This is a genomic window from Candidatus Binataceae bacterium (assembly GCA_035650475.1).
GTDB lineage: Bacteria > Desulfobacterota > Binatia > Binatales > Binataceae > JAKAVN01.
Map to the genome: position 1 here is coordinate 1 of DASRHP010000004.1, position 55,420 is coordinate 55,420.

Consider the following 55,420-nt stretch of genomic DNA (forward strand, 5'->3'; position numbering starts at 1 on the left):
CGGCGGCGCTGGGGGCGCAGGACCTGTGGGAGGGCGGGGGACCCGGCCGCGCGCTGCGGCTGGGCGCGCTCGCGACCTGCGCCGCGCTGGTTACCCTGCTCAACCCCTACGGCCTGAACCTATGGCGAATCGTCGCGCACACGCTGCGCAATCCGTACACGATGGGCGTCGGCGCCGAATTCCAGACTTTCCTGAGCGTCCTACGCGGACTCTATCGCGCTGGCGCTCCGACCTTGCCGCTTTTGTTCGCGTTGGCGCTAATGGGGGCGTTGCCGGTGAGCTTCGCACTGGCCCCGAGCGCCGACGATCTACCTGAACTGACGGTGGCTGCGATGATGGTTGCGCTGGCGCTCTACTCGGCACGCAACTCGGCCTTCGCGATGATCGCCTGCGCTTCCCCGGTCGCGTTTCACTGCGACCTCGCCCTAGCCCGACTGCGGCGCAGCAGCCGGCTGGCGGCAGCGCGGCAGATGAAGCTGACTGGGGAGACTGCGCAAGCGAAAGCCGTATCCGCTGCTGATCCGGGGGCGCCAGGGGCGATACGTGCCGTGCCGGGCGTCCAGATCGCAGCGCTGGCTGCTGCCGCCGCGCTCGCGCTGAACGCCGGGATTTTCTCCAGCCGACTCCCCGCATATACCGGCTACCCGGCAGGGGCGGTCGCCTTCATGGAGCGCCACGCGCTGTCCGGCCGGATCCTCAACCGCTTCATCTGGGGCAGCTATATCTTCTGGCACCTCGGGCTGCGCTCGCGTGTCTTCATCGACGGCCGCTTCGAGATGGTCTATCCGCTCAAAGTGCAGGCCGACTATCTGGACTTCCTGCGCGGCGGCGCGCGCGCTGCGCGCGTGCTGGGCGGCTATCCGCATGACTTCGTCCTGTTCCAGACCGATACGCCGCCTTATCGCTTCATGATGAAGCAGGAGGGATGGCGGCTGATTTACCGCGATCCGGTCGCCGCGTTCTTCACCCGCGCCGATTCGCCGGCGGCCCGGATCGCCGGAATTCCCGAGGTCCACGCCACCGCGCCGCCGAGCATGTTCCCGTGATCACCGTAGACCCCGAGGCCCTCGCCATCGCTCCGATTGCGTGAGAAGCTGTTTGTCCAGCGATATGAAAGTGACGAGGAGGGCTGACAAACCCCGCGCTGGGAACCGGATCGTCAAGAGCGCACGCGACGTTGCCCGGGCGCGGAGCGCGAAGTCAGTCGCACGTCTCCATCCGATCCTCGAATACGACCGTTCGCGCGCCGCGGTAATCGAGCCTTCGCGCGTCCATCGCCGCATCGCCATTCCCGAGCATTGCGTCCCCTGCTTCTTCCGCGACGTTATCGCGCAGCTCGTTGCCGAGGGGGCGCGCGAACTCACCCGCGGCGAGAGCGAGGCGGGCGAATATGTGTTTTACGAACTGAACTACGGCGGGCGGCCGCTCGCGGTGTTCCACCCAATGGTCGGCGCGCCAATCGCCGCCGCGCGGGTCGAACGCGCGATCGCGCTCGGCGCACGCAAGTTCGTTGCCTGCGGCGGCGCCGGTGCGCTCGATGGCGGGCTCGCCGTCGGCCATATCGTGGTGCCGCGCGCGGCCGTGCGCGACGAGGGAACCTCGTATCATTACCTGCCGCCCGCGCGCGAGGTGCGGCCCACGCGGCGCGCGCTCGCCGCGATCAAGGAGACGCTGCGCCGCCACGGCCACTCCTACGTGCTCGGCAAAACCTGGACCACCGACGCGGTCTATCGCGAGACCCCGGCCAGAATCCGCCGGCGACGCGCCGAGGGTTGCGTCGCGGTAGAGATGGAAGCGGCGGCGTTTTTCGCGGTGGCGCGCTTTCGCGGGGTCGAATTCGGCCAGATTCTCTACGCCGCTGACGACGTGAGCGGCGCTCGCTGGAACCATCGCGACTGGATGCGCCATCAGGCGCGCGAGCGCATCTTCCATCTTGCCGCGGAGGCCTGCTTGCGGCTTTGAGCAGCTCTTCTCTAAGTGGGACGAACCGGCTTTGACCGAGAGGAGAGCGTCTTGCGAAATTGAGGAGCGCTTCGCGGACGCAGCGGCCGCAACCCGCTTAGCTTGCGCGAAGAGTCCAAGCTTCTTCGCGTTGCTCACTTCGCTCAGGAAGACAACTGAACGATTCGGTCTGACGAACGGGTTCGCGACGCTCGCCCGAAGCGGGACTATTCGGGCGGCAGCGGGTGCTGCTGGGTGAGGCAGTGGATCGCGCCCAGGCCCCAGACCAGGTCGCGTGATGGGATTCCGACTACGCGGCGGCCGGGGAACAGACGCTCGAGCGTCGCGGCCGCCGTCGCGTCCTCGGCGCATCCGAAAGTCGGCATCAGCACGCCGCCGTTTAGGATGTAGAAATTCGCGTACGAGGCGGGAAGCCGGGTGCCTTCGTAATACAGCGCCGGCGGCATCGGCAGCGTCTCGACTTTGAGCGGCCGCCCGTCGGCATCGCACATCGCGCGCAGCCTGTGCAGGTTCTCCGCCAGCGCGGGGTAGTTCGCGTCGTGCGGGTCATCTTCGATAACGGTCACGACCGTACCCGGCGCGACAAAGCGCGCGAGGTCATCGACGTGACCGTCGGTGTCGTCGCCGGCGATTCCGGCGCCCAGCCATAACACGGCGCGCACGCCGAGCCAGTATTTGAGCCGCTCTTCGAGCTCGGTGCGGTCAAGCCCGGGATTGCGGTTGGGGTTGAGCAGACAGGACTCCGTCGTGAGCGCGGTGCCCGCACCGTCTACGTCGATAGAGCCGCCTTCGAGCACAAGGCCGGGCTCAATCACCTCGAAACCATAGCGTTCGCCGAGCCGGCGCGGCACTGCGTCGTCGAGGTCGAAGGCGCCGTATTTTTTGCCCCACGAATTGAAGCTGAAGTCGAGCGCGATTTGCGCGGGCGCGCCCCCGCCCGCGATGCGGTTGACGAAGATTGGCCCGTAGTCGCGCACCCACGAGTCGTTGGTCGGGACGACCGCGAATTCGATGCGCCGCAGGAGCTCGCCGGGTGCGACCTCTGGGGCTGCATCCGCCGCGCCAAGGAGCATCTCGCGCGCCAACTGCGCCATTTCTTCGTCGCGCACGACCAGCCGCAGCGGCTCGAAGCTCGCGATCGCCGCCGCCATCCGGGCGAATACCGGTGCAATCGCGTCGAACTTGCCCGGCCAGGTGTCGCGGTTGTGCGGCCAGACGAGGTAGGTCGCCCGATGGGGTTCCCATTCGGCTGGCATCCGGTACCTCCCAGGCAGGCGCGGCGATCCGGGTTTGTCGACTTTCACGGTCAGGAGCGGAAGCGTCGCAGGAGGTCGCCGTAGGCGTCGATTCGCCGGTCGCGCAGGAACGGCCAGTTGCGCCGGGTTTCCTCGATTTGGCTGAGATCGCAGTCGGCGTACAGGACCTCGTCGGCGTTCGACGAGGCGCGCGCGATCACTTCGCCGAAAGGGTCGGCCACGAACGAGTTGCCCCAGAACTCAAGGCGGTCTTCGGCGCCGACGCGGTTGACCACCGCGACGAACATCCCGTTGGCGATCGCATGCCCGCGCTGGACGGTTTCCCACGCCTGGAGCTGGCGGCGGCGCACCGTTTCAACCTCGCCGCGCTCCCATCCGATCGCCGTCGGGTAGAAGACGATCTGCGCGCCCGCGAGCGCGACCAGCCGCGCTGCTTCGGGAAACCACTGATCCCAGCACACCAGCGCGCCAACCGTGGCGTACGCTGTGCGATGCGCGCTGAAGTCGAGGTCGCCGGGCGTGAAGTAGAACTTTTCGTAGTAGTGAGGGTCGTCCGGTATATGCATCTTGCGGTAGCGGCCGACGAGCCGTCCGTCGGCGTCAAGCACGACGGCCGTGTTGTGGTACACGCCCTCGGCGCGACGCTCGAACACCGAGCCGACGATCACGACGCGGTGCGCGGCGGCGAGCTCGCCCAGCGCCTGGGTGGTCGGTCCCGGGATCGGCTCGGCGAGATCGAAGTTGCGCACCTCTTCGGCTTGGCAGAAGTAGCGCGAGCGGAAAAGCTCCTGGAGACAGACGACACGCGCACCGTGCGTCGCCGCCTCTTCGATCTTCGCCACGGCCTTGTCGAGATTGAGCCGCGGATCCTCCGCGCAACTCATCTGCACAAGCGCGATTCGAAGGGGCGGCTGACGCTGCTGGGAGGCCATGACCCTACCTTGATAGCAACCATGCGCGGCCGCTGCCAGCCAGTGCGCTCGCGGCGAACGCGCAATTGTCACTTCGTATGTGTGCAGGTGGCGACGCTGCGTCGTTGGCCTATCTGCGGCAAGGAACTAAGATCGGGCAGTGTCCGAGCTACGCATGGCTAGTAGAGAGCGGCTATGGCTGCTGCGCGCGACGCTTGCGCGGCTGGCCGACGCGACACGCGCTGCGGCGGCCGCCGTCGTAGCCGAGATACGCCGGCTGAACGGTGTCGGTGCGGAGGCGCGCTCGCGCGACGAGCGCGTACGCGCGGTGAAGTCGGCGCTCGGCAGGCGCAGCGACGGTCCTCGCCGATGCTGCTGAGCGTCTGCTCGCCTAGGCGGTTTTTCCTAGTAATATAGGCGATTTTTGGCCGCTTTCCGGGCGGTTTTCGAGTTGGGCATCCCGACCGCCCGGGCTAGGCTGCGAGATGTGAATTCGCCTCAGCTTTGCCCAAGGCTGCGCCCTTCGATGCGAAGCAGGGGCAAAAAAAAGGATGCCTATGGCGCGGAAAACTTCATCTCGGGTCCGCTCGGATTCCTCGGCAACGCGACGGGTGGAGCGTCGGCGAACGGCGGGCCTGCGGCGCAGGCGCGCGGCCCCGCGCCTGGAAGCCTTGGCCAATCTCGCCCATGAATTGCGCACTCCGCTGCAAGTACTGCTCGGCTATCTCGAAATTCTGCGTGATGAGTGGGCCGACGGGCTCGAGTCCGAGCCGCGCGAGATGCTCGAGCGGATGAACGTCAGCCTGCACGAACTCTCGCACACTGTGGACAACATCATGGAGTTCGTGCTGGGCGAAGCGGGGGACCTAAGGCGCGTGCAGGAGCAGATATCGCTGAGCGGCATGATCAACGATCTCACGCCGGCGCTCGAAGCGGCGCGGACGGGCAAGGCGGTCGAGTTGAAGTTCGATCTGAATGACGCGCCGCCCACGCTCGAGGTTCCGCGTCGGCCGCTGCGCTTGATTCTCTCCAACCTCGTGCTCAACGCGATCAAGTACACTGACCACGGAAGGGTGACGGTGCGGATAAGTCGCACGGCGGGCGGGCGCGGGGTCGAGATCGAAGTCGCGGACACCGGGACTGGGATCGCACCGGGGCTGATCAAGCTTGCCTCGCGGCCTTTCGCACAGCTTTCACACTCCAATACACGCCAGCATCGCGGCCTGGGGCTGGGACTTGCGGTGGTCCATCGCAACGCCCACGCGCTCGGCGCCACGGTCGAGATAAGCTCGACGCCGGGTCACGGCTCGCGCTTTATCGTACGGATTCCTGGCCCTGGATCCTCGGTTGAGCGCGCAACCGGCAGGCGCGGGAACAACCGCGCGGCAGGGCACGAGCGCTCCGCAGTCCACGCGCTCGCACCGCCGCCGAGGCGGGTGCGAGAGCCGGATGCAGTTGCGTCGGCGGCGTTTCTTTAGGCGCTGCTCGGAAGGCGGCGGCCGTGCCGCTAGCGGTAGTGACGCATAAGGCCGACCACCACGCCGCGGATCCGCAGGTCGTCCTCGCGCACGAAGATCGGGTCCATCGTGGCGTTGGCCGGTTGCAGGCGAATCTGGCCGCCCTGCTCGGGGTAGTACTTCTTGACCGTGGCTTCGTCGCCGATTAGCGCGACCACCGTCTCACCCGGGTTCGCGGCGTCCCGCCCTTCGACGATGATGTAATCGCCGTCGCGGATACCCTCGTCGATCATCGACTCGCCCTTCACCCGCAGACAGAATGTGTTGTCGCGGCGCACGAACTCTTCGGGCACGCTTATCGTATCGCTACCCTCGACCGCCTCGATCGGCGTGCCCGCGGCGACAGTGCCGACCAGACGCAACTCGCGCGCCGCCCGTCCTTTGCTTTCACCGGCTATCTCAAGCGCGCGGCTGTGGTTGTGGATGCGCTTGATGAAGCCCTTCTGTTCGAGGTTGTGTAGATGTTTGTGGACCGTGGCCAGCGAGGACAGCCCAAAGTACTGGCCGATCTCGCTCAGCGTAGGCGCATAGCCGTGCTCGTTGATATAATTCTCCAGATAGTCGACGAGCTGCTTCTGCCGTTTGGTCAGCGTGGCCATCCTCAACCTCCTCGGTTGCGGGTACCCGAAACCATGATGGCGAAAATCAGGCGAATACGCAAGCGCCGATTTCAGCCGCTCTCGTATTGTGCGTAGAAAACTGATCCACTGGTTAGGCGATGGCGACCATTCGCGTCATCTTCGAGAGCGGCGAGCCCGAGCGGGTAATCGAGTTCAACCCCGCTGACGCCCCCTTCCAGCATGACGGACGGCCGGGTTCGATTCTTGACGTCCTGCTCGGCCACGGCGTCCACCTGGAGCACGCCTGTGGGGGCAACTGCGCCTGCACGACCTGCCACGTGATCGTCAAATCCGGGCTTAATCGGCTCTCCGAACCTAGCGAGCAGGAGGAGGACATGCTCGATCGAGCGCCCGGGCTGACGCCGACCTCGCGCCTCGGATGCCAGGCGGTGATCGAGGATCCGGCCGCCGAGATCGTGGTCGTGGTGCCGCGCTACACGATCAACCTTGTCGGCGAGAGCGCGCCCAAGCCCGAACCGTAGGTGGGGCGGCGGCGGAGACCCCGCAACGCTTCCAGCAACCTTGTGATGATGGCCGACGACGATGGCTGAGCTCGGGGCTTCGACGAGCGCGCCGGGGCGCCGCCCGCTCTATCGCGCGCGCCTTGCGCGGATGCTCGATCACAACGCCGATACGCGCTCGCTGTTTTTGCGTATCGAGGAAGGGGCGAGGCTCGCCGTTGTCCCCGGCCAGTTCATCTCGATCTTGCTCAAGCTTTCCGACGAGACCCGCGTGCGCCCGTACACGATCGCTTCCGCTCACGAGAAAGCCACCGACGAGTTCGAGATTTGTTTCAACCGGGTGCCGGGTGGCGCGGGCGTAAGCTACCTCTTCGAGCGCAAGCTCGGCGACGTGCTCGAGTTCACCGGGCCATTCGGGGCGTTCACGATGGAGCGGCCACCCGAGCGCGAATGCATCTTTATCGCCGAGGGGACCGCGATCGCGCCGATTCGTCCGATGATTCACCGCGCGCTGAAAGCCGCGCGCCCCTCGCCGCTTCATCTGCTGTACGCCGCGCCCGACGAAGAGCATCTCCTCTACCGCGGCGAAATCGCGGCGTGGGCCGCGGCGGGGCTGGATTACGCGCCGCTCGTCGCGCCGGCCGTCGGGCTTTACGACCGGATCGTGGCCGAGGCCGAGCGGCGATGGGTTGCGGCGGATGCCGAGCGCGCGCGGGAATTCTATGTATGCGGAGTTGGCAAGGGCGTGCTCAGGCTGCGCGATCTTTTGCGCGGCGCGGGCTACGAACGCCGCGCCGTCCGCTACGAGCAGTGGTAAGCGCAGCCGCAGCCTGCGCGTAAGTCAGGGCAGCTTCTTCAGCGGCTTGCCGTCCTTGTCGTAGAAGGTCAGCGCGGCTGCGCCCGCCTCGAGGTCCAGGCGCACGCGCGCCTTGCCGCTACCGTCGGCGAGCAGCAGCGCGCGCTCGTCTTTGCTCATGGTAATTGCCGCAGCGTCGCTGCCGTCGGGATTGAACAGGGTGAAGGCGGCCGGCCCGCCGCGCATCACGACGTTCGCCGCCAGCCGCGGCTTGCCGTCGTCGCCCGACATCTGGAGCAGCGTGGTGCCCTCCCTGCTGACGGCCAGGGCGGCGCGCTCGATGCCCTGCTGATCGTACATCGCGAGCTGCGCCAGTCCGTCGGGCGAGACGAACAGCCGGGCGCGTGCGTTGCCCTGCTCGTCCATCACCTCGAACCGGCGCGCCGTGATACCCGCCAGCGCCTGCGGCCCGGCCGCCATCGCCGAGCGCGGCGCGGGCCACAGCCGCGCCGACAGCGCTCCTCCAATCGCACCGGCAACCAGCGCCACGGCGACCGCCGCACGATTCCCGCTCGCCCGCATGTCAACCTCCCGATTCGGTCCGAACTCAGCCGACTAGATCTGTGAGGACGCAGAACTCGCCAACGAGGCCGTCGATTCGCGTTGCGCGCCGCACTCTGCGCTCGCGCTCCAGGCGGCGTGCCGCGCCTTCCACCAGCGCCGGTTCGAGCGCGAGCACGCGCGCGAGCGCGCGTTCGTTGCCGAAGCCCGCGATCTCGAAGTAGCGGCGCACGATCCGGTAGGCGGCCTCGGCGCGCGCCAGCGCGCGCGCCTCGCGCAGCGCCTCGCCCCATCGATGCTCCATCGTGTCCCACACGTACGTAAAAGGGTCGTAGCGCTCTTCGACCTTGAGCGCGAGAAACTTCTCCTGCAACTCCTTCATCGCGCGGTCGAACTCGGCACGCATTTTCGGCTGCGCGTAGCCGGCGCTGAGCTTGAGCGCCTTGGTCTCAGCCGCGCCGCGCCGGCTGAGCGCGTCCATCACCAGTCGCGCGCAATGCGAGAGCATCCCGCGCTCGTACAGCGCGCGGTAGCCGCGCGGCTCGGCGCGCAGCCGCAGAAAGGCGGCGAGCAGGTCGCGCGCGATGAAGCTCGGCCGTCCGCCCAGCACCTTGCCGTAGTACACCAGCTTGCGCGCGGGCAGGCTGTCCTTGATGTTCCAGGTCATGATGATCGCGCGATCGTGCTGGATATGCTCGGGCAGCGGGGGCTCGCGCCGGCCCTCGATCGCCTCGCGCAGGCACGGCACGCCCATGCCGGCCGTGAACGCCGCGCAGAAGCCGACCTCCTCGATAAACCTGAGCGCGGCGTGCTCGCCGCTGATGCGGCGATGGGGGAGGCGGCGGAAATGGTGGTCGCGATGGCGCTCGAGCGCATCGAGCGGCGGCGCCGCGGGACTGATCCTGGCCGCGCCGGCCACCCGCCCGGCGGCGTGCGAGTGCGCCGGCTTCAGTTGCGCACCCGCGCGACGCATTCGGCAAACCATCGGTGATAGTTGGCGCGCACGCCGAGGCCGCGCATGATCCCGTCCAGCCCGACCAGCGCGCGCGCGGTGAAGATCCCGTGCGCGGGCGACTTGTAGAGCTTGTGGCGAAAGGCGATCTCACCTACCTGCGCCGCCTTGCCGATCATGTCGTATTCCTCGGGGCCGTAGGGGCGGTCGACGAGGATCGGCTCGAACATGATGTGGATCGCCTCCACCATCGGGCGCGGGTCCTGATCGCGGTCCAGGTAACCCAGCTTGACCATCGCCTGTCCGATCGCGCGGTCGTCGCCGGCGACCAGTGCGCGGGCGAATTGCAGATGGGCGCGGCGGATCGCCTCGGAATAGTGGCGAATCGAACCGAAGTCGAGGATGCAGATGCGGGGATGATGGGTAACGAGGTAGTTGCCGGGATGGGGATCGGTGTGAAGCACGCCGAACTCCAGGAGTTGGCGCCAGATGAGCGAGTAATACTTGCGCGCGACCCACTTGCGCAGCTCAAAGTCCGCGACGGGGTTCATCAGGTCCGAGAGATGATAGCCGTCGAGGTAGGTCATGGTCAGCACGCGGCGCGAGCTCAGGTCGGAGAAGACCCGCGGCACCATCACCTCGGCATCGTCGGCGTAGAGCCGGTGGAACTCCATCGTGTTGCGCGCCTCGATGCGGTAGTCGAGCTCCTCGACCAGCCGCTCCTCGAGTTCCTTGTAGATGGTGCGGGTGTCGATTTTCTGGCGCATCAGGTCGCCCGCGATCGCCTGGAGCGTGCGCAGGAGCAACTTGAGGTTGCCGAGATCCTGGCGCACGGTGGCATCGATTCCCGGGTACTGGACCTTGACCGCGACCTCCTCGCCGGTGCGCAGGCGTGCGCGATGGACCTGGCCGAGCGAGGCAGCGGCGAAGGCCGTCGGCTCGAAGCCTGAAAAGAGCTGCTCGGGGCGCTTGCCGAGTTCGCGCCGGACCTGCTGTGCGATCATCGCGTAGTCCATCGGGGGGACTCCGGCGCGGGTGGTCTTGAGCAGGTCGATGGCCTCGGCGGGCAGCAGGTCGTCGCGCATCGACAGCATCTGCACCAGCTTCATGAACGCGCCGCGAAGCTGCTTGGAGCTCTCGACGATCCGGCGCGCGTTGCGGATGTGGGTTTCGAGCAGCTCGCGTTCGTGGCGGTCGTGGTCGAGAAAGGGCTTGCGCAGCGAGGTCCACAGGTAGCTGGAGCTGACCTGCGAGACTAGGCCGCCGATCTTGACCGCCCGGCGGGTGCGCCCGGAGGTGATCGCCTTGCGCGGCTTCTCGCTCATCCCTCGCCGCGTGCCATCCCGACCCGGTTGACCAGCGTGGCCGCGAGCGCCGCGCCGAAGCCGTTGTCGATGTTGACCACGGTGATCCCGCTCGCGCACGCGTTGAGCATCCCGAGCAGCGCGGTCACCCCGCCAAAGGCGGCCCCGTAGCCGACGCTGGTTGGCACCGCGATCACCGGCTTGTCGAGCAGCCCCGCCACCACCGAGGGCAGCGCGCCTTCCATCCCTGCGACCACGATCAGCACCGCCGCCGAGCGCAGGCGCGCGAGGTTGGCGGTCAGGCGATGGATGCCGGCGACGCCGACGTCGTACAGCCGCATTACCCGGTTGCCAAACATCTCGGCGCACAGCGCGGCCTCTTCGGCGACTGGGAGGTCGGAGGTTCCCGCGCTGATCACCATTATTGAGCCGTGACCGCGGGGGGCGGGACGGCGGCGCCCGGCGATCGCGCCGATGCGGGCCTCGGGATAATAGGTCAGCCGGCGCAGGCGACGGCGCACCGCGCGCGCCTTGTCAGGGTCGAGGCGGGTGACCACGAGGCCTGCGCCGGAGTCCGCGATGCGCGCGCCGATCGCCGCGATCTGCGCCGCGCTCTTGCCCTCGCCGAAGATAACCTCCGGGATGCCGCGGCGCAGCGCGCGATGGTGGTCGATGCGGGCGAAACCGAGGTCCTCGAAAGGCATATGACGCAGGCGTTCCAGGGCGGCGGGCGCGCTCACGCGGCCCGCCGCGACGCGCTGCAGGAGCCGGCGCAGACGCTCTTCGGTCATCGCCGCCGCGCCTGTTCAGGTGACAACGGCCGCGCCGGCGTAATCACCACCTCGCGCACGGCGCGGGCGTCGGCGCGCACCACCGTCAGCGTCGCACCGCCTGCCTTGAGCTGTTCGCCGGGACGCGGAATATGACCGAGACGTTCGACCACGAGCCCGCCGATGGTAGCATACTCGCCGCTTTCGGGTAGCTTGAGCCCGAAGCGCTCGTTGAGTTCAGCCACCGGTGCGCGGCCCGAGGCCGCCAGCGAGCGCGGGCCTATCACCCGCATCAGCTCCTCGCCCGCAGCGTGCTCTTCTTCGATTTCGCCGACGATCTCCTCGAGCAGATCCTCGAGGGTGAGGATGCCGGAGGCGCCGCCGTACTCGTCCACGACCACGCCGAGGTTCTGCCCGGTGCGCTGGAAAACCAGCAGGATCTCGTCGAGCGGGGTGGATTCGGCGAAATAGCCCACCTGGCGCATCACCTCTTTGACCGGCCGGCTGAGGTCGGGTGCTTCAAGCAGGTCGAAGACGTGGAGCACGCCCACGATATTGACGATGCGCTGGTCGAAGACCGGGATGCGGCTGAAGCCGCTGCGGCGCACGACCTCGATTGCCTCGGCCAGCGTGGTTTCCAGCGGCACCGCCTCCACCCGTATCAGCGGCACCATCGCCTGGCGCGCCTCGGCGCGGGTGAAGCGAAAGATGCGGCTTATCATCTGGCGCTCGGTTGGCAGGATGGCGTCCTCGGCGGGCTGCGGCTGCTCGCCGAGCGAGCGCACCAGCACAGCCAGATCCTCGCGCGTAATGAAGACGCCGTGCGCCTCAGGGGGGACGCCGGCTGCCCTGCGTAGCCAACGCCCTAGCACCGTCTCGGCCTCGAGCAGCGGCCAGAAGATGGCCTCCAGCGCGCGCAGCGGGCGCGCCGCCAGATGGGCAAAACCGGCCGGTCGGCGAAAGGCCAGCAGCTTTGGTAGCGATTCGCCCAGCAGCAGACTGAGCGGGGCGAGGATGAAGGGTGCGAAGAAGGCGCTCGCGGGGCTGACCGCGTGCAGGGACGTGGTGAGCACGCTGGCCGCAATTACGGTCGCGAGGTTCACTCCGGTCAAGGTCAGGGCGAGGATACGCTCGCGGCGCTGGAGCAGGGTGAGCAACACCGCGGCCGGCCGGCCGCCGCGTTGGCCCGCCGCGCGCAGCTTGATCTCGTCGGTCACGACGATCGCGATCTCGCTGGCGGCGAAGAAGGCCTGGATCAGCAGGCAAAGCGCGATCGCTGCGATTACTTCGCCGGGCTGCATCGTTTAAGTCTCACCAGCTCGACGGTCGCGCCGCGCACCTTTTCCACTCCCGCCTCGAAGCCGTCCAAGCGCAGACGCTCGCCCGGTTGCGGCACCCGGCCGAGCCGGCGCAGGACAAGCGAGCTTAGCGTGCGTTCGTGGCCGCGGGGGGCGAAGGCGTCGGCGCCGTCGAGCGCCTGGGCCAGGCGGCTCAGGCTGGTGGTGCCGGCGGCCAGCCATTCACCCTCGCCGATCTGGGTCAGCTCGGGACCGTCGATTTCGAATTCGTCACGCAGCTCGCCGAAGAGCTCCTCGAGCAGGTCTTCGAGCGTGACCAGGCCGAGCAGGCGGCCGTACTCGTCAACGACGAAGGCGATCTGAATGCGCTCGCGGCGCATCTCCTCGAACAATTCGCCCAGGGTCTTACCCGGTGGTACGAAGTAGGGCTTGCGAATGAGCCGCTCCAGGCGCGGCGGCATGGCTTCCAGCCGGCGCGCGACCAGCTCCTTGGCGCGCAGCACGCCCACGATATTGTTCGGGTCGCCGCGGTAAACCGGCACCCGCGAGTAGTGGCCGTGGGCGACCTCGGCCAGCAGCCGCTCCGGCGGGGTGTCGGCGTCAAGCGCGAAGATCCGCTCGCGCGGCGTCATGATCTCGGCGACGCGGCGCCCGCCGAAGGCGAAGACTTTGTCGATCATCGCGCGTTCGCCGGGCTCGACCTCGCCCACCTGCTCGCCCTGGGTCAGGAGCGCCTTGAACTCGCTCTCGGAGAGCGGCGCCGTCGGCACTGCCTCCTCGGGAATGAACACCTGCGCCACCGGATGGAGTATGCCGGCGATCGCGGCCAGCGGCCGCGCGGTCAGGCGCGCCACCGCCGCGGGGAAGCCGAGCGCCAACGTCTTGGGCGTGATGTCGGCGAGCAGCAGCACCATTGTGAACATCACCGGCACCGAGACCCATCCGCCCGGCGGGCCCAGCCAGCTCAGCAGAAAAGCCGTCGCCAGACATTCGGCGAAGACGTTGATCGCCTCGTTGATACCGATGATGACGACGAGCGACTCGAGCGGGCGGCGCAGCAGCGATTCGACCGCGTGGGCGACCGGTTCGCCCAGCCGCGCCCGCGTGAATTGCATCCGCGCCAGCGCGAAGAGCGCGGTTTCGGAGGCGGCCAGCAGGGCGCTTATCCCAAGCAGTACGATGACGAGCAGGAGCAGCATCGCCGACGACTCTACGCTCCCGAGCGCGAACGCAGCTGATCCCATCCGGCGACCGCGGGAATACGCCGCCCGCGCGCGCCGTCGGTTCCGACCAGCGTCGCGCCGCGCGCTGCCGTTATGCGCCCGATGCGAGTGACCATCACGCCGAGCCGACGGCTGAGCGCGGATGGCGCAAGCTCGCGGCGCAGGCAGAACAGCAGCTCGTAGTCATCGCCGCCGCCGAGCGCGAGCGCGGGATCGTCGCCGACCGTCGCCCGGTAGGCGTCCGAGAGCGGCAGCGCAGAGGCGTCGATCTCCGCGCCGACGCCGCTGCGTTCGAGGATGTGGCCGAGGTCCTGCCAGAGTCCGTCGCTGATGTCGATCGCTGCCGGCGCGGGACGGATTTGCGCCAGGCGCTGTCCGGCTTTAAGCCGGGCGGTCGGCCGCAGCATTCGCCCGACGAGAAAAACGCGCGCCGCGCCGCGCCCGTGCAGCCGCCGGCTGAGGATTCGCAGGCCGGCGGCGGCGTCGCCCAGCGTGCCGGTCACGTAAATCGTGTCCCCCGGGCGGGCTGTGTCGCGGCGCATCGCACCCCCGCGCACCTCGCCGAGCAGCGCGATCGTTATTGCGAGTTGATCCGCGCGGGTGACGTTGCCGCCCACCACCTCGACCCCCGACGCCCTCGCGGCGGCGCCCAACCCTTTATATATCCGTTCGAAGAAGGCCAGGTTCAGACCGCTCCGCACCGCGAGGTTGACGACCGCCGCTGTGGGTACGCCGCCCATCGCGGCGATATCGCTCAGGTTGACGGTCAACGCGCGCGCGCCCAGTTCCTCCGGCGTGCCCCAGGTGAGCCGGAAGTGCACGCCCTCAACGAGGGAGTCGATGGTGAACAGCTGGCGCGCCCGGGTGGGGCGAAGGATTGCGCAATCGTCGCCGGGCCCGAGGATGGCGCGGCGCGGCCGACCGAGCCGGCTGAGCAATCGTTCGATGAGCGCGAATTCTCCGGGCGGGCTGCTCACGGGGCGCGCCGAGCGTTGGGCGGCGCTGGGGGAGTCGTCAGGGACGTCTGTCGTATTGGTTTCCAGGCGGCGAAATTGGATGTTGAACGGACACGAACCACGCTAGAGCATTGACGCAACACGGGCAAGCGGGCGCGGGCTGCCAACAATCCCTTACAGCGACGCTGCTTGCATGCGACAGACGGCCGGTGCTCGGTCGATGGCCGCGCGGATTCAATGGCCGCCCGCGCCCGCGCCGCGCGCCGCTTGATTGCGCGGCAGAAAGTACGTGATGACCAGCGCGACCGCCATCAGGTAGCACAGCGAGCGGTAGATGTCGTTGAGCGACAGCATCATCGCCTGCGCTTGCACCCGCCCGTAGAGCATCGCCAGCCCCTGCTTCTGACCCGAGATGATCTGTTGCATGTAATCGAAACGCGGCGCGCCCGGCATCCGTGCGCGCGCGCCGAGGCCCCAGACCTCGAACACTGTGATGTGTTGCACGAGGTAGGCCTGGCGGGTTTGTTGGAGGCGGGTGAGGTAGGTGGTCAGGGTCGAGGTCCCGATTGAGGCCCCGATGTTGCGCACCATCGAGTAGAAACTCGCCGCGTAACCCATGTTCTCGCGCGGCACCGAGCTCAGCGCGGCGGCCGACAGGGTCGGAAAGATCAGGCCCATCCCGATTCCCTGGATCACGGTCGGCCAGATGAAGTTCGTGATGCTCATCGTGAGGTCGAGTCCCGCCAACTCCCACTGCGACAAGGCGATCAGGGTGAAGCCGAGGTAAACCAGCGGATGGGTCCGGTAGCCGCGGCGCGCCAGCCCGCCCAGCAGGAACATCGACGCCATCACGCCGATCCCGCGCGGCGCCATCGCCAACCCCGCCTTCCACGCCGTGTAACCGAGCAGCTCCTGGAGGAAGACCGGGTTGAGAATCTGCATCCCGTAGGCGGTGAAGGTCAGGATGATCAGGAGCAGGGTCGGGATGGCGAAGTTGCGGTTGGTGATGAGGCGAACCTGGAGAATCGGATTGGGCAGGCGCCATTCGTGGACGGCCAGCACCACGAAGGCAGTGAGCGCGATCGCCGAGAAGTAGCAGACCCAGGCCGACTGGAACCAGTCGGCGCGCTCGCCGCGGTCCATCACGATCTCGCCCAGCCCCAGCGCCAGTACCAGGCATAGGATTCCCAGGTAGTCGGCGCCGCCCTTGCCCTTGAGCCGACGCAAGTACGGCGGATCGACGACGAAGGTATAGACCATCAGCGCGGCGGCGATGCCGATCGGGACGTTGATGTAGAAGTTCCAGCGCCAGTTCCAGTTGTCGGTGATCCAACCGCCCACCGTCGGCCCCATGATCGGCGCGACCATCAGCCCCAGCCCCCACATGGCCATCGCCAGCGCCTGTTCGTTGGGCGGAAAGGTCTCCATCAAGATCGCCTGCGACAACGGCATCATCGCCGCCCCCGCGATCCCCTGCAAAAAGCGGAACGCCACCATCTGGTCGAGCGTCTGCGCCGCTCCGCACATCGCCGATGAGATGACGAAGGTGACGATCGAGATGAGGAAGTAGTTCTTGCGCCCGAATTGGCCGGCGATCCAGCCGGTGGTCGGGATCATGATGCCGGCCGAGACGAGGTAGGTCGTCACCACCCAGGTCACTTCGTCCACGCTGGCCGAAAAGCTGCCCTGCATGTGCGGCAGGGCGACGTTGACGATCGAGCTGTCGAGGACCTCGAGGATGGTGCACAGGATGACCGCGACCGCGATCAGCCATTTGAGCGTGCCGCCGGCGTAAACCGGCGCCTGCGCGGACGCTTCCAGCGGTGCGGCTTCAGCCATCGAAGGTCGCTGCTATACGGTGCCGGCGCGCTGGAACTCGCGGCGCCGCGGAACTTGTGCGACGAACCTAAGAGGCCAATGGAACGTGAACGTTCCTCGCGAGCACGGACGTGACCGCCATTATGCAGCAATTGCGCGGCTCCCGCGAGTCAAAAGGCCGGCGCCCGGGGCGGACCGCCGCCGCACGGGTCTGGCGGGCCGGCTCGGTGACGTTTGCCAAGCAGCGCGGCTCGGAACTAGATTGCTCATAGACAGGCGCGTACGGAGGCTACGGATGGAGCTCCATACACGTCATGGGGGCGGCGGCCCATCGCCCGAGCGTGGCGCATCCTGCACGCGCACCAGCGGCATACTGTGGAAGGTGATGGCGCATGGCTCGACGCCGGGCAATCCGCACGGCCTGCTGCTGGCGTGGCCGCGCTGGGAGCATCTTGCGCACTCGATGTGGCCGACGCGCCGCATCCCCGGCACCCTGCATGATATCCTGCGCGTGCGCTTCGTGCTCTACCGCGGAGAGGTCCTGACGCTGCCGGACCTGACCGAGATCCGGCCGGGAATGATCGTCGGCGAGCTGCATTGCAACAACCAGGCGATCTTCGACCTGGTCAGTGGCGACCATGGCAATCCTTATCGCGCGGCGCGCCAGGACCTGCGCTGTCTGGCGCGCTGGATCGTGCGGCCCGGATTCGACCTCAACGTGCAGGCTTTCTTTGGCGTCACCCTGATCGCCAAGGCCGCCGCGCGGCTGGGCTTCTATGTGCGCGCGCGGCCGCCCTCGCTACGCCGGCGGTTGGACCGGATGTTTATGACCGGCCTGCTGGTGCTCTACACGCCCGGCGGGCTTTCACGCATCGAGACTGGCACCACGGCACGTTCCTATCCGCAGGAAGTGTGGCTGTCGCGGCGCGAGCTTTTGCGCCGCTACGGCCCAGTGCGCTATCCGGCGCCCGTCCATCGAGTAGCGCGCGCGCAGTTCAACTGAGCCGCGGCCTTTTGCGCGTTCGCACTTTGCTGGCTTCGGTCAACCCCGATAACCCAGCGCCGACAGCCACGGCAGATTGTTGTTGGGCGGGCGCTCGGCGAAGCTGACGCCCTCGGTTACAAGATAGCAGTCCAAAGTTTCGTCGAGCGCGCGCGCAAACGCCGCGCCGTCGCAATCGCGCGCCGCGCCGGATGCGGTGCTTTCCGTCAGCGGCCGCGCGGAGACGGCCAGAGGCCGCGCGGCGTCCGCCAGCGCGCCGAGCGAGCGCCTTAGCCGCGCCGTCGCGGCGGGACTTTCGAAGTCGAGCGCGAGGTCGTCGCCGAGAAAGCTCGCGATAACGCCGAAGCCGCGCGCCGCGCGGCGCATCCGCGCCGCCAGCGACGGCTCCGTCGGCTCGAGCGCGTAAGCATAGACGACGAGCGCGAGTTCGATTCGTCCCGCACGCTCGCGTTGCCTTGCCATGCGCATGCGCCACCGCTCGAGCGCGGTCTGCGAGAGCATCGTGCGCCAGCCGCTTGCGTCGAAGGAATTGTTCACCACGTGTGTGGAGAGCCACTCGGCCTGGCGGGTGACGATTGCGCCGGCAACCGCCGCGGCTGCGTCGAGCGGAGCGCGCGCCGCCAGCGTGACGACGCTGGAGTCGCCGCTGCCGCCCCACGCGCGGAGCCATCCGCGCCGCCCCATCGCGTCGAGCGCACGGTCATGTGGGTCGAGCGGCAGGACGTACACCTTGCCTGCGGCGGAAAGTGCGTCGGCGAAATCGATTTTCGGCTGCACTTCAACCCAGTGCCCCTTTTCGCACCTGAGCGGCGCGTACACCGCGATCGCAGGGCACAGCGCCGGCATGTAGTCCGCGACGAGATCGTTGCCCAGGCCGTTGCTTTCGATGGTCGACGCGAGCACGTGCGCGTTGTTCCAATCGACCGCCCGCGGGTAACGGATTCCGCCCGCCCACGCCGCCTCGGCGCCGAGCGCGGGCACGCCGAGCGGCCACAGCGTTGCAATCGCGGCCAGCGCGGCGCCGTACAGCGCGCGATGGTTGGAGGCCGTCGCCGCGATCCGGCGCGCGACCCAGACGCCGGCGAGCACGCTCGCCGCGAGCCCCGATTGCAGGATGAAGCGCCCCGGATCCTGGAATAGCCATGCAATCGGCGCCGCCGCCCAGGCGACCAGGAAGGCGTTGTCGCGCGGACGTTTCAACGCCGCGACGAGCCCTGCGACACCGAGCGCGTCGAGCATCGGATCGAAGAGCAGCGCCGAATGGCTACGCACGTCGCGCAGCCATTGCAGATAGTACAGACAGTGGATGGTGTAGGGTGCGGTGAGCAGCGCGACGCCGGCGCCGACCGCGATGAGAGCGCGCCAGCGACGTTCGAGCGCCGCCGCGACCGCCACCCCGAGCGGGGCGGTCACGATCCCGCCGATATGGACGTAGATCGCCGCGGCGGTAAGCAGCGCCGCCGGCCCAAGCCGCCGGCGCAGGAAAAAATGAATCGCCCACGGCGTCAGGATGAAGAGCCATCCCGAGGGAATCCCCACTGCGAACGAGGTCGCCGCGAACGCCGCGCCGCTCAGCAGCGTCGCCGCGAACAGCATCGCCCACTCCCCGCCGATCCACAGCGCGAATGCCGCCGCCGTCGCCATCGCGGCCGCCCATTGTGCGGCCGCCACCATCGCGTTGGCCAGCACGTAATCGCCGCCGGTGCCGCCCAGCACGCGGCCGAGCCCGCCGACTACCAGGTACATCAGCGGAGCTTGCAGATTCGGCCGTCCGCCTGGACCGAAGTTGATGTGATCCCACGCGACCAGGCCTCGCTCGCCGTACGAGCGGGCCAGCGCAACGTGGTAGGCGGAGTCGATCGTCACCCGCCAGTCGCCCAGCGCGGCGAGCAGCAGCGCGCCGTGCAGGCCCAGCAGAACCAGCGCGGCGGCTATTACCCGGCGATCGCGATTGGAGGCGGTAGCCACAGAGGCGGCGTACACGGGTTCGGTGGCGCAAGACGCGGCGATTCGGAATTATAGTTCGACGCGCCTCCGCGCTTGGACGTCATGGACATCGCTTCAGACCCGGACTCGCATCAGCGCGACCGCACGCTCATCTTTGTGGCGGCCTTCGTGCGCGCTATCGCGATTGCGATGACCGGCGTGCTGCTCGGAGTCTATCTCCATCGGTTGCAATTTTCCGCCACTGCGATCGGCGCGACCATCACGGCCGGGCTGGCAGGCGGCGCGTTGGCCGCGCTGGTGGCGACGTTCACGGCCGACCGCTTCGGCCGCCGACGCTTTCTGCGCTGGATTGCCCTGCTCAGCGCCGCCGGCGGATTCGTGGTCGCCTACGCTTCAGCGGAGAGGGCTGTTATCGCGGCGGCCTTCCTGGGAATGGTCAACGGGATGGGCCGCGACCGAGGCGCGGCGATGATCATCGAACAGGCGATCCTGCCGTCGACGGTCCCCGACGAGCGCCGCACGCACACCTTTGCCGTGTACAACGTCTTGCTCTCGGCGGGGGCGGCGATTGGGGGGCTTATCGCGGGAACGCCGGCGCTCCTCCAGCGCACCGGATGGGTCGCGAGCGAGCTCGGCGCGCTGCGGGCGGGGATGGGGCTTTACGCTGCGCTGATGGCGGCGGTTGCGATTCTCTACCTGTTCCTCAGCCGCGTGGTCGAAAGCGAGCATCCGCAGGCTGGATTCAAGGTCTCGCCGCAAAGCCGCTCGGTGTTGGCTCGCCTCTCGGGCCTGTTCCTGCTCGACAGCCTGGGTGGCGGCTTTCTCACCCAGGCGCTGGTCTCATTCTTCTTCGTCGAACGCTTCGGCGTGAGCGCCGCGGAAGTCGGGATGCTGTTTTTCGGCGCGGCCATCGCCAACGCGCTCTCGCAGTTCGCCGCGGCATGGCTGGCGCGGCGGATCGGGCTCGTCAACACGATGGTGTTCACGCACATTCCGGGAAACCTGCTGATGGTGGCGGTCGCCTTCGCACCGACCTTTCCTATCGCGGCGGTGCTGTTCCTCGCGCGCGAATCGCTGGTCCAGATGGACGTGCCGACACGCCAGTCCTACGTGATGGCGGTGGTTGCGCCTGCGGAACGCACCCTCGCCTCCGGCGTGACCGGATTGGTGCGGATGGGCGGATGGGCGTTGGCACCGACGCTGGCGGGCGCGGTGATGGAAGGGCTGTCGTTGACGACGCCGTTCATCATCGGCCCCGGGCTCAAGGTGCTCTACGATGTACTGCTCTTTCGCGCGTTCAGCGGATTGCGCCCACCCGAGGAACACCGCGCGGCCGCCGGCGCTTCCCGAGCGTAGTCTTCCCCAGCAGCGACGGCGCGTCCGCGGCGGTCAAATATGGCGATGCTTCAATCGGTTGCCGATGCGCGCGCGGTGCGCTTGCGGCAGTGGCGGCAGAGCGCGCGAATCTCGACCGAACATCCGAGCAGCTCGAACTCGCCCAGCCGCTCGCGCCCCTCAAGCAGGGTGTCGAACTCAGGCGCTTCGATATCCTCGACGCGCTTGCATCGCACGCACACCACGTGATGGTGCGGACGGACGTTGCCGTCGTAGCGTGCGGTGTCGTGCAGCGGAGTAACCTTGCGCGCCTCCCCCACGTCGCACAGGCGCTCGAGCGTGCGATGGACGGTGGCGAGCGAGATGTGCGGATGCTCGCGGCGGACGCGGGTGTAGATGCGGTCGGCGCGCGGATGATCACCTGATTCCAGGAGCGCGCGCAGTACGGCGAGACGCTGCGGCGTTACAGGGATTTTCTTGCGCCGGCAGTTGGCGACGAATTCCGCGAGCCGCCTTTGGGCGTAGGCGCCGCGCTCCTGTCCGCCGAACAGCTTAACTTCGCTCATTGATAATAATTATCATCCAGCAAAAGGGGCCCGATCAATGGGCCTTCGCGCAATTTTCGTCTTTCAAAACAGCGGCAGTTTGACCCCGGTCGTGACCAGCGCGCCGCTCAGCACGCCCATCAGCGCCTCGCCTGCCACCAGGCCGGCGGCCAACAGCACTCCCGCGCTACTTTCGCTCTCACCGCCCTCGCGCCGAACGGCGCGCGCCAGCGCTCCCAGCAGGATGGTGACGCTGAGCCCGAACGGAAGATAAAGTCCGATCGCAACCGGCATCACGGGCGTCCGCCACTGCGAGCCGGCCCGCTCCAAGGCGCGGTCGACAATAACGAGCACGCTGGCGAGAATCGCGCCCCCGGCGACCGTTGTCCACGGCAGGCCGCCTGCGAAGACTCCCTGCGCGACCTTGGCCATCAGGAAGGCCTGCGGCGCGGCGAGCGCGCCCGCGCGCGCGGTCGGTGTGCCGGCGATTCCATAGCCTCCGATCAGCAGATTGAGCACTGGCGCCATCACCAGCGACGACGCCAGCGCCCCGACGAGGACTGCAATCTCGAGCGCACGCGGCGTGGCACGCACGTGAAAGCCGGTAGCGAGATCGTGCAACGAGTCGCCCGCCATCGCGGCCGCCGTGCAGACCACGGCGCCGGCCGTGATCGCGAGATGCGGCCCGATAGCGGCCGGCACGCCCCAGAGCTTGAGCATCAGCGCAATCGCGAGCAGCACAATGATCGTCACGCCGGAGACCGGATTGTTCGAGGCGCCGACGATGCCGGTCAGGTAGCCGGCGATCGCGGTGGCGAAGAACCCGATGAAGGCGAGCGCCAGCGCGAGCACGCCGCTCAGCAGCGGGTTGCCGGACAGAAGGAAACAAATGACAAAGATGGCGGGGATGGATAGCGCGACTGCGCCGAGCACGGCGGTGGTCGAAAGGTCCCGCTCCTCGCGCGCGGGCGCGGCGAGATGCGAGGTGCGCGCCATGCGCAGGCTTTCGACGAGCGCGCGCCGGATCGGTGCGCGCAGCCGCCATAGCGTCGCGACTCCTCCGACCAGCATCGCGCCCACGCCCAGATAGCGCACCTGGCCGCTCCAGATCGCCTGTGCCGCCGCCTGCGCGTCGAGCGGGCGCAGCTCCGGATGCGCCGCACTCAGGACCGGGATTGCCGCGAGCCATGCGATCGCGCCGCCGAGGAAGACGAGGCTCGCGATGCGCACGCCAACAAGGTAGCCGACGCCGAGCAGCGCCGCCGAGACGTCGGCCGCACCCGCCAACGCGCGGCTCCCGACCCATCGCGCGGCGGTAACGGCGCCGGGCACGACGCCAGCGATATCCTGCATCGCCTTGAGGGCCGCCGCGGCCAGCCCGCCGCATACCAGCGGCATGGCGCTCGCGCCGCCGGCCTCGCCCGCGCGCAACACCTCGGCGCAGGCGACGCCCTCGGGGAACGGCAGGCGCTCCTCGACGACATAAGCGCGGCGCAGAAAGACGACCAGCAGGCTGCCCATAGTGCCGCCCGCCGCGCACAGCATCGTAACATCGCGCCACGACAGCGCAGCACCTGGTCCGAGCACGATCAGCGCAGGGAACGTGAAGATCGCGCCTGCCGCGACGGCTTCGCCCGCGGACGCAATGGTCTGCACGACGTTGTTTTCGAGGATGGTCGAGCCGCCGAGTGCGCGCAGCACCGCCATCGAGATGACGGCCGCCGGGATACTCGCCGATACCGTCATCCCGGCATACATCCCGAGGTAGGCGTTAGCCGCGCCCAGGATGAGCGCGAGGGTAAGGCCGAGCACGATCGCGCGCGGGGTTATCTCGCGTAACGGCACGTCGGCGGGCGCCGGATGCGCGGCGGCTGGACGCGTCACGCGCGGCCCTGCCGGACGGCGCGGCGCAAGAAGGTCGCGATTGCGGAAAGAGTGAGGTAGGCGAGGCCGCTCACCTGTTCGCGGCCTGGTTGGAGTCCGGATCGACGTGCCGCTGGCCCTGCGCGTCCCATCCCTCGATCCCTTCCACCATCACGCTCACGTTGGTGTAGCCCGCGTTGACCGCCCGCCGGGCGGCGTCATGGGAAGCCATTCAATGGGGGTTGGCGCAGTAAAAGACCAGCCGCGCGGCTTTGTTGGGCGGCAGTTCGGCCGCGACGTCGTAATGTTCGGGCGAGGGCAGCAGATGTGCGCCGGGGATGACGCCGTACACCTCGCGCTCGTGCGCGACGTTGGCGTCAAAGATAAAGACGTGCGCGTCGGGATCGCCGCGCAGCGCCGCGAGGTCGCGCACGTGGATAAGCTTGAAGTTGTCATGCTCCGGAGCGTTGCCGAGCAGCGCATTGAGCTTTCGCCAGGCCGAAGAGCCCACATCGCCGGCCGACGCCGGCGCTGCGAGGAAGCCCGCAGCCGCGAACAGTGCAATCGACGCGATCCACCGACGCATGGAGTTATCCCTTGCGGCTTTTACGCGATAACGCGACGATAGCATGCGCGCCACAAAGCGGCCAAGGCGCGGCACGCCCGCGAACCGTCGCCAGGGATTCGCATCGCGGCCATTATTGTCTATGCTCCCATTGCCCGGCGCGGTCGCGGGTGAGGACGTGCCGCGATGCGGCCGCAACCGCTGATACAATCGGAGCACGGTGACGGATGAATCCGGAGCTTGACAAGGATGAGTGAAGAACTGCGCGCGCGGGCCAAAAAATGGCCCAAGGGAAACCATTACGAGGATTTCGAGATCGGCCGCGTCTATCACCATCATTGGGGCCGTACGCTCAACGACGGCGACAACAGCCTGTTCTCGACCCTGACCATGAGCTTTAACCCGCTGTACTTCAACGCCGACTACGCGCGGGCGCACGGCCACGACGGGGTGGTGCTCAATCCGATGCTGGTGTTCCTGACCGTCTTCGGGCTCTCAGTCGAGGACCTCAGCGAGGCCGGCGGACTTTTCCTGGGCGTGGACGAGCTCAGGTTCCATCGCTCAGTTTATCCCGGCGAGACGCTGACCGCGCGCTCGACCGTGCTCGAGAAGCGCGAGTCGAGCAGCCGGCGCGACAGCGGCATCGTCACCTGGCATACCGAGGGCTTCGACCGCCGCGGCGAGCTCGTGATCGATTTTCGCCGCACCAACCTGGTGACCAAGAGGACTGCCCAGCCATGAGCTACATGACCGACGAACGCAAGCTGATTCAGAGCACCGCGCGGGAGTTCGCGATGAACGAGGTCCTGCCGGTCGCCAACAAGCTCGATCCCGAGCAGGGCGACATCCCGATGGAGTTGCGGGACAAGATGGCCGAGCTCGGTTACTTCGGGATCCTGATTCCCGAGGAGTACGGCGGCCTGGGGCTCGGCGTGTTCGAGTACGCGCTGGTGACCGAGGAGCTTGCGCGGGCGTGGATGAGCGTGGCGAGCATCATCGCGCGGGGCAACTCGCTGTGGGGCGGCGTGACCGAGGAGGACAAGCGGCGCTACTTTCCGAAGATTGCACGCGGGGAGTGGTTGGGCGCCTTCTCGCTCTCCGAGCCCGACGCCGGCTCCGACCTCGCCAACGTCTCGTGCCGGGCGACGCGCGAGGGCGATCAGTGGGTGATCAACGGGAGCAAGACCTGGTGCACGTTCGCCGACGGCGCCGATTATATTGTACTGTTTGCGCGTACCTCGCCGTCGCCCGATCCCAAGCGCCGCCACGTTGGGATCAGCCAGTTCCTCATCCCCAAGGAGCGCGGCAGCTTTCCGCCCGGAATCAGCGGCGCGCCGATCCGCAAGATCGGCTACTTCGGCTGGAAGACCTGGGAGCTGCACTTCGACAACTTCAGGCTCCCGGCCTCGGCGTTGCTCGGCCAGGAGGGGCGCGGCTTTTACGCGATGATGTCGGGGTTGGAGACCGCGCGTGTGCACACGGCGGCGCGCGCGATCGGACTTGCGCGCGGCGCGCTCGAAGATTCGCTGGACTACGTCAAGCGGCGCGCGCAGTTCGGCCGCCCGATTGGCGAATTCCAGGTGATCCGCTTCAAGCTCGCCGAGATGGCGGCCAATATTGAGGCCGCGCGCCAGCTGATGTACTTCGTCGCCACCGAGGTGGACAGCAAGCGGCGCTGCGACAAGGAGGCCTCGATGGTGAAGTGGTTCGCCTCCGAGATGGCCGAGCGTGTGACGAGCGAGGCCCTTCAGATCCACGGCGGCTACGGCTACACCAAAGACTTCGCGATCGAGCGCTACTGGCGCGATGCGCGGCTGACCAAGATTTTCGAAGGCACCTCGCAGATCCAGTTGCGGGTGATCTCGGACCGGTTGCTGGGGCCGCTGGAATAATGGGGCCGGGGGTGTAATGGAAACAAGCGGATCTGCGCCGGCGGTGCATAACCTTACCGCGCGCGACAATTACTTCGAGGATTTCGACGTCGGCGATGTCTACGAGCACGCGCGCGGCAAGACCGTCGGCGAGATCGACAACGTGCTGATCACCAATTTGGTGCTTAACACCGCGCAGGGCCATTTCAACGAGCACATGATGGCTTCCGGGCCGATCGGCCATCGCATCACCTTCGGCGGTGTCACCGCTTCGCTGGTGATCGGGCTGGCGATGCAGGACACGGGTGAGCAGGCGGTGGCCGAGCTGGGACTGGACAAGATCCGCTTTCGCACCCCGGTCCTGCATGGCGACACGCTCTACGCGTTTTCGGAAGTCGTCGACAAGCGCGACTTCGACGCGCGTGCGGCGGGCCGCCCCGATCTTGCGCACTACCATCCGGGCGAGGTCGGCGAAGTGCGCTTCCGCCATTGGGGCGTCAATGAGCGCGGGCAGGTGGTTTTTGAAGGCGAGCGGCGCGTGCTGCTCAAGCGCCGCTCGTTCGTGCCGCGGGCAGCGAAGCCGCCGGCGGCGGCAGCGCGCGCGCACAAGAGCGCGGCGCGGGCGCGCAAAAGGCGGTCGGCGGCGGGCGCGCGCGTGGCGGCGAAAAAAGGCGCCGCCGCGCGGCGGCGGCGCAGGTAGGCTGCCGGCGTTGCGCGACGCGGGCGGTCAGGGAAGGATTACAGCGATGCGACTACGCAGGTCGGAACTCTCCACCCCGGGCAGCAACGAGCGCATGATCGAGCGCGCCGCCAAAAGCAGCGCCGACCTGGTCTTCCTCGACCTCGAAGATTCGGTCGCGCCCAGCGAAAAAGTCGCCGCGCGCGCGAAGGTCATCGCCGCGCTCAACAATCTCGACTGGGGCAGGAAGACCCGCGCCGTGCGGATCAACAACGTCGAGACCGAATACGCCTACCAGGACGTGATCGAGCTGGCCGAGAAGGCGGGCGACAAGCTCGACGTGATCATCATTCCCAAGGTCAAGACGCCACGCGATTTGTGGTTTGTCGATACCCTGCTCTCCGGGATCGAGATGCGGCTTAAGCGCAAGAAGCGGATCGCGCTCGAAGTCCTGATCGAGGAGGTGCAGGCGCTGATCAACGTCGAGGAGATCGCGCGCTGCACGCCGCGGCTGGAGGCGATAATTTTCGGCCCCGGCGACTTCAGCGCCTCGCAGGGCGTGCGCTTCCCGGCCAAGGGCGCACCCGGCTACCCGGGCGACATGTGGCACTACGCGCGCAACAAGATAGTGGTCGCCGCGCGCGCCGCCGGCATCGACGCCATTGACGGCCCCTTCGCCGATTTTCACGATCCCGAGGGCTACCGGCGCGAGGCGACTTGGGCGTCGATCCTCGGCTTCGTCGGTAAATGGGCGATCCATCCAAGCCAGATCGACCTCGCCAACGAGGTTTATTCACCGACCAGGGAAGAGGTGGAGCGCGCGCGCAAGCTCGCCGCCGCCTACGCCCAGGCCGAGGCCGAGGGGCTCGGCGCGGTGACCTACGAAGGCGTAATGATCGATGTCGCCTCGGTGCGCATCATCCGCAACATCATCGAGCGCGCCGATCTTATCGGAATGTAGGCGCGCGCGACGCGGATGCGCCGCGGGCGAAGGAGCAATGGAGCAGATGAACGAGGAAACCGCTGCGCGGATCAAACGTTTGGACGCCGCGATTTCGACCTACGTGCGGCCCGACACCTTTCCGCTCGCGATCCGGATGCTCAAGCCGGGCGAGCCCTTACCTGAGGACGTGCGCGTTCCGAGCCGCAGCCTCAAGGAGCAATGGATCGTATGTCAGTCGATCGGCGTGGCGCGGCGCTACGGATGGGGTATCGCGGTTGGCCGCGACGACGTAATCTGTCCGCTCTCGGCGATCGCCTTCGGTTTCCGCAAGCCCAACGACGAATATCTCAAGGGTTTCGCCGCGCTCGGGATGTACTGTGAGAACGAGGAGGCGGCCTCGAAGCTCGAAGCCAGCACGTGGAAGTTCGAACCCGGGGCCTACGACTACGTATGCGTTGCGCCGCTCAGCCGCGCACGCTTCGAGCCCCACGTCGTCGCAGTGTACGCCAACAGCGCTCAAGTGCTCAGACTGGTGCATGCCGCGCTCTACCGCCGCGGAGGCCGTGTCACGAGCACTACCGGCGGCCGGCTCGACTGCGCCGAAATCGTTATCCAGACGATGACGACCAGCGAGCCCAAGGTGATTCTGCCGTGCACGGGCGACCGCGTCTTCGGGATGGCGCAGGACACCGAGATGGTGTTCGCCTGCCCGTGGGAGTATGCCGACGAGATCGTGGCCGGGCTGGAGGGCACGCACAAGGGTGGCATCCGCTACCCGATTACGGTCGATATGCGCTCGACCGTGACGATGCCGAAGACCTATCAGGACCTGATGAAAATGCTAAGGGAGCGCGACGAAAGCTCCCGCAGTTGAGCCCGCCGCACCCGATACCCGGCTGCCGCTCGATGCGGCAGGCCCCCTGCGTGGAAGAAAGCGAGGTGCTCGGCGGCCGCCTCAGGCGCGAGCTTCAGGCGGCGGTGCCCGGTTGAAAGCCCGCGCGCGAGCGGGTGGGCGAGGACGGTTCAGGACCCCGCCCGCTTGCTATTTTTCGATCTTCAGCAGCCAAAGCCCGCCGCTTCGCTGCTGTTCGACCACCGAGTAGCCTTCGGCTTCGGCCGCCCGCGGGATATCGCGCGCGCCGCGCGGATCGTCGAGCGTCAGCTCCAGCACTTCGCCGCGCGCCATCCGCTCCAGGTGCACTTTGGCGTGCGCCCAGTTGAGCGGGCATTTGACCCCGCGCAGGTCGAGCTTGAAGATCGCGCCGCGGGCTTGCACAGCGATCAATCGTAGCCGATCGCGCGGCCTTTGTACCCGTCCGCGCCGCGCCCAGGCGAGCGCGCCGACGCGGCCCGTCCGCTACTTGGAGGCTTCCAGCCGCTCGCGCGCCCGCTCCAGCACTCGCCGCATTACATCCTCGCTCTGCGCGCCGACCAGCGGCCAGTCGCCGATGAAAAACGTCGGCACGCCACTGACGCCGAGCTGGCTGGCGGCCACGGCGTGGTTGCGGATGCGGATCGCGTACTGCTCAGAGGCGAGCGCGTCGCCGAGCGCGGCGCGCTCGATTCCCACTTCGGCCGCGAGGTCGAGCAATGCGTCACGAATTCCGATGTTGACGCCCTCGGCGAAGTAGGCGCGGAAGATCCGCTCTTCGAAGGACTCGCCCAATCCGGCGTCGGCGGCGAATTCAGCGGCCTGGAGCGCGAGCAGCGAGTTGGCGTACATCTTCGGCGGTTTCATCACGACCCCCGCCGCTGCGCCCATCGCGCTTATCCGCTCCCACATCGCCTGGCGCGTTTTGGGATCCATCCCGGGCCGGAACTGCGCGGGCGGCAAGCCCTCGGCGGGCCATTCCGGGTGTATCTGAAAGCCACGATGGGTGACGGTGAAGTCGAACTCCGACTTGAGCTTTCGCAACACGGCGAAGCCGATGTAGCAGAAGGGTCAGATGAAGTCGGAGAACATTGTGATGTTGATCGCCATCGCCTACGCTCCTTGGTTCCGACTATATGCGCCCCCTGCGGTGGGGAAAAGAGGGCTGGCGCACTGCCGCGCGCCGTGCGCTTGAGCCCATCTGCTCCGCGCGCGCAACTTTCTGCGCCCCGCGGGCCTGTGTTAGTACGTAGGGCCACAGGCAGCGGGCGCGCGGTCGTTGGAGCGCGAGCGTGCGCACGCCGGAGGAAACATGATTGCCGATAACCTCAGACTCGACGGCAAGGTCGTAATCATCACCGGCGCCGGGCGCGGATTGGGCCGCGCGATGGCGCTCAAGCTGGCCGAGGCCGGCGCCGACCTGGTCGCCGCCGCGCGCACCCGCGAACAGCTCGAAGAAACCGCCGCCGCCGTGCGCAAGACCGGCCGCAGATGCCTCATCGTGCCCACCGACGTTTCGCTCTCGGAGGACATCAACGCGATGGTGGCGGCGACGATCAAGGAGTACGGCCAGGTCGACGTGCTGATCAGCAACGCCGGCGCCGGCGAGGACGCCTTTGGCAAGACCATCGATCAGATCACCGACGAGGAATGGCGCCGCGGCATCGACGTCAACCTCTCCAGCCAGTTCTTCGGCGCGCGCGCGGTAATCCCGTACATGCTCCGGCGCAAGCGCGGCAAGATAATCAACGTCGCCTCGGGCTACGGCTTGCGCGGCGGCAAGCACAACTACATGTACGCCTGCTCCAAGGGCGCGGTGTTGCAACTGACCCGCTCGCTCGCGCTGACCTACGCCGACGACAACATCCAGACCAACTGCATCGTCCCCGGCATCTTTCCGCACAACGAACGGCTGATGGCGTTTTTCAAGGGCGGCAAGTTTATCCCGATGGGCCACGGCGGACAGGACAGCGACCTGGGTCCGCTCGCGCTCTTTCTGAGCTCCGAAGCTTCCAACCACGTCAACGGCGCGCTCATCGTGGTGGACGGCGGCGGCCTCGCCGGCGGCGTCACCCCCACCGGCGTCGCGCCCCAGCCCAGCGCTTAGCCGCAGCGAGGATGCCATGGCGCTTCCACAGGGGTTCAACGAATTTGCGCTTACCGACAAGGGTGCGCTGGTGCTCGGCGCCGAGCATCCGACGGGCCGCGTCGGCGCGGTCGCACTCGCAGAGGCCGGCGCCAAGTTGATGATCGCCTCGCAGGAGCCCGGCACCGAAGAGATGCTGAAGGAGACCGCCAAGGCGGTGCAGGCCGCCGGCGGCAAGCCGCCGTTCATCCAGGTGCAGAACGCGTCGATTCGTGCCGACCTGCGCTCGACGATCGACGCCGCGGTCAAGCGGCTGGGCGGGCTGGAGGCGATGGTGGTCGCGCTCGACGCCCCGTACTACGCGCCGGCCGAGGCCGCCGACGACGCCGCCTTCGACCGCGTGATCGAAGGCAACCTTAAGGGCGTATGGATCGCATGCCAGGAGGGCGGGCGAGCGATGCTCCAGCACGGCGGCGGCTCGATCGTGATCGTCAGCTCGGTGCTCGCCGAGCGCGGTGTGCCGGGCGCGTCGCTGTACTGCGCGGCCAAGGGCGCGGTGGCCAATCTCGTGCGCGCGCTGGCGCTGGAGTGGGCGCGGCAAAAGCTGCGCATCAATCTGCTCGAAGCGGGATGGTTGGCCGAGGAGGGCAGTCCTGCGCTGGCCAACGACGAATTCGCTCGCAGCCTGCTCAAGTACCTGCCGTACAAGCGGCTGGTGCAACCCGAGGAACTGGCCGGCGCGCTACTTTACCTCGCCTCGCCCGCCTCGGCCTTCGTCACGGGCGAAGCGCTCGCGGTCGACGGCGGCCTGCTCTGCCGGGTGTAGGTCGGCGACTCAGCCGAGCGCGGCGATCAGCAGGACGGCGCTTTCCTCGAGCGCCTCGACCGCGTGGGGTACGCCGCCCTCGACCATCGCCAGCATCCCCGGCCCGACTTCGCGCTCCGCGCCGGCGGCAGTGAAGCGGATCCTGCCCGAGAGGACCTGAGCACTGGCCGCCTTGCGCGCGGCATGCTGGCGCAGATGGGCGCCCGGCTTGAGGATGAGCAATGACACCGTCAGGTCGTCATTCTTCACGATGCTCGTCGAGGCACGATCGTTGGCTTTCCACTGTGGCCCGTTGATCACGTGGCGGCGCGCTTCATCGAGCACGAAGACCGCGAACGGAGCACGCGCCCGCTCGCCGGTTTTGTCCTGATGATCCATTGGCCGATCCCTCCGTACCGACTTGCGAATCAACTGCCCGCGCGGCGTCAGCGCACAAACGGCGACATCAGCGACAGCCCGCCGTCAACCATGATGGTCTGCGCGGTGAGAAAGCCCGCCTCGGGCGAACAAATCAGGCAGACGATCGCGGCCACTTCGTCGGCGGTGGGGACGCGCCCGAGCGCGCTGCGCGCGGCGGCGGCGCGCGCCACCCGCTCGAAATCCTCGCCCATGTACATCCGCGACGAGTCGCTGTCGATGAGCGCAAAGTTCACGCCGTTGACCGTGATCGCGCGCGGGCCCAGCTCGAAAGCGAGGTCGCGCACCATGCTCTCGAGCGCCGCCTTGGCCGCGCCGAGCACGCCGTGGCCCGGGGTGTAGCGGATCGAGTCGATGCCGGAGATGATCACGACCCGGCCGCCCGCGTCCATCAGCGGCGCCGCCTCCTGCACCATCGCGACCAAGCCGCCGACGCTCAGATTGAAGGTGCGCGCGAGATTATGGGGCTTAACCTCGAGCAGCGGGCGGAAGGCGGTCGCCGCGGCGTTGGCGACCACGATATCGAGGCGGCCGCAGGTTTCGCCGACCCGCCGCACCATCGCGCGCACCTGCCCGTCGTCGCCCAGGTCGGCCTGCGCGAGAATCGAACGCGGGGCGAGCGAGCGGACTTCCTCAAGCGTGCGGCGTGCGTTGTGCTCGTCGCGCCTGTAGTTGAGCGCCACCGTCGCGCCCCCGCGCGCCAGGCGCAGCGCGATCGCGCGTCCCAGGCCGCGCGTGCCGCCGGTAATCAGCGCAACTTTGGCCGCAAATTCGCCCATCAGAAAAACAGCTTACCAAAAGCTTCCGCCAGATGGTAAAAAGAACAATCGAGCGCGTGCGCTTTGGAAGTACCCGAGATGGTCCGGATTAAGCGCGCCTACGAGCCCGCCGCCTCCCGCGACGGCGTGCGAGTGCTGGTCGATCGGCTCTGGCCGCGCGGCGTCACCAAGGAAAAGGCGCGGATCAGCAAGTGGATGCGCGAGTTGGGGCCGAGTGACGCGCTGCGTCAGTTCTTCGGCCACGACCCCGCCCGATGGGAGGAGTTCCGCCGCCGCTACCGCAAGGAGCTGAGCCGCCCGCAGGCGCGCCGGATGCTCGACGAGCTGGCCGCAATCTCGGCGCGCGGCACGCTCACGCTGGTTTACAGCGCGCGCGACGAGCAACACAACCAGGCGGTCGTGATCAGGGAAGTCCTCGAGGAGATGAGCTAGCGGCCGCCTCCGTCGGCGGCTCGGCTCGTCCGGCGACGGCCGGGTCCGAAGCCGCGGCGCTGCGATCGTCGTACGGCGGCATCCCATAAACAAACCAGTACGAATTGAATCCCGAAGCCGGCTGCTGCGCCGTTTTCCAGGGGACGACGCCGTCGGCGTAGGGCGGTTCGCCGTAAACGAACCAGTAGGAATTGAAGCGCGGCTGCCCAACCGCTGCGCGCGAAGGGCGCGCCTGAACTGCGCCGGAGGGTCCGCCGGCGTTCGCCTGACCGGGCCTAATGGCCGAGCACACTATCCCAAGGGCGAGAATCATGCCCACTGCGGCTTTCTTTCGCATCACCATTCCGTCCTCCTCGCGCCGGCAACCGGCTTGTTTCATTGGTCTGAATGCATATACAAGAAACATTCCGTGGTGCGCGGGCAAGATTGGTGCGCGGCGGGCGGGAAAACGCTTATCAGCAAACCCCGGAGCTTTGCGCAATCAGCGAAACCTGGCGCGAAGTGCGAACTTTTGCGCCTCATTTGAACTGACAGCCCCGTTTCTTGTATTGGCAATTATATGAAGAACGGCGCGGGTAAGATGGCCCGTGATTGCTTCGCTCTGCGGGTCCGGATGCTCAATCGGGTCGTCAGCGCAATTTACGACGACGCGCTGGCCCCGCTCGATCTGAAGGCGAGCCAACTAAACGTTCTGGTTGCGGCGTCGCTGCGCCCACGGGCTCGCCCCGCCGAACTCTGCAAACGGCTCAGGATGGACGAGTCGACGCTGAGCCGAAACGTGCAACGGATGCGGCGGCGCGGGTGGCTGAGGCTCGCCCCGGACAGCGACAGACGGAGCCACTGGATAGCAGCGACCCGCCAGGGCCGTATGCTTGTCGTCCGCGCGTTTGCGGCCTGGAGCACGGCACAGAAGGAGATTGAACGGCGGCTCGGCAGGGACGGCCAGGCCGCCCTTCGCATGCTCGCCGGAAAGCTTCTTTGACGGGGAATTACAGCGATCCCGGGAGCTCGACCAGCGATTTGATTTTGACCCACTGATGCGGCTTGACGTCGATCTTCTGGTTGCCGCCGGGACCGCGCACGACGTACTCGCCGGGCTTGAGCGCGACGCGGAAATTGCCCTGGTCACAGTCGCCGGTTGCGACCAGCTTCTTGTTGTCGGCGTCGTAGATCCAGATGCACTCGCCGATCACGCCCGACAGCGCGCTCCCGCCCTTGATCGCGCCCGAAAAGCCGTAAACTCCCGATTCCACTTCGTCGCTCGCGGCCGCGGCGGGCTTGGCTGAGGGCTGCCGCTCCCTGGCGAGCGCGCGGCCTGAGATGCCCGCAGCGGCGAGGAGAAGAGCTGCACCGGCGAGCGCGGCGCCTCGTGGGGCATTGCGCATGACTACCTCCCGGTCTCCTCGGATAACGCTGCCCGAGTCTATTCGGTTCCGGGGCGGCGACGGAAGTCATCGATCCAACGGCAAGGTTTGCACGCGGCAGCGATTGGCGTCATAGTCTTTCGGCGACGTTGGCTGCGGCCTTAGGGGGGAGCGATGGCAGGCACGGAAGAGTCGCGGATCGGCAAAGGCACCAAGCTCTCGGGCAAGCTTCACTTTCACGGCACCGTCCGCATCGAGGGTGAGGCCGAGGGGGAAATCGTCGGCGACGAGATCGTGATCGCCGAGGGGGCGGTGGTTTCAGCCAAGATCACCGCGACGCGTCTGACCATCGCCGGTACCGTCAGCGGCGAGATCACCGTGCGTCAGCGGTTGGAGGCGCTGCCCACCGCGCGGCTGCGATGCACCGTCAACACGCCGAGCCTGGTGCTCAACGAAGGCGCGACCTTCGACGGCGACTGCCGGATGCCGCGCGACCGGATGGCCGCCTAGGCGGCGCGGGCGCTCAGCGCGCGCGCTCGGGCGCAAAACTCACCAGGACAGTTTCGACCCCGTCGCGCGCGCGGTACCGCACGACCCGTCCGGCATCGTCGATTTCGATCTCGTCGGCGTCGCCCATCCGGGGCTCGAAAATCCAGCGCCGGCCCGCCTCATCGCGCCGCCGATAGGTCTGCTTGTAGGAATTTACGATGAGCGTGGCGGGGTCGATCGTCGCCACCCGCCCGATCCATCGCGCCTGCCCGCGGGCGCGCGCGCGCGCGATTATCAACGCCTTGCACACGACGAGATCGGCGTCCACCTCGCGCATCCGCCCGAGCTTGGCGCTTACGCTCTCGCGTCCGCCGACCGCGCTGAGATGGCCGCGGATGATGTCGTCGGCGGTTTCGTAGTCGGCGCTGCGCGAGAACGGGCCGCGCCGGTAGCGGACGGCGACCGCAACGATGAGCCCACTTGCCTCCGCGAGGCGAGCGTCAACCTCATGGCGATTGAGTCCGTCGGGCGTGCGCCGTGCGCCCCGCAAGCGCTCGCGCGCGAGCGTCTCCTCCTCGACGGCGATCAATTCGCCCGCGCGGCGCAACTCGTAGCGGTATTCGCCCGCGGGCGGCAGCGCGGGCGCGACCGAGGCTTCCTCAAGCGCCATCGGTGAGCATGCCGGTCAGGCGCGCGGCCAAGGCCGGCGCCGCGGCCTCGTGCTTGAAGTACACGTATATTTCGTCGACCTCGGCACGCATCCGCCCCAGCCGTTCCGCCCATTGTTTCAGCGCGGCGTCATCGTAGCTCTCCATACGCAGCCGCGCGTACACGAACGGCGCGGTGCACTCGATCGGGCTCTTGAGGCGGTCGCTTTCGGCGATGCAGAGCGCGGCGCCAGCGTCGGCGAGGACCTCAAGTACGGAGTCGGCGAACCATGAGCGATTGCGGAACTCGAAAGCAGGGCGCAGACGGCCGCCCACCACCGCCAGAAAGTCGCGTAATAGCCCGTCGTCGCGTTTGAGGTCGGGCGGCAACTGGAAGAGGGTGGGGCCGAGGCGCTCGCCCAGCGCCGTCACAGTGTCGGCGAAATAGCCGAGGCTGTCGGCGGCGTCGCGCAGGCGGGCGATATGGGTGATGCGTTGCGGGGCCTTAAGCGCGAAGCGAAAATCAGCCGGCGTCTGCTCGGCCCAGCGCTCCAGCATCGCCCGCCGCGGCATTGCACGGAACGTATAGTTTATCTCCACGGTCGGCAGCCGCTCAGCGTAGAAGGCGAGCATCCGTGCCCCCGGCAGCTTCGCCGGGTAAAATCCGCCCAGCCATTCCTTGTAACTGAAGCCTGAGGCTCCGATACGCACGCGCGCCGCCATCGGCGATCGAAGCTATTCGCGTCGGCGGCGTCCGACAAGCCGCCAAGCCTTGGATGAGCGATGGCGAAAGCGCGAAGGCCCGATTAAACAATCGCAAGAGTCTTTCATCCAGGCACTGAATTTCATGTTATAAGATGTTATTAGGCTCATAATATCTCTTAAGCGCGTAGAGTCGGAGCGCTGCCTCAAAAAATCTGCGTTAGACGCCTACCGCGCTTCTTTCATTAGTGCGGTATCTATCCTAATAATGCACAATAAGGGCGCAGTTTGGTCGAATTAGGCTGGCCCCGGCATTGGCGGTTGGGGATGGGATCAGTTGCGGCAAAGGGGATTGGAAGATGGCTCTGACTGGCGCGAAGGTGCTGACGGTGAACGAGTTGTCGGAGTACCTGCGGGTGCACCGCTCGACCATTTACCGCCTGCTCAAGAAGGGACAGCTGCCGGGCTTCAAAATTGGCAGTGATTGGCGCTTCAACGTTGAAGCGATCGATGAGTGGCGCTTGCAGCAGGGCGCCGCGCAGCTCGAAGAGCTGCGTGCCAGTGAAGTCGGGCACTAGGATTCCCTAGGCAACCAATAGGCTGAGGCTGGCAGCCGCGGCTACGGCTGCCGGCCTCGCGCATTCTGGCCTGCGCGTTCCGGGACGCCGGCGGGCACGGGCGAGTGTGTGTGCCGACCCTGCGCGGGCTTGGCGGGCGCCGCGCTCATCCCTTAGACTGGGTCGACGATGGCCAGCGAGGTTTCCCACAAGACGCGATTTTTCACCGAATCGGTCATCCGCGAGATGACTCGCCGCGCGCTGGCGTGCGGGGCGGTCAACCTTGCGCAGGGCTTCCCCGATTTCGCCGCCCCGGCCGAGCTCAAGGAGGCGGCCAAGCGCGCGATCGACGAGGATTACAACCAGTACGCGATCACGCACGGCTCGCCCAACTTCCGGCGCGCGATCGCCGACAAGGTGCGCGCCTACAATCGCATCGAATGCGATCCCGATCGCAACGTCACCGTGACCTGCGGCGCGACCGAGGCAATGGTGGCCTCGATGCTGGCGGTCATCAACCCGGGCGACGAGGTCGTCATCTTCGAGCCGTTCTACGAAAACTACGGCCCCGACGTGATCCTGGCCGGCGCCACTGCGCGTTACGTCGCGCTGCGCGAGCCCGATTTTGCAATCGACCGCGGCGAGCTGGAGGCGGCTTTCGGTCGGCGGACGAAGGCGATTGTGATCAACACGCCGCACAACCCCAGCGGCAAGGTCTTCGGCCGCGCCGAGCTGGAGTTGATCGCAGAGCTTTGCCGCCGCCACGACGCGCTCGCGATAACCGACGAGATTTACGAGCACATCATCTTCGACGGCGCACGCCATCTGTCGATCGCGAGCCTGCCCGGGATGGGCGAACGCACGATCACGATAAGCGGGTTGTCGAAGACCTACTCGATAACCGGATGGCGGCTGGCGTACGTGGTCGCGCCCGAGCGGCTGACCGGCGCAATCCGCAAGGTCCACGACTTCCTCACCGTCGGCGCGCCGCATCCGCTTCAGGAGGCGGGCGCGGTGGCGCTGCGGATGCCCGAGGCGTTCTACGCCGAGCTGCGCGCGATGTACGAGCGCAAGCGCGCGGCGCTGCTCGGTGCGCTGCGTGGTGCCGGGCTGCGCTGCTGGATCCCGCAGGGTGCCTACTACATCATGGCCGACGTCGCTGAACTCGGATTTCACGACGACCTGGAGGCCGCCGACTTCTTCCTGGACCAGGTCGGCATCGCTGCGGTGCCCGGTTCGAGCTTCTACCATCGCGCCGAGCTCGGCAGGCGAATGCTGCGCTTCACTTTCTCCAAGAGCGACCAGACGTTGGCCGCGGCGGCCGAGCGCCTTGCGCAACTGGGTGGGAAGCTCGCCGCTCGCCGCCGCTGAAGCGCGCTCTGGCCCACGGGCTAAAGCCCGTGCCCCGGAAATATGACCTCTCTTCCGAGCGGCGCAGGCCGAAGCCTGCGTCTCTGCCGACCTTCGGCCTTTGACCGGGGAGGGAGCTGACGGTTCAGTCACCGAGGAAGCGGCGGCGCACAAAGACCTCGCCCAGGATAAGCGCGATCACCAACGGCAGCAGGTAGGGGTCGGCGCTGCGATAAACGGTGACCAGCGCGCCGCGATGGCGCAGGACCTCGGCCGGAGTGGCATTGACCGCGCCGCCGGTCGCCTGCGCCAGCCGCTGCAGGAGCCCGACATTGGACGGCCGCAGCCGCAACTCGGCCTCGTCGGGCGAGGCGGAGCCGGGCACCGCAACCTCCCGCCGGACCAGCACGCGCTCGGTGTCGCCGTCCTTGGTCATCAGGGTGACGTTGTACTTGCCGCGGCGCAGTGGTGCCGATTCGCCGGTGTAGATCGCGCGTCCGGCTTCCGTCATCGGCACGTCGAGCGCGCCGCCGGCGCCCGTGATACGGCAGACCAGGTTATTGACCGGCTGGCTGTCGGCCTTCTCAGCCTCCAGGCGCAGGACGCCGCCGGGCGCATTGACGATTCGCAGGCTGAACAGCCCCGAGTCGCCCTGGCGCATCACCCAGCTCGTCAGCTGCGACCAGAACTCGGCGTAGCGGTTCCATCGCACCCAGCTGAGCGAGGCGGTCGAGTCGGTGTCGGCGGCGAAGATGGCGCTGCGTCCCAGCCCGTATTGCCAGGCGGCAAGCAGCGGCGAAGAGCTGTCGGCGTGGCGGATCCGCAGCGGCACCGCAGCGCCGTCCTTGGGCACGGTGGTCGCTAACAGCCCGATCGGCGGAATCTCGCGCGGGCTGATCCCGGCCAGGATCGAGCTTTCGCCGGCGTATTCGAGGTGAGTTTCGCGCCGGCGGCGGTCGGAGATCGCCTGATGGGTCAGGCGGACGAGCAGGAGCGGGAGCTTGCGAATGTCCTCGACGCGGTAAAAGGTGCCGCCGGTCACCTTGGCGAAATCCTGAAGCAGGCGGAGGTTTTCGAGGTCGGGGCCGATGCGGATGGTCGAGACCGGAATGTGCTGCTTTCCATAATCGGCCATCAGCTGATCGTGATCGTGGTACTGGCGGTTGGTGTCGCCGTCGGTCAGCAGCAGGACCTGGCGAACCGGAATCCCGCTGGCGAGGATCTCCCGCTCGGCGATCTCGAGCGATTCCTTGAAATCGGTGCCGCCGCCGGGTTCCAGGCGCTCGATGCGTTTGATCAGGTCGTTGCGGTTCTCGCCCACGGGGCCGAGATGCGCGAGCACGTAGGGCTCGGAGTCGAAGGCGATAACGCCCGCGTAGTCGGTGTCGTCGAGCTGGTTGAGCAGCGCGATCGCCGCCTCCTTGGCGTAACGGATGCGCTCGCCGTCGCGCACCGCGGGGTAGCGCGAGTTGTAGCTCATCGAGTTGGAGCGGTCGATCAGGAGGTACACCGCGATTGGCTCGCGTGAGGGCGGCGGCGGCTGTGGCGCGAAGTTAATCGGCAGCGTCTTCTCCAGCTGACCGTCGTGGAATTTCTGATCGCGCAGCGCATCGCCGGTCACCACCAGGCCGCCGCCGTAGTCGCCGACGTAGCGCGCCAGCGCCCCCTGCACCGCGGCTGGCAGCGCCGCTGCACTCACGTCCACCAGGATCACTGCTTGGTAGGATAGGTAGGCTTCCGGATTATCGGGCAGTGCGTGCGGCGGTGCCTCCTGGACGTCGTACTGGCGCAAGCGCAGCGCGCTCAGCAGGCTGTCCGGCGGCGTGGCCGACACCACCAGCACGCGTGGCGGCCCGATCACCGAGACCGCGGTCTCGGCCCGCGGGTTGACCGTGGTGAGCGGCGGTGCGCCCTCGACCTCGGCCGTCAGCAGGTAGGCGCCGTAGTGGTCGATGCGGTAGGGCAAGGTAAAACGGTTGAAGCCCGGCTGGAGGACGACCTCGCGATGGCCGAGCTCGCGGCCGTTGCTCAACAGGCGCACCTTGGCCGCCGCCGGCGCGCGCGCCTCGCTCAGAACGTCGAGCCTGAGCGCGAAGCTGGCGTGCTCGCGCACCGGGGTCGGCGCCTGGAAATCGACCAGCGCGACGCGTCCTGCGGACGACGGCGGCGGCGAGGCCGCGTACAGTCGCACGCCCTGCTCGATTAGCGCGGGCAGTTCCGCAGCCGCATGGCCCTGGGTCTCATTGCCATCGCTCAAAAGCAAGATGCGTTTTTCGGCGCGCGCGGGCATCAGGCCGAGCGCTGTGGTGAGCGCGGCAGCGATGTCGGTGCCACCGGGATCGATGTCGGCGCGCGGGACTGCGCCGGTCGCCATCCGCGGATCGCCCAGCGGCGAGACCAGGCGGGTGCTCCGGCCGAACTCGATCACGGCGAGCTGGTCGCGCGGATCCATCGCGGCGCGCAGCGCCGCCACCTTGTGGCGCATCCACTGCAGCTGATCGGGGGCAAGCGAGCGCGAGGCGTCCATCGCCACGACCACCGCCATCCGCCGCGCGGGCATCCTGAGCGGCAGACGGAGGCCGGCGAGCATCGCGACTAGGGCCACGATCAGGCCCAGGCGCAGCGCGGCCGCCGCGCCGCCCGCGGCCCATCGCCCCGCCCGCATCGCCATCACGCCCGGAATTGCGGCCAGCGGGGCGGCGAGCAGCAGCCACAGCAGCTCCGGCCGCTCAAACATTCCGTACCCTCCAGCGCATCGCCTTGCGCGCGAGCAACGCTGACTCGACCAGCATCGCAGCCAGCGCAAGCGCGATCAGCCACGGCGCAAGCGGCGCGACATGCATTGTGCCTGCGCTTTCCGCTTTCGTGGTCGGCCGCGCGGGAGCAGAGGGCCGCGCCGGCCTGGCGGACGCCGCGGCCGAGATGTCCGACTCGGCGGCGTCGAAGTAGTTGGCGTAAACCACGCTGCGTCCGGCGCTTGAGACGATCTCGTAGCGTCCGGCTTCGAGCGGGCGCAGATGGACGCGGCCGATCGCGTCGGCCCTGACCGTGTGCGCCGAGCCGTCGGGTGCGATGATTGTTGCGCTGGCGCTCGCCGGCACGCTGACCGCGTCGCCGGTCGAAACAATCTGCAACTCCTGCGGGGCGAGCAGGCGCTTGACCATGTCGATGGTCAGAACCAGCGCTTCGAGTTTGTCGGGATCGAGCAGCAGGTGGTCGCGCACGTTGAAGGCTAGCAGTCCGGTGGCGCCGCGCGCGTCGTAACCGAAGGCGGCGAGCGCGAAAGAGGCGCTGCTGGCCGCGTCGGTGCCGCGCGCGACCACCGACATCCACGAGGGCAGCGCGAGGATACGTGCGGGACTGAGCAGCAGCGGCTGGCCCAGCGTCTGGTCAGCGCCACGCTCCTGCATCTCGGCCATCGCCACGCTGCCCACCACGGGCAGCTGTCCGGCTGGCGGCGGGGAATGCTCCAGCCACGGTTGCGGATAGATGACGAGGCGCGCGGCGGCGTCAATGCCGGGGTCGTAGGCGTCGTGGATCACCGCGAGACGATAGCGCGGCGTGCCGGCCAGCCTGAACTTGGCCGGGTCGGCCGTCGTCACGATGAGATTCTGGTTCACCGCCAGCAGCACGCGCGCCAGATCGTCGCGCACGTCGGGATCGGGCGAAAGCACCAGCACCTTATCGGGCTTGTCGTTGGACGCGTAGGCCCAGCGCTCGTTGTCGGCGGCCAACGGATCGGGGGTCAAAATGTGGGCGTGAACCACGCCCCCGTGTTTGAGCGGCCCGAACGGCACCACCGACTGGCCGCGCGGGTCGAGCACGGTCGTGATGTGAAGCACCTCCTTGCTGTCGAGATCAACCGTCAGCTCGCACAGCCGCGCCTGCTCGGAGAGGTTGCGCACGATCAGATGACCTTGCGAAGAGCCGACCGCTCCGGATTCGAGCGCGATGATCGCGAGATTGCCCTGCGGCGCACCGACCTGGTGGAAATGGACGCGCACACCGGGCCCGGCCGCGCTCAACGCATCGCCGGTCGCCGGGCGGTCGGCGAACACGTCGATCTCGGCAGCGCCGCGCGCTTCCATCAGGGCCGTCCGCAGCGCGGCCGCGCGCGCGGGCAGCGCCATCGGCTGAAGCGCCTCGATCGTGCGGCGGACGGCGGCCTGATGCGCGCTGGGCGCCTGGCGTACCGCGGCTTCGAGCGCATAGCCGATCACGCTGAAGGAATCACCGGGCCGCGCCGAATTGACAAGGTCGAGCGCCGCGCGGCGGGCCTCTTCGATGCGTGTGGTGCGGCCGTCGCGCGCACTCATCCCCGCGCCGAGGTCGAAAACGAACGCGCGGCGCGCATGATGCGCCGGGGGCGGCGGGCGCAGCACGTACAGCCCCGCCAACGCCATCGCGAGCGCGCCCAGCGCCGCGGCCTCGAGCCAGAACAGAAGATCGGTGCGCAACACGCGCGAGCTCGCCATCGGCGCCGACAGTTCCTCGAACAGCATCAGGCTGGAGACTTCCAGAGTCGGCTTGGCCCGCGCGCGCAGGTAGATCGCGACCAGTACCGCGAGGCTTGCAAGATAGACGAGGTTGCGCGGATTGAGCAGACCCATCGCTACCTCATCACGCCCAGGCGCGGGAACTCGCGCATGATGATCTCTTCGAAGTGGGCCGCGCCGAAGGCCCGCGAGTAAATGACGCCGTGGTTGGCGCAGTATTGGGCCAGCTCGCTCGACAGCCGCTCGGCCCGTCGCCGGCAGGCCTGGGCCGCCGCAGGCCCAATCGCCACCTCGCAGATTTCGCCGCTCTCGGAGTCGCGCAGGCGGTAGCTGCCAGGCGGATAGTCGCCGTTGGCCTCGCGTTCGCCGAGGACGTGCACCACTTTGACCTCGTGACGCGCGGCGAGCAGGCGATCGAGCGCCTGTTGGTATTCGCCCGCCGAAACCAGGAAGTCAGAGATCAGGATGGCGACCCCGCCCCCGCGGCGCTCCAGGAGCAGGCGACCCACCGCGTCGGCCATTCGCGTCTCGCCGCCGCAGCGCACGCCGGTTACGAAGGGGCGAAAGGCTGGGTAAAGTTCCCGCCGCCGATGGAACGGCGAGTTGTGCAGGCGCGTTCCGCCCATCCGGGTGGCGGTGAAGATGCCTAGGCGCACGGCGTCGTTGCTCGCCATCGCGACGTACGCGAGCGCCGCGCCCAGGCCGAGGGCGAGTCCGAGCTTATCGTCCCCCGCCGGAACGCCCATCGAGGCACTGGCGTCGACCAGGATGGTGACCTCGACTTCGCGCTCGGCGCGGAAGGTGCGGATCATCAGCTCGTCGAGACGCGCGAAAGCGTTCCAGTCGAGAAAGCGCAGGTCGTCGCCCTCGGTGTATTCCCTGAAATTTTCGGGCTCGATGCCGAGCCCCTGCACACGGCCGAGCGTGCGCCGCCCGGCGCGCACGGTGCGCGCGCGCTGGACCCCGAGCATCAGGCCGTCCAGCCGGCGCAGAAAGTCGGGCTCGAATGCGCGCGCCTCGAGCATCGCAGCCAGTCCGCTTCAGGCGCGGGTGGGGCGCACCGCCTGAATGACGCGCTCGACGATGTGGCTGGCGTCGATGCCGTCGGAGTGGGCCGCGTAGTTCAGGGTGATGCGATGCTGGAGAGCGGCGTGTGCGACCTGGTCGATGTCCTCGTAGGCGACGTTGGCGCGGCCGTCGAGCAGCGCGCGCACCTTGGCGCCCATGATCAACGCCTGCGCGCCGCGCGGACTGGAGCCGAAGCCGACGTAGCGGTCCACCGCGTCCACCCGCAAACCGTTGCGCTGCTGGCCGACGAAGCGCGAACCGCCGGGCTGCGTCGCGCGCACCATCCGCGCCGTGTAGTGCTCGATCGCCGGCGCCACCATCACCTCGCGCACCAGATGCTTAAGCGCCTCGATCCGCTCGGCCGCCTCGCTGACCGGAAAAACCGCTTCCACCCCGGCCTCCTCAGGGCCGGTCGTGCTCGAGACGATCCGCACCAGTTGGCCCTCGTCCGGATACTCCAGCTTGACCTTGAATAGGAAGCGGTCGAGCTGGGCCTCGGGCAGCGGATAGGTGCCTTCCATCTCGATCGGGTTGAGCGTCGCCATCACGAAGTAGGGCGGCTTGAGCGCGTAGCTGGTGCCGGCGACCGTGACCTGCAATTCGGCCATGCACTCGAGCAGCGCCGACTGGGTCTTGGGAGTTGCGCGGTTGATTTCGTCGCCGAGCAGGATATGGCAGAACACCGGACCCGGCTGGAAGGCGAACTCGCGCCGGCCGTCTTCGCCGGCGACGATCACGCGGGTGCCCGTGATATCGGCGGGCATCAGGTCAACGGTGAACTGGATGCGGTTGAAGCTCAGGTTGAGCGCGAGCCCCAGCGTCTTGACCAGGGTGGTTTTGCCGGTACCGGGCACGCCCTCGATCAGAACGTGGCCGCCGGCAAAGAGCGCGCTGAGCAGTTCTTCGACCGCCTGTTCGTGGCCGATAATGACTTTGTGAATCTCGGCCTGGATGCGGCGGAAGGTGCGGGCGAAGTCGGCGACGCTGGGCGCTTCGAGGGTGGCGACTGCATTCATCGTTCAAATACCCGTTTGATCGTCACGCGGTCGGCCACCGGCACCGAGGCGCGTTCGAAAGGCTCGTCAGGATACTGGCTCGCGTTGAGCTTGCTCTTGACCCGGGCGGGCACGTAGGCCGGCGCCGAGTCGCTGAAACCCTCATCCGAGGGTTGGGCTTCGATCGGAATCTTGAAGGTGTCGTTGCCCAGCGGCGGCTTGTCGGCGTCGCCGAACAGATGGTCGGGGTCGGTCCCCGAGCCATGGTTGGCTCCACCGCCGCCGTTGGGCCCAGCATCGGCGAGCCGGGTCTGGTCTTGCGACGGATGCTGGGCCGAGGGCGCGTCGTTGGCGCCGGGCTCGTCGCCGTTAAGCCCCTTGAGAGCGGCCAGGCCGCTGAGGTCGGGCATCCCCGGATTCGGCGCGCCGTTGGAGGGCTGGCTCGGACCCGCCGACTGGCTGTCACCGGCGCCCTGGCCTGAGCCATTCTCCTGGCCCTGCTGCGATTGCTTCTGCCGGCGCTCCGCAGTCTGCTCGCCGGGACTGCCCGCCGGGGCGGCGGCGTCGTTGCCCCTCTTGTCGGTGATCTTGAGCCGTGCGGGCGATCGCACGGGAGGCTTGCCGCCGGTCAGCTTGTTCTGGAGCGCGCTGGCGACGTCGCGTGCGTCGGCCATCAGGCGCGAGGCCGGGCCGTTGTGCTGCGCGCTGCTTTGCGCCTTGGCCAGCTTATCGGCGAGTTTCTTAAGCGTTGCGGGGTCGGCGTCGATCTGGGCGCTCTGGGCAGCCGAAGGATCGGCGGGGCGGATGTCGAGGTCTCCGAGATCGATCGCGGCCTCGCCGGGAACGGCCTTCTGGTTCGCGCTCAGCCGCGCTTTGCGCGCGCCCAAGGCGAAGTGAAAGACCAGCGCGGCGAGCGCGGCGGAGGCGAGCGCCGAGTACAGCCATCGCGAGATCGGTCGCGGCTGAACCCTCGACGGCGCGAACTCCTCGCGCAGCGCCAGCGTATCCTCGACCAGATACGGCCACAGCGCCGAGCGCTGCCCGCCGCGCGCCGCGCCGACCATCGTGGTCAGCCGGCCCTTGAGCGCCGCACGCTCGTCGGCGATGCGCGCCGCGCGCTCCTCGCTGGCGTGCATCCGCCAGGCTGCGCGCACGCTGTTCGCCACGCCGATCACCGCGGCCACCGCGGCAATCAGCGCGAGTGTCAGGAAAGTGAGGGCGCCTACGAGAAACGCCGCCGCCACCGCCAGCGCGGCGGCGCACAGGACGAACGTCAGGGCGCCGAACAACCCATGCTGAAGGGCCAGCGCGTTCAGCCGGAGCCGGATCGAAGCTATCTGGCCCAGGATGAGCCGAAACTTCTCCTCGCCCTGCGGTTCTTCCGCTCGGTACGGCATTGAGGGACCCGCCTCGCGCCCTGCACAGACCGGCGAAGACGTATTGACAACAATAATTTAGCCCTCCGAGGAGCGCAACTTCAAATCCGGTTTACGGAGCGCGCAGTCAGGCACCGGGAAGCATGCGGTTGCTTCAGAACAACCATCCGGCGGTGCCCTTGAAGAAGCGGCCGCGCTGCTGGCTGGTCAGTCCAATGCCGAAGCCGAAGTTGAGCTCGAGCCGTGGAATGAGATGCAGGTTGACGGCGGGCACCAGGAATTGTTGCTGTTCGGAGAGCCGCGGTAGATCGGCGAGCGGTCCCAAATCGCCGTAGTACTCCAGCGCTGGCTCCAGCCAGTCATTGACCGCGTAGCTTAGCTGCCCCGCGGGCTCCAGGCCGAGCCCCTGATGCGTGCCGGGCCCGCTGAACTGTTTGCCGAAGGTGAAGTTGCCGACGATAAACCAGCGTCCGATCCGTGCTTGCGCGATCGGCATCACCTCCAGCGTCAGCGGATCGTCCACTGCGTCGCGGCGCATGTAATCGAACTCGACATTGACCCCGAATGCGACCGGCCACGACTCGGTGAATGGCACGCCGAAATGGACCTTGGTGCGTCCGCCGGCGTATTCGTAAATGCCGCGGTCCAGCCGCGCCGTGCACAGGTACTGGCCGACTTCCAGCCACGGCAGCAGGCCGTAGGTCAGCTCCAGCGTGTTGTGAATCTGATACAGCGGTAGGTTCTGTTTGGACTCCGCGCCGGTTGCCGAACTTACATTGGAGCTGTGCAGCTCAAGCCACCAGCGGCCCTCCGGCGTGGTGTCGACGGTATAGATCTGGAGCTCGTAAAAGTCGGTCGCGCCCGCGTCCGGACGCCACAAGCAAAACAGCGCGGCGAGCACACCGACCACCAGCTTCGCGAGTCTCATCGAAAATCCTCGCGCCGCACATTCGTCCGCCCGGCTACGGCGTGTCAGCCGCGCTGATGACCGAGGCCGGCGTCGTCGAGCACGCTCAGCGCGAGCGCCGACCAATCCATATCCTCACGTCCCTTGGCGAGGCTCGTCAGGATCCGATCGCGCACCAGGCTCGCCGTCGGCAACGCCATCGTCACCTCGGCCGCCGTGCGCAGCGCCAACTCGACATCCTTCAGCCCGAGCGGCATGCGGAATCCCACCGGGGTAAAGCGCTTCTCCGCCACCGCCTTGCCGTAGCCGAGGTAGATCGGGCAGGCGAAGAGAGTTTTGGCGAGCATCTCGGCGACCGCGACGCGATCGACGCCCTGCTTCTCGGCCATCGCGAACGCTTCGGCCATCGCCTCGAGGTTTGCCGCGATGAGAAAGTTGCCGCATAGCTTGGCGACGTTCGCGGCCCCCGGGTCCTCGCCGAAGTCGAAGATCGCCTGACCCATCGCTTCGAGCAGCGGCCGCACCGTCGCCTTGTACGCCGCCGGTCCGGAGGTCGCGATCCACAGCCGCTTCGCCCTTGCCGCGTCGGGGCGGCCGAACACCGGCGCGGCGACATAGACGCCGCCGCAGACGGCGTGATGCTGCGCCAGGCGGCGCGCGGTCGCCGGCGCGACCGTGCTCATCGAGATATGAATTCCACCGCGTCCCAGCCGCTCGGCAAGCCCGCCCGCGCCAGCGGTGACGCTTTCCAGCGCGGCGTCGTCGGCGACCATCGTGATCGCAATTCCGCCCGGCGCAGCAACGTCGCCCGCCCTCTCGACGCGCGCCGCGCCTTGCGCTACCAGCGCATCGGTCTTAGCGGCGGTGCGGTTATAGACGCGAAGCTTGTATCCCGCAGTGAGCAGATTGGCCGCCATCGGCGCACCCATCGCGCCCAGCCCGACGAATCCGATTTCCTGGTTCATGTGCGCGGTCCTCGTTGGTTGAGAGAGAAGAAGTCCGTCGCGCCGCCGTGATGCGGGAGCGTTCGACTCAGCGCGCGCGCGCCACGTCGATTCGAGGGCACAGATGCTCGACCGGACATCGCGAGCACCACGGCGAGACAGGTTGGCAGATGGTCTGACCGAAGGCCACCAGCAGACTGTTGTATTCGATCCAATAGCGGCGCGGCAGCGCGGCTCGCAGCGCCGTTTCACTCTGCTCGGGGGTCCGCGTCCTGATAAGGCCCCATCGGTTGGATATCCGATGGACGTGGATATCGACGCAGATTCCGGGCTTGCCGTAGGCCTGGGTGACGACCAGGTTGGCAGTTTTGCGCCCGACCCCTTTGAGGGTCACCAGCGCCTCGATGGTGTCCGGTACGCGCCTGTTGAAACGCTCCAGCAGCTGGCGGCATATCCCGACGATAACCGCGGCCTTGGTGCGGTAGAAGCCGACCGGATAGATCAGTCGCTCGATCGCGCGCTCGCCCAGCGCCAGCATTGCCTGCGGCGTATCGGCGCGGGCGAACAGCCGCGGCGCGGCCTCGGCGGTGGTTTCGTCCCTGGTCCTGAGGCTTAAGATGCACCCGATGAGCGTGCGGAAGGGGTCGCCGCGCTCGGCCGCCTCCAGCGCGATGACCGGCGCGCGCCATCCCTTTGCCTCCCGGCGCAGGATACGAATTGCGCGGCCGACCGTGGCGCGGGTCAGCGGCGGCGGCGTGGGGCGGGTGCGTGGATGGGGCGGCAGGTTGCGCACCCAGTTGCGGTCGGGCAACATCGCGGGCGGATTTCTAGCACGTCCGCCGCGTCGCGATGAAACCGCGCGGGCGGTTTGACGCTTGCGTCGTTAGGGCATATTTTCGCTCACGCCGGTGCCGCCGGGCGCCCAACGCAATCATCGGGAGGCTTCGCGATGGACCTGGGCAAGGACCTTCTGCTCGACATGTACCGCTCGATGCAGCGGATTCGGCAGTTCGAGTCGCGCGTGCGCGACCTGGCGCTCGCCAACGAGCTGCCCGGCTTCGTTCACGTCTCGATCGGCGAGGAAGCCAGCGCGACCGGCGTGTGCGCGGCGCTGCGCAAGACCGACCGCATCACCTCGACCCATCGCGGCCACGGCCATCTCATCGCCAAGGGCGGCAAGCTGGCGCAGATGATGGCCGAGCTGTACGGCAAGCGCGAGGGCTACTGCAAAGGCAAGGGCGGTTCGATGCACATCGTGGACTTCTCGCTCGGCATTCTCGGCGCCAACGGCATCGTCGGCGCTGGACTGCCGATCTCGGTCGGCTCCGCGCTGGCGGCGCAGATCGCCGGGCGCGACGACGTAACCGCCTGCTTCTTCGGCGATGGCGCCTCCAACGAGGGCACCTTCCACGAATCGCTCAACCTCGCCGCGATCTGGAAGCTGCCGGTGGTCTTCGTCTGCGAGAACAACGGTTTCGGCGAATTCACCCCGATGGCGACCGTGACCTCGGTCAAGGACATCGCGACGCGCGCGCAAGCCTATGCGATCCCGGGCTATATCGTGGACGGCAACGACGTGCTCGAAGTTTACCGCTACGCGAGCGAAGCGGTTGCGCGGGCGCGCGCGGGCGAGGGTCCGACGCTGCTCGAATGCAAGACCTACCGATGGGAGGGGCACGTCGTCGGCGAGCAGGCATTCCTTGGCCCCAACGGCTACCGCGAGGAGGCCGAAATCGAGCAGTGGAAGAAGAGGTGCCCGATCATGCGCTTCGAGCAGTTCATGCTCGAAGGCGGCAAGCTGAGCCGCGGCGAACTGGACCGGATCACAGCCGAAACCCAACGCGAGCTGGAGGAGGCCGTTGAGTTCGCGCGCAAGGCCGCGCTGCCCGATCCCGCCGAGGTGACGGACGACGTGTTCGCCTGAGGCGCGCACCGGGACTCCGCACGCACGCAGCTCAGGCGCCGAGAGCGACACAGCCCACGCCCGCAGAGGTGTACGACGATGGCCCAGGTGAGCTACATCCAGGCAATCAATCAGGCGCTCGACGAGGAGATGGCGCGCGATCCACTGACCTTCGTGATGGGCGAAGACGTGGTGCTGGCGGCCTTTGGCGCCACGCGCGGACTGTTCAAAAAGTACGGACCTAACCGCGTGCGCAATACGCCGATCGCCGAGGCCGGCTTCGTCGGCGCGGCGGTGGGCGCGGCGATGGCGGGGACGCGGCCGATCTGCGAAGTCGAGTTCGCGAGCTTCTTCTACTGCGCGATGGACCAGGTCTGTAACCAGGCCGCCAAGCTGCGCTACATGTCGGGCGGCCAGGCGCGGCTGCCAATCACCTTCCGCTGCGTGTACGGCGCGGCCGGCGGTGCCGCGGCCCAGCACTCGGAAACCGTCTACGCGCAGTTCCTCAGTGTGCCCGGGCTTAAGCTCGCGATGCCCTCGTCGCCCTCCGACGCGAAGGGCATGCTCAAGAGCGCGATCCGCGACGACAATCCGGTGATTGTTTTCGAGCACCTCGCGCTTGGGCGCTTGCGCGAGGAAATCCCGGCGGGCGACCACCTGGTGCCGCTCGGCAAGGCCGCGATCAAGCGCCCCGGCGACAACGTGACTCTGATCGCGATCGGGGCGATGGTCCCCAAGGCGCTCAAGGTGGCGGAGAAGCTTGCCGCCGACGGCGTCAGCGTCGAGGTCATCGATCCGCGCACGCTCATTCCGCTCGACGAGGACGCGATTCTCACTTCGATCGGAAAGACCAATCGGGTGGTGATTGCCGACGAAGGGCATCTGCGCGGCGGCGCGGCCGCCGATCTGGTGGCGCTGATAGTTGAAAAGGGTTTCGACCTGCTCGACGCGCCGCCCAAGCGGGTCACCGCGCTCGACGTTCCAATTCCGTTCAGTCCGCCGCTGGAAAAGGCCGCGCTGCCCGACGAGGCGCGCATCGAGGCTGCCGTGCGCGAACTGGCCGGGCATTGAGCGGTTGCCGTCCGCTTGGATCATCAAAGAGGCCGATGCTGAAAATTCCACTGCTTTGCGCAGAGCGTCCGCCGAATCGGCGGCGCCCGATGGCGCGTCGCTGCGCACAAGTGAGCACCGATGGCCGTTGAAGTGATCATGCCCAAGTTCGGGCTGACGATGCACGAAGGCACGATCCAGCGCTACTTCAAGGCGCCGGGCGATCAGGTGCGGGCCGGCGAGCCGGTGTACGAAGTCGAAACCGAGAAGGTGCTCTACGAGGTCGAGGCGCCTGCCGGCGGCACGCTCGCCGCGGTGCTGTTCGCGGAGGGCGCCACGGTGGAGTGCGGCACGGTGGTCGCGGTGATTGCCGAACCGAACGAGGACATTCGCGCGGTGGCGGCGCGCTACGCGGATGGCGCGCCGGCGTCCACTCCCGCCGACAACGCGGCGGCGCCCAGCGCCGCCGCGCCTGCGCCGTCGGAGGACGGCGGCGGGCGACGTGCAGCTAGCCCGGTCGCGCGCAAGCTCGCCGCTGAGCTCGGTGTCGAGCTTGCGGGCGTCGTCGGCACCGGCCCCGGCGGGCGGATAACGCGCGAGGACGTGGAGCGCGCGGCGACTGCCGCGCGCTCCACGTCCACCGCGGCGGCGGCACCCGCGCGCGCCGGCGCGCCCGCGCAGCAGCCGGCTGGGACGGCCGGCGCGCCGGCCGTCCCAGCCAAGCCGACCGTGCGCACGCTCCCGATGCGCGGGATGCGCAAGACCATCGCCGAGCGTATGACGCAGAGTCTGCGCGAGAGCGCCCAGCTCACCATCACCACCGAGGCCGACGTGAGCGCGGCGGTCGAGCTGCGCGAGCGGCTGGTGCGCCAGTTCGACTGCACCTACACGGACATGCTCATCCAGGCCGCCGCCCGAGCGCTAAGACGCCATCCGCGGATGAACGCGCGCCTGGCCGAGGACGCGATTGTCATTCTGTCCGAGGTGAACATCGGGATGGCGGTGGCATTGGAGGACGGCTTGATCGTGCCGGTGGTGAAAGAGGCCGACCGCAGGGAACTGCGTGAGATTGCCGGCGCCACACGCGAGCTCGGCGAGCGGGCGCGCGGCGGCAAACTGCGCCTGGAGGACGTGAGCGGCGCGACTTTCACGATCACCAACCTCGGCACCTACGGCGTCGACGCCTTTACCCCGATTATCAATCCGGGCGAGACCGGCATCCTCGGCGTCGGCCGCATCGTCGAGAAGCCGGTCATCCATCGCGGCGAGATCGCGCGGCGCTCGATGATGACGCTGAGTCTGACCTTCGACCATCGAATCATCGACGGGGCGCCCGCCGCACAATTCCTCCAAAGCGTGATCGAAATCCTCAACTTCGGCGAGCGCTAGCGCCACCGCCTGCGCGCAGGTGAGAGCGATCGAATCCGACCATCACGGCTATTTCATTCGCACGCCGCGGATGCCCACACGCGCGGATCTTGGCCGCGCGGGTGCGACGTTGGCTACGTTCGTGCTCGCGGTCTGCGTGACAATTGCGGCCGCGGCGGCCACCGCGGCGCCGTCACCGTCGCCGTCGGCCGAGCGAGCACAGCAGCACGCGCAGCCGGCGCAGACGTCTGCACCGGCGCCCGCCCAGCGGACTGTGCCGCCGGCATCCGTCTCCATCGACCCGTCGCACAAGGCCGCACGGCCGGAGCCGCCAGCGCCGCCAGAGAAGCCCGCACCGCCGGGCAAGGGCGTGGCCGGCGCCCGGACGCCGACCCCTCAACCGATCAACTGGGAGAAGCTGACCCAGGAAGCCGCCGTGCTGCTCTCGCGCTACATCCGGATCGATACCACCAACCCGCCCGGCAACGAGCTGAGCGCGGCGCGGATGCTTCGCGAGAAGTTCCTCGCCGACGGAATTCCGGCCACGGTATGGGAACCGGCGCCGGGGCGCGGCGTGGTAGCGGCGCGCCTGCGCGGAATCGGCAAGGACACTAAGGCGATAGTGCTGCTCAGTCACATGGACGTGGTTCCCGCCGATCCCAAGCAGTGGAGGGTCCCGCCGTTTTCGGGCGAGGTAAAGGACGGCGAGATCTGGGGGCGCGGCGCGATCGACGACAAGGGGCCGAGCGTAATCGAGCTGATGGCGATGCTGGCGATCAAGCGCTCCGGCATTCTGCTCAACCGCGACATCCTGTTCGTCGCCACCGGCGACGAGGAAGAGGGCGGGCGCAACGGCGCGGGATGGTTCGTCGAGCACCAGAAGAAAATCTACGCGGACGCCGGCTATCTGCTCAACGAAGGCGGCGGGATCACGCTATCGCCGGGGGGCCATCGCTTTTACGCGGTTTCGATCGCGGAGAAGACGCCGATGTGGATTCGGCTGACCGCCCAGGGACAGGCCGGACACGCCGCAGTGCCGCCCGACGCCACCGCGCTGACTCATCTGGTCGCCGCACTCGAGCGGCTCATCGCGTACCGCCCGCCGATACGCATCATCAATCCGGTGAGCGATTACTTTCGTGCGATCGCAAAGCTCGACGGCGGGCCGCACGAATTCAACAACCTCGTGCTTTCGCTCCGCAAGCACGCGTGGCGGCGCGACTTTCTGGCCAACGCACGCTACAACGCAATGGTCCGCGACACCATCGCACCTACGGTGCTTGGCGCGAGCGACAAGACCAACGTGATCTCGGCCACCGCGTGGGCCGAGGTCGACTGCCGCCTGCTGCCGGGTGAGGACCCCGCCGGGTTTCTCGACAAGATCCAACGCGTGATCAACGACGACACCATCAAGGTTGACGTGCTGCTCAATTTTCCGGCGGTGTCTTCGCCGCGCCGCTCGATCCTGATGAACGCGATTGATTCGGTCGCATGGCGCGACAACCGCACGACCGTGGTGCCCACGATGATCGCAGGCTTTACTGACAGCCACTATTTTCGCGCCCAGCACGTCATCTCCTACGGTTTCATCCCGATCGAACTGACTGCGGCGCAGGAGCGCACCGTGCACGGCGTCAACGAGCGCATCGAGGTCAAACAGCTGGGCGACGGGATCCGGCGCATGGTTGAATTGCTGCGCTTTGTAGGCGGAAGCTGAGGGCAGAGGCCATGGTCAACGCGGGAGTCGGATACTCGGTCTCGAACAATCCCAAGGTCGCCGCCGCCGAGGCCACCCAAAGGGCGATGCGCCAGGCCGGGCTGCATCATGCGGCCGGTGCGCTGTGCTTTGCGACCACCGCCCACGGCGCGGCCTTTACCTCGGTGATGCGCACGGTCGCGGTCGAGGCGCGCACCCGCGACGTCGCCGGATGCTCTAGCGCGGGCGTGATCGCGGCCGAACACGAGATCGAATCTGGGCCCGCGGTGGCGGTGATCGTGTTCGGGGGCACGTCGCTCAGCGCCAAGCGGATCTTCGTCCCCTCGCTGCGTGGGCGGCCGCGCGAGGTCGCCGCAGAGCTGGCCGCAGCGGTGCGTCCAGCGCTCGGCCCCAACAACCTGCTCTGCCTGTTCGCCGACACCTACAACATGGAGCCGGACGCGCTGTTGAGCGCGCTTGTGCGCGAGCTTCCCGGCGTGCCGGTGGTCGGCGGCGGCGCCAGCGAAGACGGCTCGATTGGCGAGACCTTCCAGTTCTGCGGCGACACGGTGAGCTCCAACGCGGTGTCGGGGATGCTGCTCACGGGCGATTTCGAGCTCAATGTCGCCGCCACACAGGCCTGCACGCCGCTTGGCGCGACCCATCTTGTCACTGCCGTGCGCGACAATATCCTCGTCGAGCTGGATGGCCGGCGCGCTTTCGACGTCTTCGCCGAGGCGGCCGGGCCGCTCGCCCAGGACCTCCCGCGCGCGGCCGCCTTCATCTTTCTCGGCATTCCGCTCGAGCCCGGCGCCGAGCGGATGGCGCGCGGGAGCTACCTGGTGCGCAACATCGTCGGCGCCAGCGCCGAGCACGGCGTGCTCGCGGTCGCCCATCGCCCACGCATCGGCGACCGGGTCGGCTTCGTGCTGCGCAACGGCGAGCGCGCACGCGAGGATCTCAAGGACACGCTCGAGGAACTGAAGGAGCGCACGGAGGCGGCGCCGCCGGTCTTTGGATTATATTTCGATTGCGTGTCGCGCGGTGCCGGGCTCTACAACATTCCCGATCACGACTCGGCCTACATCGCGCGCTACCTCGGCCATCTGCCGGTGGCCGGCTTCTTCACCGGCTTCGAGGTCGGTCCACTCGGCGCGCATCCGGGGATGCTCCAGTACTCGGGCGTGCTCGCGCTGGTTTCGGAAAAGCGCGCCTAGTACCACAGCGGCGGATGGTGCGAACGGCTGACCTTCCTGCCCGATGATGGTCAGGCCTTTTTTTCTTTCATTAAAGAATCTGCGCCACACCAGCAGTCGGCCGTTTGAACCGTGCCGGCGGTCTTCATCGGAGCGGCGCGCTTGCGCCGCCGGAAGCGTTAGTGGTAGCTCAGAGCTGGCCCGCCGCTCCCGGCGTTCCGGGCGGCCGGGCGCATTCCAGCCGGCGACGGAGGAACAGCCAAGTTGGACTTCGGATTTTCAGAAGAGCAAGAGATGCTGCGCGACGCGGCCAAGCGCTTCCTGGCCGACAACTGTTCAACCAAGTTCGTCCGCCAGATGATGGCGCATGAGACCGCTCACGACCAGGCCTTCTGGCGCAAGATCGTCGATCTGGGCTGGCCCGGGCTGCTCATCCCCGAGCAATACGGCGGCCAGGGCGGCACCTTTCTCGACATGACGGTGATCGCCGAGGAAGTCGGCAAAGCGCTCATCCCGGGGCCGTTCTTTGCCGCCGCACTGCTCGGTGCGCCGATCCTTATCGAGGCCGGCTCCGAGGCGCAGAAGAATGAACTGCTGCCCAAGATGGCTAAGGGTGAGTACATCGCCACCGTCGCCGTCGCCGAGGCCGCCGGGCGCTTCGACGCCGGCGGGGTCGAGCTTAAGGCCACGAAAAAGGGCGCCGACTACGCGCTTTCGGGCGAGAAGTTCTTCGTGCCCGACGCCC

General features: G+C 67.7%; 57 protein-coding genes (1 of these 57 cut by a window edge). 26 read left to right on the forward strand and 31 right to left on the reverse strand.

Annotated features, from left to right (window positions below; all coding sequences use genetic code 11):
- Nucleotides 1-1,046: hypothetical protein (locus VFB33_00880; GenBank protein ID HZO80221.1), on the forward strand; the 1,046-nt coding region annotated here is incomplete at its 5' end.
- 70 nt (nt 1,047-1,116) lie between these two features.
- Nucleotides 1,117-1,962 (forward strand): nucleoside phosphorylase, encoded by an 846-nt coding sequence (locus VFB33_00885; GenBank protein ID HZO80222.1) that lies wholly within the window; start codon nt 1,117-1,119, stop codon nt 1,960-1,962.
- A 206-nt stretch (nt 1,963-2,168) separates the two neighbouring features.
- Here the strand turns inward: VFB33_00885 and VFB33_00890 are convergent, their stop codons facing one another.
- Entirely contained in the window at nt 2,169-3,218 is a 1,050-nt protein-coding gene (locus VFB33_00890; protein HZO80223.1) for an agmatine deiminase family protein, read from the reverse strand.
- A 50-nt stretch (nt 3,219-3,268) separates the two neighbouring features.
- On the reverse strand, nt 3,269-4,150 hold the full coding sequence (locus VFB33_00895) for a carbon-nitrogen hydrolase (protein HZO80224.1): 882 nt from the start codon (nt 4,148-4,150) through the stop codon (nt 3,269-3,271).
- Between the two features lie 154 nt (nt 4,151-4,304).
- On the opposite strand from VFB33_00895, the gene VFB33_00900 reads away from it, so the two are divergent.
- The gene (locus tag VFB33_00900) at nt 4,305-4,508 is read left to right on the forward strand and encodes a hypothetical protein (protein HZO80225.1); all 204 of its coding nucleotides are present in this window, start codon (nt 4,305-4,307) and stop codon (nt 4,506-4,508) included.
- A gap of 232 nt (nt 4,509-4,740) precedes the next feature.
- Nucleotides 4,741-5,607: a HAMP domain-containing sensor histidine kinase gene (locus VFB33_00905; protein HZO80226.1), complete on the forward strand. Its 867-nt coding sequence runs from the start codon at nt 4,741-4,743 to the stop codon at nt 5,605-5,607.
- Nucleotides 5,608-5,636: 29 nt separating this feature from the next.
- On the opposite strand, the gene lexA is transcribed toward VFB33_00905, so the two are convergent.
- Nucleotides 5,637-6,245, reverse strand: coding sequence for a transcriptional repressor LexA (gene lexA, locus VFB33_00910; GenBank protein HZO80227.1), 609 nt, complete (start codon nt 6,243-6,245; stop codon nt 5,637-5,639).
- A 119-nt stretch (nt 6,246-6,364) separates the two neighbouring features.
- On the opposite strand from lexA, the gene VFB33_00915 reads away from it, so the two are divergent.
- Both VFB33_00915 and VFB33_00920 read left to right on the forward strand, forming a co-directional pair.
- Nucleotides 6,365-6,748 carry a 2Fe-2S iron-sulfur cluster-binding protein gene (locus VFB33_00915; GenBank protein HZO80228.1) on the forward strand — a complete coding sequence of 128 codons (384 nt, stop codon included), beginning with the start codon at nt 6,365-6,367 and terminating at the stop codon, nt 6,746-6,748.
- A 61-nt stretch (nt 6,749-6,809) separates the two neighbouring features.
- On the forward strand, nt 6,810-7,544 hold the full coding sequence (locus VFB33_00920) for an FAD-dependent oxidoreductase (GenBank protein HZO80229.1): 735 nt from the start codon (nt 6,810-6,812) through the stop codon (nt 7,542-7,544).
- A 24-nt stretch (nt 7,545-7,568) separates the two neighbouring features.
- Here VFB33_00920 and VFB33_00925 read toward each other — a convergent pair whose 3' ends face one another.
- The 8 genes from VFB33_00925 to VFB33_00960 all read right to left on the reverse strand — a co-directional run bounded on the left by VFB33_00925 (nt 7,569) and on the right by VFB33_00960 (nt 16,426).
- Nucleotides 7,569-8,105, reverse strand: a complete 537-nt coding sequence (locus VFB33_00925; protein ID HZO80230.1) for a hypothetical protein — start codon at nt 8,103-8,105, stop codon at nt 7,569-7,571.
- Nucleotides 8,106-8,130: 25 nt separating this feature from the next.
- The gene (locus VFB33_00930; GenBank protein ID HZO80231.1) at nt 8,131-9,057 is read right to left on the reverse strand and encodes a hypothetical protein; all 927 of its coding nucleotides are present in this window, start codon (nt 9,055-9,057) and stop codon (nt 8,131-8,133) included.
- Nucleotides 9,033-10,361, reverse strand: coding sequence for an AarF/UbiB family protein (locus VFB33_00935; protein ID HZO80232.1), 1,329 nt, complete (start codon nt 10,359-10,361; stop codon nt 9,033-9,035). The genes VFB33_00930 and VFB33_00935 overlap by 25 nt, the downstream gene beginning before the upstream one ends.
- On the reverse strand, nt 10,358-11,131 hold the full coding sequence (larB, locus tag VFB33_00940; GenBank protein HZO80233.1) for a nickel pincer cofactor biosynthesis protein LarB: 774 nt from the start codon (nt 11,129-11,131) through the stop codon (nt 10,358-10,360). Before larB ends, VFB33_00935 begins: the two co-directional genes overlap by 4 nt.
- Nucleotides 11,128-12,411 (reverse strand): hemolysin family protein, encoded by a 1,284-nt coding sequence (locus VFB33_00945; GenBank protein ID HZO80234.1) that lies wholly within the window; start codon nt 12,409-12,411, stop codon nt 11,128-11,130. Before VFB33_00945 ends, larB begins: the two co-directional genes overlap by 4 nt.
- Nucleotides 12,393-13,652 (reverse strand): hemolysin family protein, encoded by a 1,260-nt coding sequence (locus VFB33_00950; protein ID HZO80235.1) that lies wholly within the window; start codon nt 13,650-13,652, stop codon nt 12,393-12,395. Before VFB33_00950 ends, VFB33_00945 begins: the two co-directional genes overlap by 19 nt.
- The gene (gene thiL, locus VFB33_00955) at nt 13,619-14,608 is read right to left on the reverse strand and encodes a thiamine-phosphate kinase (protein HZO80236.1); all 990 of its coding nucleotides are present in this window, start codon (nt 14,606-14,608) and stop codon (nt 13,619-13,621) included. Before thiL ends, VFB33_00950 begins: the two co-directional genes overlap by 34 nt.
- A 213-nt stretch (nt 14,609-14,821) precedes the next feature.
- Nucleotides 14,822-16,426, reverse strand: coding sequence for a DHA2 family efflux MFS transporter permease subunit (locus VFB33_00960; GenBank protein HZO80237.1), 1,605 nt, complete (start codon nt 16,424-16,426; stop codon nt 14,822-14,824).
- 274 nt (nt 16,427-16,700) lie between these two features.
- Between VFB33_00960 and VFB33_00965 the strand changes: the two genes are divergently transcribed.
- A complete protein-coding gene (locus VFB33_00965; GenBank protein HZO80238.1) occupies nt 16,701-17,408 on the forward strand; it encodes a hypothetical protein in 708 nt (235 codons plus the stop codon).
- Nucleotides 17,409-17,447: 39 nt separating this feature from the next.
- Here VFB33_00965 and VFB33_00970 read toward each other — a convergent pair whose 3' ends face one another.
- The gene (locus VFB33_00970; GenBank protein HZO80239.1) at nt 17,448-19,376 is read right to left on the reverse strand and encodes a hypothetical protein; all 1,929 of its coding nucleotides are present in this window, start codon (nt 19,374-19,376) and stop codon (nt 17,448-17,450) included.
- 81 nt (nt 19,377-19,457) lie between these two features.
- Here VFB33_00970 and VFB33_00975 point away from each other — a divergent pair, with 81 nt between their 5' ends.
- The gene (locus tag VFB33_00975; protein HZO80240.1) at nt 19,458-20,711 is read left to right on the forward strand and encodes an MFS transporter; all 1,254 of its coding nucleotides are present in this window, start codon (nt 19,458-19,460) and stop codon (nt 20,709-20,711) included.
- Between the two features lie 50 nt (nt 20,712-20,761).
- Here the strand turns inward: VFB33_00975 and VFB33_00980 are convergent, their stop codons facing one another.
- The 4 genes from VFB33_00980 to VFB33_00995 form a co-directional block, all read right to left on the reverse strand.
- The gene (locus VFB33_00980) at nt 20,762-21,256 is read right to left on the reverse strand and encodes a transcriptional repressor (GenBank protein HZO80241.1); all 495 of its coding nucleotides are present in this window, start codon (nt 21,254-21,256) and stop codon (nt 20,762-20,764) included.
- A gap of 63 nt (nt 21,257-21,319) precedes the next feature.
- On the reverse strand, nt 21,320-23,119 hold the full coding sequence (locus VFB33_00985; protein ID HZO80242.1) for an oligopeptide transporter, OPT family: 1,800 nt from the start codon (nt 23,117-23,119) through the stop codon (nt 21,320-21,322).
- A gap of 70 nt (nt 23,120-23,189) precedes the next feature.
- The gene (locus tag VFB33_00990) at nt 23,190-23,330 is read right to left on the reverse strand and encodes a hypothetical protein (GenBank protein ID HZO80243.1); all 141 of its coding nucleotides are present in this window, start codon (nt 23,328-23,330) and stop codon (nt 23,190-23,192) included.
- Nucleotides 23,331-23,684 carry a hypothetical protein gene (locus VFB33_00995; protein ID HZO80244.1) on the reverse strand — a complete coding sequence of 118 codons (354 nt, stop codon included), beginning with the start codon at nt 23,682-23,684 and terminating at the stop codon, nt 23,331-23,333. It lies immediately after the preceding gene.
- Nucleotides 23,685-23,912: 228 nt separating this feature from the next.
- Here VFB33_00995 and VFB33_01000 point away from each other — a divergent pair, with 228 nt between their 5' ends.
- Genes VFB33_01000 through VFB33_01020 form a run of 5 tightly spaced genes read left to right on the forward strand, consistent with a single transcriptional unit; the run spans nt 23,913 to nt 28,030 of the window.
- A complete protein-coding gene (locus VFB33_01000; protein HZO80245.1) occupies nt 23,913-24,404 on the forward strand; it encodes a MaoC family dehydratase in 492 nt (163 codons plus the stop codon).
- Nucleotides 24,401-25,555, forward strand: coding sequence for an acyl-CoA dehydrogenase family protein (locus VFB33_01005; protein HZO80246.1), 1,155 nt, complete (start codon nt 24,401-24,403; stop codon nt 25,553-25,555). The genes VFB33_01000 and VFB33_01005 overlap by 4 nt, the downstream gene beginning before the upstream one ends.
- Before the next feature lie 43 nt (nt 25,556-25,598).
- The gene (locus VFB33_01010; protein ID HZO80247.1) at nt 25,599-26,234 is read left to right on the forward strand and encodes a MaoC family dehydratase; all 636 of its coding nucleotides are present in this window, start codon (nt 25,599-25,601) and stop codon (nt 26,232-26,234) included.
- 46 nt (nt 26,235-26,280) lie between these two features.
- Nucleotides 26,281-27,174 carry a CoA ester lyase gene (locus tag VFB33_01015; GenBank protein ID HZO80248.1) on the forward strand — a complete coding sequence of 298 codons (894 nt, stop codon included), beginning with the start codon at nt 26,281-26,283 and terminating at the stop codon, nt 27,172-27,174.
- Between the two features lie 46 nt (nt 27,175-27,220).
- Nucleotides 27,221-28,030 carry a DUF169 domain-containing protein gene (locus tag VFB33_01020; protein HZO80249.1) on the forward strand — a complete coding sequence of 270 codons (810 nt, stop codon included), beginning with the start codon at nt 27,221-27,223 and terminating at the stop codon, nt 28,028-28,030.
- A 168-nt stretch (nt 28,031-28,198) separates the two neighbouring features.
- On the opposite strand, the gene VFB33_01025 is transcribed toward VFB33_01020, so the two are convergent.
- Nucleotides 28,199-28,432, reverse strand: coding sequence for a sulfurtransferase TusA family protein (locus VFB33_01025; GenBank protein HZO80250.1), 234 nt, complete (start codon nt 28,430-28,432; stop codon nt 28,199-28,201).
- Nucleotides 28,433-28,513: 81 nt separating this feature from the next.
- Nucleotides 28,514-29,086 carry a DsbA family protein gene (locus VFB33_01030; GenBank protein HZO80251.1) on the reverse strand — a complete coding sequence of 191 codons (573 nt, stop codon included), beginning with the start codon at nt 29,084-29,086 and terminating at the stop codon, nt 28,514-28,516.
- 253 nt (nt 29,087-29,339) lie between these two features.
- On the opposite strand from VFB33_01030, the gene VFB33_01035 reads away from it, so the two are divergent.
- Nucleotides 29,340-30,134, forward strand: coding sequence for an SDR family NAD(P)-dependent oxidoreductase (locus VFB33_01035; GenBank protein HZO80252.1), 795 nt, complete (start codon nt 29,340-29,342; stop codon nt 30,132-30,134).
- A 16-nt stretch (nt 30,135-30,150) separates the two neighbouring features.
- The gene (locus tag VFB33_01040; protein ID HZO80253.1) at nt 30,151-30,939 is read left to right on the forward strand and encodes an SDR family oxidoreductase; all 789 of its coding nucleotides are present in this window, start codon (nt 30,151-30,153) and stop codon (nt 30,937-30,939) included.
- Between the two features lie 9 nt (nt 30,940-30,948).
- Here VFB33_01040 and VFB33_01045 read toward each other — a convergent pair whose 3' ends face one another.
- Nucleotides 30,949-31,317, reverse strand: a complete 369-nt coding sequence (locus tag VFB33_01045) for a cupin domain-containing protein (protein ID HZO80254.1) — start codon at nt 31,315-31,317, stop codon at nt 30,949-30,951.
- A 47-nt stretch (nt 31,318-31,364) separates the two neighbouring features.
- Nucleotides 31,365-32,135, reverse strand: a complete 771-nt coding sequence (locus tag VFB33_01050; GenBank protein ID HZO80255.1) for an SDR family oxidoreductase — start codon at nt 32,133-32,135, stop codon at nt 31,365-31,367.
- Nucleotides 32,136-32,213: 78 nt separating this feature from the next.
- Between VFB33_01050 and VFB33_01055 the strand changes: the two genes are divergently transcribed.
- Both VFB33_01055 and VFB33_01060 read left to right on the forward strand, forming a co-directional pair.
- A complete protein-coding gene (locus VFB33_01055) occupies nt 32,214-32,567 on the forward strand; it encodes a DUF488 family protein (GenBank protein HZO80256.1) in 354 nt (117 codons plus the stop codon).
- 559 nt (nt 32,568-33,126) lie between these two features.
- On the forward strand, nt 33,127-33,549 hold the full coding sequence (locus VFB33_01060; protein HZO80257.1) for a MarR family winged helix-turn-helix transcriptional regulator: 423 nt from the start codon (nt 33,127-33,129) through the stop codon (nt 33,547-33,549).
- Nucleotides 33,550-33,556: 7 nt separating this feature from the next.
- Here VFB33_01060 and VFB33_01065 read toward each other — a convergent pair whose 3' ends face one another.
- Nucleotides 33,557-33,820, reverse strand: coding sequence for a hypothetical protein (locus VFB33_01065; protein ID HZO80258.1), 264 nt, complete (start codon nt 33,818-33,820; stop codon nt 33,557-33,559).
- 285 nt (nt 33,821-34,105) lie between these two features.
- Here VFB33_01065 and VFB33_01070 point away from each other — a divergent pair, with 285 nt between their 5' ends.
- Nucleotides 34,106-34,441, forward strand: a complete 336-nt coding sequence (locus tag VFB33_01070; protein HZO80259.1) for a polymer-forming cytoskeletal protein — start codon at nt 34,106-34,108, stop codon at nt 34,439-34,441.
- Nucleotides 34,442-34,454: 13 nt separating this feature from the next.
- Here VFB33_01070 and VFB33_01075 read toward each other — a convergent pair whose 3' ends face one another.
- Together VFB33_01075 and VFB33_01080 are read right to left on the reverse strand one after the other, a co-directional pair.
- Nucleotides 34,455-35,090, reverse strand: a complete 636-nt coding sequence (locus VFB33_01075) for a hypothetical protein (protein ID HZO80260.1) — start codon at nt 35,088-35,090, stop codon at nt 34,455-34,457.
- Complete coding sequence (locus tag VFB33_01080) at nt 35,080-35,790, reverse strand: DUF72 domain-containing protein (GenBank protein HZO80261.1); 711 nt, start codon at nt 35,788-35,790, stop codon at nt 35,080-35,082. The genes VFB33_01075 and VFB33_01080 overlap by 11 nt, the downstream gene beginning before the upstream one ends.
- A 338-nt stretch (nt 35,791-36,128) precedes the next feature.
- Between VFB33_01080 and VFB33_01085 the strand changes: the two genes are divergently transcribed.
- Both VFB33_01085 and VFB33_01090 read left to right on the forward strand, forming a co-directional pair.
- Nucleotides 36,129-36,347 carry a helix-turn-helix domain-containing protein gene (locus tag VFB33_01085; GenBank protein ID HZO80262.1) on the forward strand — a complete coding sequence of 73 codons (219 nt, stop codon included), beginning with the start codon at nt 36,129-36,131 and terminating at the stop codon, nt 36,345-36,347.
- 168 nt (nt 36,348-36,515) lie between these two features.
- Complete coding sequence (locus tag VFB33_01090) at nt 36,516-37,697, forward strand: aminotransferase class I/II-fold pyridoxal phosphate-dependent enzyme (GenBank protein HZO80263.1); 1,182 nt, start codon at nt 36,516-36,518, stop codon at nt 37,695-37,697.
- Nucleotides 37,698-37,821: 124 nt separating this feature from the next.
- Here VFB33_01090 and VFB33_01095 read toward each other — a convergent pair whose 3' ends face one another.
- From VFB33_01095 to nth, 8 genes are all read right to left on the reverse strand, one after another.
- Nucleotides 37,822-40,413, reverse strand: a complete 2,592-nt coding sequence (locus VFB33_01095) for a VWA domain-containing protein (GenBank protein HZO80264.1) — start codon at nt 40,411-40,413, stop codon at nt 37,822-37,824.
- Entirely contained in the window at nt 40,406-42,286 is a 1,881-nt protein-coding gene (locus VFB33_01100) for a VWA domain-containing protein (protein ID HZO80265.1), read from the reverse strand. The genes VFB33_01095 and VFB33_01100 overlap by 8 nt, the downstream gene beginning before the upstream one ends.
- A 2-nt stretch (nt 42,287-42,288) precedes the next feature.
- Entirely contained in the window at nt 42,289-43,197 is a 909-nt protein-coding gene (locus VFB33_01105) for a DUF58 domain-containing protein (GenBank protein HZO80266.1), read from the reverse strand.
- Nucleotides 43,198-43,212: 15 nt separating this feature from the next.
- Complete coding sequence (locus VFB33_01110; GenBank protein HZO80267.1) at nt 43,213-44,256, reverse strand: AAA family ATPase; 1,044 nt, start codon at nt 44,254-44,256, stop codon at nt 43,213-43,215.
- The gene (locus tag VFB33_01115; protein HZO80268.1) at nt 44,253-45,632 is read right to left on the reverse strand and encodes a hypothetical protein; all 1,380 of its coding nucleotides are present in this window, start codon (nt 45,630-45,632) and stop codon (nt 44,253-44,255) included. Before VFB33_01115 ends, VFB33_01110 begins: the two co-directional genes overlap by 4 nt.
- Before the next feature lie 133 nt (nt 45,633-45,765).
- Nucleotides 45,766-46,539 carry a hypothetical protein gene (locus VFB33_01120; GenBank protein ID HZO80269.1) on the reverse strand — a complete coding sequence of 258 codons (774 nt, stop codon included), beginning with the start codon at nt 46,537-46,539 and terminating at the stop codon, nt 45,766-45,768.
- Nucleotides 46,540-46,583: 44 nt separating this feature from the next.
- Nucleotides 46,584-47,483 carry an NAD(P)-dependent oxidoreductase gene (locus VFB33_01125; GenBank protein HZO80270.1) on the reverse strand — a complete coding sequence of 300 codons (900 nt, stop codon included), beginning with the start codon at nt 47,481-47,483 and terminating at the stop codon, nt 46,584-46,586.
- A 67-nt stretch (nt 47,484-47,550) separates the two neighbouring features.
- A complete protein-coding gene (gene nth, locus VFB33_01130; protein ID HZO80271.1) occupies nt 47,551-48,276 on the reverse strand; it encodes an endonuclease III in 726 nt (241 codons plus the stop codon).
- 135 nt (nt 48,277-48,411) lie between these two features.
- Between nth and VFB33_01135 the strand changes: the two genes are divergently transcribed.
- From VFB33_01135 to VFB33_01160, 6 genes are all read left to right on the forward strand, one after another.
- On the forward strand, nt 48,412-49,386 hold the full coding sequence (locus VFB33_01135; protein HZO80272.1) for a thiamine pyrophosphate-dependent dehydrogenase E1 component subunit alpha: 975 nt from the start codon (nt 48,412-48,414) through the stop codon (nt 49,384-49,386).
- Between the two features lie 78 nt (nt 49,387-49,464).
- Nucleotides 49,465-50,436 (forward strand): alpha-ketoacid dehydrogenase subunit beta, encoded by a 972-nt coding sequence (locus VFB33_01140; GenBank protein HZO80273.1) that lies wholly within the window; start codon nt 49,465-49,467, stop codon nt 50,434-50,436.
- Nucleotides 50,437-50,556: 120 nt separating this feature from the next.
- Complete coding sequence (locus tag VFB33_01145; protein HZO80274.1) at nt 50,557-51,804, forward strand: dihydrolipoamide acetyltransferase family protein; 1,248 nt, start codon at nt 50,557-50,559, stop codon at nt 51,802-51,804.
- Nucleotides 51,805-51,823: 19 nt separating this feature from the next.
- Nucleotides 51,824-53,500, forward strand: coding sequence for a M20/M25/M40 family metallo-hydrolase (locus VFB33_01150; protein ID HZO80275.1), 1,677 nt, complete (start codon nt 51,824-51,826; stop codon nt 53,498-53,500).
- Nucleotides 53,501-53,511: 11 nt separating this feature from the next.
- Complete coding sequence (locus VFB33_01155) at nt 53,512-54,696, forward strand: FIST N-terminal domain-containing protein (protein HZO80276.1); 1,185 nt, start codon at nt 53,512-53,514, stop codon at nt 54,694-54,696.
- 243 nt (nt 54,697-54,939) lie between these two features.
- Nucleotides 54,940-55,420 carry the 5' portion of an acyl-CoA dehydrogenase family protein gene (locus VFB33_01160; GenBank protein ID HZO80277.1) on the forward strand. The gene runs 653 nt beyond the window's last position, so the window shows 481 of its 1,134 coding nt (coding positions 1-481); the start codon lies at nt 54,940-54,942; its stop codon lies off the right edge, out of view.

What these genes read in the sequence shown, in the direction of transcription:
- VFB33_01000 (HZO80245.1), top strand. Translation starts at nt 23,913, where the DNA reads ATGAGTGAAGAACTGCGCGCGCGGGCCAAAAAATGGCCCAAGGGAAAC.
- VFB33_00945 (HZO80234.1), bottom strand. Translation starts at nt 12,411, where the DNA reads ATGCAGCCCGGCGAAGTAATCGCAGCGATCGCGCTTTGCCTGCTGATC.
- VFB33_00950 (HZO80235.1), bottom strand. Translation starts at nt 13,652, where the DNA reads ATGGGATCAGCTGCGTTCGCGCTCGGGAGCGTAGAGTCGTCGGCGATG.
- VFB33_00980 (HZO80241.1), bottom strand. Translation starts at nt 21,256, where the DNA reads ATGAGCGAAGTTAAGCTGTTCGGCGGACAGGAGCGCGGCGCCTACGCC.
- VFB33_01055 (HZO80256.1), top strand. Translation starts at nt 32,214, where the DNA reads ATGGTCCGGATTAAGCGCGCCTACGAGCCCGCCGCCTCCCGCGACGGC.
- VFB33_01015 (HZO80248.1), top strand. Translation starts at nt 26,281, where the DNA reads ATGCGACTACGCAGGTCGGAACTCTCCACCCCGGGCAGCAACGAGCGC.
- VFB33_00900 (HZO80225.1), top strand. Translation starts at nt 4,305, where the DNA reads ATGGCTAGTAGAGAGCGGCTATGGCTGCTGCGCGCGACGCTTGCGCGG.
- VFB33_00965 (HZO80238.1), top strand. Translation starts at nt 16,701, where the DNA reads ATGGAGCTCCATACACGTCATGGGGGCGGCGGCCCATCGCCCGAGCGT.
- VFB33_00895 (HZO80224.1), bottom strand. Translation starts at nt 4,150, where the DNA reads ATGGCCTCCCAGCAGCGTCAGCCGCCCCTTCGAATCGCGCTTGTGCAG.
- VFB33_01020 (HZO80249.1), top strand. Translation starts at nt 27,221, where the DNA reads ATGAACGAGGAAACCGCTGCGCGGATCAAACGTTTGGACGCCGCGATT.
- VFB33_01035 (HZO80252.1), top strand. Translation starts at nt 29,340, where the DNA reads ATGATTGCCGATAACCTCAGACTCGACGGCAAGGTCGTAATCATCACC.
- VFB33_00890 (HZO80223.1), bottom strand. Translation starts at nt 3,218, where the DNA reads ATGCCAGCCGAATGGGAACCCCATCGGGCGACCTACCTCGTCTGGCCG.
- VFB33_01040 (HZO80253.1), top strand. Translation starts at nt 30,151, where the DNA reads ATGGCGCTTCCACAGGGGTTCAACGAATTTGCGCTTACCGACAAGGGT.
- VFB33_01135 (HZO80272.1), top strand. Translation starts at nt 48,412, where the DNA reads ATGGACCTGGGCAAGGACCTTCTGCTCGACATGTACCGCTCGATGCAG.
- VFB33_01120 (HZO80269.1), bottom strand. Translation starts at nt 46,539, where the DNA reads ATGAGACTCGCGAAGCTGGTGGTCGGTGTGCTCGCCGCGCTGTTTTGC.
- VFB33_01080 (HZO80261.1), bottom strand. Translation starts at nt 35,790, where the DNA reads ATGGCGGCGCGCGTGCGTATCGGAGCCTCAGGCTTCAGTTACAAGGAA.
- VFB33_01075 (HZO80260.1), bottom strand. Translation starts at nt 35,090, where the DNA reads ATGGCGCTTGAGGAAGCCTCGGTCGCGCCCGCGCTGCCGCCCGCGGGC.
- VFB33_01090 (HZO80263.1), top strand. Translation starts at nt 36,516, where the DNA reads ATGGCCAGCGAGGTTTCCCACAAGACGCGATTTTTCACCGAATCGGTC.
- VFB33_00925 (HZO80230.1), bottom strand. Translation starts at nt 8,105, where the DNA reads ATGCGGGCGAGCGGGAATCGTGCGGCGGTCGCCGTGGCGCTGGTTGCC.
- VFB33_00935 (HZO80232.1), bottom strand. Translation starts at nt 10,361, where the DNA reads ATGAGCGAGAAGCCGCGCAAGGCGATCACCTCCGGGCGCACCCGCCGG.
- VFB33_01145 (HZO80274.1), top strand. Translation starts at nt 50,557, where the DNA reads ATGGCCGTTGAAGTGATCATGCCCAAGTTCGGGCTGACGATGCACGAA.
- VFB33_01045 (HZO80254.1), bottom strand. Translation starts at nt 31,317, where the DNA reads ATGGATCATCAGGACAAAACCGGCGAGCGGGCGCGTGCTCCGTTCGCG.
- VFB33_01110 (HZO80267.1), bottom strand. Translation starts at nt 44,256, where the DNA reads ATGAATGCAGTCGCCACCCTCGAAGCGCCCAGCGTCGCCGACTTCGCC.
- larB (HZO80233.1), bottom strand. Translation starts at nt 11,131, where the DNA reads ATGACCGAAGAGCGTCTGCGCCGGCTCCTGCAGCGCGTCGCGGCGGGC.
- VFB33_00920 (HZO80229.1), top strand. Translation starts at nt 6,810, where the DNA reads ATGGCTGAGCTCGGGGCTTCGACGAGCGCGCCGGGGCGCCGCCCGCTC.
- nth (HZO80271.1), bottom strand. Translation starts at nt 48,276, where the DNA reads ATGTTGCCCGACCGCAACTGGGTGCGCAACCTGCCGCCCCATCCACGC.
- VFB33_00915 (HZO80228.1), top strand. Translation starts at nt 6,365, where the DNA reads ATGGCGACCATTCGCGTCATCTTCGAGAGCGGCGAGCCCGAGCGGGTA.
- VFB33_01060 (HZO80257.1), top strand. Translation starts at nt 33,127, where the DNA reads ATGAAGAACGGCGCGGGTAAGATGGCCCGTGATTGCTTCGCTCTGCGG.
- VFB33_01140 (HZO80273.1), top strand. Translation starts at nt 49,465, where the DNA reads ATGGCCCAGGTGAGCTACATCCAGGCAATCAATCAGGCGCTCGACGAG.
- VFB33_01100 (HZO80265.1), bottom strand. Translation starts at nt 42,286, where the DNA reads ATGGGTCTGCTCAATCCGCGCAACCTCGTCTATCTTGCAAGCCTCGCG.
- VFB33_00990 (HZO80243.1), bottom strand. Translation starts at nt 23,330, where the DNA reads ATGGCTTCCCATGACGCCGCCCGGCGGGCGGTCAACGCGGGCTACACC.
- VFB33_01005 (HZO80246.1), top strand. Translation starts at nt 24,401, where the DNA reads ATGAGCTACATGACCGACGAACGCAAGCTGATTCAGAGCACCGCGCGG.
- lexA (HZO80227.1), bottom strand. Translation starts at nt 6,245, where the DNA reads ATGGCCACGCTGACCAAACGGCAGAAGCAGCTCGTCGACTATCTGGAG.
- VFB33_00960 (HZO80237.1), bottom strand. Translation starts at nt 16,426, where the DNA reads ATGGCTGAAGCCGCACCGCTGGAAGCGTCCGCGCAGGCGCCGGTTTAC.
- VFB33_01085 (HZO80262.1), top strand. Translation starts at nt 36,129, where the DNA reads ATGGCTCTGACTGGCGCGAAGGTGCTGACGGTGAACGAGTTGTCGGAG.
- VFB33_00975 (HZO80240.1), top strand. Translation starts at nt 19,458, where the DNA reads ATGGACATCGCTTCAGACCCGGACTCGCATCAGCGCGACCGCACGCTC.
- VFB33_01095 (HZO80264.1), bottom strand. Translation starts at nt 40,413, where the DNA reads ATGTTTGAGCGGCCGGAGCTGCTGTGGCTGCTGCTCGCCGCCCCGCTG.
- VFB33_01050 (HZO80255.1), bottom strand. Translation starts at nt 32,135, where the DNA reads ATGGGCGAATTTGCGGCCAAAGTTGCGCTGATTACCGGCGGCACGCGC.
- VFB33_00995 (HZO80244.1), bottom strand. Translation starts at nt 23,684, where the DNA reads ATGCGTCGGTGGATCGCGTCGATTGCACTGTTCGCGGCTGCGGGCTTC.
- VFB33_01125 (HZO80270.1), bottom strand. Translation starts at nt 47,483, where the DNA reads ATGAACCAGGAAATCGGATTCGTCGGGCTGGGCGCGATGGGTGCGCCG.
- VFB33_01070 (HZO80259.1), top strand. Translation starts at nt 34,106, where the DNA reads ATGGCAGGCACGGAAGAGTCGCGGATCGGCAAAGGCACCAAGCTCTCG.
- VFB33_01155 (HZO80276.1), top strand. Translation starts at nt 53,512, where the DNA reads ATGGTCAACGCGGGAGTCGGATACTCGGTCTCGAACAATCCCAAGGTC.
- VFB33_01105 (HZO80266.1), bottom strand. Translation starts at nt 43,197, where the DNA reads ATGCTCGAGGCGCGCGCATTCGAGCCCGACTTTCTGCGCCGGCTGGAC.
- VFB33_00930 (HZO80231.1), bottom strand. Translation starts at nt 9,057, where the DNA reads ATGCGTCGCGCGGGTGCGCAACTGAAGCCGGCGCACTCGCACGCCGCC.
- VFB33_01115 (HZO80268.1), bottom strand. Translation starts at nt 45,632, where the DNA reads ATGCCGTACCGAGCGGAAGAACCGCAGGGCGAGGAGAAGTTTCGGCTC.